This window comes from Flavobacterium sediminilitoris, assembly GCF_023008245.1.
In the GTDB taxonomy this organism is placed as follows: domain Bacteria; phylum Bacteroidota; class Bacteroidia; order Flavobacteriales; family Flavobacteriaceae; genus Flavobacterium; species Flavobacterium sediminilitoris.
On the sequence record NZ_CP090145.1, the window covers coordinates 2,249,188 to 2,305,174 of the forward strand.

The 55,987-nt window shown below is 28.6% G+C and carries 66 protein-coding genes and 1 tRNA gene (2 of these 67 running past the window's edge); 44 read left to right on the plus strand and 23 right to left on the minus strand.

From position 1 onward, the window contains the following. The 28 genes from LXD69_RS10135 to LXD69_RS10270 form a co-directional block, all read left to right on the plus strand. A protein-coding gene (locus LXD69_RS10135) for a hypothetical protein (protein WP_246915122.1) crosses the window boundary here: on the plus strand, nucleotides 1-108 show its final stretch. The gene continues 429 nt to the left of window position 1, outside the view; only the last 108 of its 537 coding nucleotides appear in the window; the start codon falls outside the window, past its left edge; the stop codon is at nucleotides 106-108. A 2-nt stretch (nucleotides 109-110) separates the two neighbouring features. After that, nucleotides 111-671: a hypothetical protein gene (locus LXD69_RS10140; protein ID WP_246915125.1), complete on the plus strand. Its 561-nt coding sequence runs from the start codon at nucleotides 111-113 to the stop codon at nucleotides 669-671. 77 nt (nucleotides 672-748) lie between these two features. Continuing rightward, nucleotides 749-1,270 carry a DUF4468 domain-containing protein gene (locus LXD69_RS10145; RefSeq protein ID WP_246915128.1) on the plus strand — a complete coding sequence of 174 codons (522 nt, stop codon included), beginning with the start codon at nucleotides 749-751 and terminating at the stop codon, nucleotides 1,268-1,270. Between the two features lie 180 nt (nucleotides 1,271-1,450). Further along, nucleotides 1,451-1,723 carry a hypothetical protein gene (locus tag LXD69_RS10150; RefSeq protein ID WP_246915131.1) on the plus strand — a complete coding sequence of 91 codons (273 nt, stop codon included), beginning with the start codon at nucleotides 1,451-1,453 and terminating at the stop codon, nucleotides 1,721-1,723. 107 nt (nucleotides 1,724-1,830) lie between these two features. Further along, entirely contained in the window at nucleotides 1,831-2,592 is a 762-nt protein-coding gene (locus LXD69_RS10155) for a hypothetical protein (RefSeq protein ID WP_246915133.1), read from the plus strand. Next, nucleotides 2,579-3,154 (plus strand): hypothetical protein, encoded by a 576-nt coding sequence (locus tag LXD69_RS10160; protein ID WP_246915136.1) that lies wholly within the window; start codon nucleotides 2,579-2,581, stop codon nucleotides 3,152-3,154. Before LXD69_RS10155 ends, LXD69_RS10160 begins: the two co-directional genes overlap by 14 nt. Beyond that, nucleotides 3,132-4,640, plus strand: a complete 1,509-nt coding sequence (locus LXD69_RS10165; protein ID WP_246915139.1) for a hypothetical protein — start codon at nucleotides 3,132-3,134, stop codon at nucleotides 4,638-4,640. Before LXD69_RS10160 ends, LXD69_RS10165 begins: the two co-directional genes overlap by 23 nt. Nucleotides 4,641-4,874: 234 nt before the next feature. Beyond that, nucleotides 4,875-5,177, plus strand: coding sequence for a hypothetical protein (locus LXD69_RS10170; RefSeq protein ID WP_246915143.1), 303 nt, complete (start codon nucleotides 4,875-4,877; stop codon nucleotides 5,175-5,177). Continuing rightward, nucleotides 5,177-6,538: a hypothetical protein gene (locus LXD69_RS10175; RefSeq protein WP_246915145.1), complete on the plus strand. Its 1,362-nt coding sequence runs from the start codon at nucleotides 5,177-5,179 to the stop codon at nucleotides 6,536-6,538. The genes LXD69_RS10170 and LXD69_RS10175 overlap by 1 nt, the downstream gene beginning before the upstream one ends. Beyond that, nucleotides 6,535-7,494: a DUF6712 family protein gene (locus LXD69_RS10180; protein ID WP_246915148.1), complete on the plus strand. Its 960-nt coding sequence runs from the start codon at nucleotides 6,535-6,537 to the stop codon at nucleotides 7,492-7,494. The genes LXD69_RS10175 and LXD69_RS10180 overlap by 4 nt, the downstream gene beginning before the upstream one ends. A gap of 42 nt (nucleotides 7,495-7,536) precedes the next feature. Continuing rightward, nucleotides 7,537-9,018, plus strand: a complete 1,482-nt coding sequence (locus LXD69_RS10185) for a hypothetical protein (protein ID WP_246915151.1) — start codon at nucleotides 7,537-7,539, stop codon at nucleotides 9,016-9,018. After that, nucleotides 9,015-9,500, plus strand: a complete 486-nt coding sequence (locus LXD69_RS10190; protein WP_246915154.1) for a hypothetical protein — start codon at nucleotides 9,015-9,017, stop codon at nucleotides 9,498-9,500. Before LXD69_RS10185 ends, LXD69_RS10190 begins: the two co-directional genes overlap by 4 nt. A gap of 1 nt (nucleotide 9,501) precedes the next feature. After that, on the plus strand, nucleotides 9,502-9,843 hold the full coding sequence (locus LXD69_RS10195) for a hypothetical protein (RefSeq protein ID WP_246915157.1): 342 nt from the start codon (nucleotides 9,502-9,504) through the stop codon (nucleotides 9,841-9,843). After that, nucleotides 9,840-10,382, plus strand: a complete 543-nt coding sequence (locus LXD69_RS10200) for a phage holin family protein (protein ID WP_246915160.1) — start codon at nucleotides 9,840-9,842, stop codon at nucleotides 10,380-10,382. The genes LXD69_RS10195 and LXD69_RS10200 overlap by 4 nt, the downstream gene beginning before the upstream one ends. Nucleotides 10,383-10,385: 3 nt before the next feature. Then, entirely contained in the window at nucleotides 10,386-10,841 is a 456-nt protein-coding gene (locus LXD69_RS10205; protein WP_246915163.1) for a CHAP domain-containing protein, read from the plus strand. Further along, nucleotides 10,838-11,314 (plus strand): hypothetical protein, encoded by a 477-nt coding sequence (locus LXD69_RS10210; RefSeq protein ID WP_246915166.1) that lies wholly within the window; start codon nucleotides 10,838-10,840, stop codon nucleotides 11,312-11,314. The genes LXD69_RS10205 and LXD69_RS10210 overlap by 4 nt, the downstream gene beginning before the upstream one ends. Then, nucleotides 11,299-11,475: a hypothetical protein gene (locus LXD69_RS10215; RefSeq protein WP_246915169.1), complete on the plus strand. Its 177-nt coding sequence runs from the start codon at nucleotides 11,299-11,301 to the stop codon at nucleotides 11,473-11,475. Before LXD69_RS10210 ends, LXD69_RS10215 begins: the two co-directional genes overlap by 16 nt. After that, nucleotides 11,465-12,205: a hypothetical protein gene (locus tag LXD69_RS10220; RefSeq protein WP_246915172.1), complete on the plus strand. Its 741-nt coding sequence runs from the start codon at nucleotides 11,465-11,467 to the stop codon at nucleotides 12,203-12,205. The genes LXD69_RS10215 and LXD69_RS10220 overlap by 11 nt, the downstream gene beginning before the upstream one ends. Continuing rightward, a complete protein-coding gene (locus tag LXD69_RS10225) occupies nucleotides 12,205-12,693 on the plus strand; it encodes a hypothetical protein (protein ID WP_246915175.1) in 489 nt (162 codons plus the stop codon). The genes LXD69_RS10220 and LXD69_RS10225 overlap by 1 nt, the downstream gene beginning before the upstream one ends. Before the next feature lie 154 nt (nucleotides 12,694-12,847). After that, entirely contained in the window at nucleotides 12,848-13,228 is a 381-nt protein-coding gene (locus LXD69_RS10230) for a hypothetical protein (protein ID WP_246915178.1), read from the plus strand. A gap of 215 nt (nucleotides 13,229-13,443) precedes the next feature. Then, nucleotides 13,444-13,704 (plus strand): hypothetical protein, encoded by a 261-nt coding sequence (locus tag LXD69_RS10235; RefSeq protein ID WP_246915181.1) that lies wholly within the window; start codon nucleotides 13,444-13,446, stop codon nucleotides 13,702-13,704. A 2-nt stretch (nucleotides 13,705-13,706) separates the two neighbouring features. After that, entirely contained in the window at nucleotides 13,707-14,006 is a 300-nt protein-coding gene (locus tag LXD69_RS10240) for a hypothetical protein (RefSeq protein ID WP_246915184.1), read from the plus strand. After that, nucleotides 13,993-14,433: a hypothetical protein gene (locus tag LXD69_RS10245; RefSeq protein ID WP_246915186.1), complete on the plus strand. Its 441-nt coding sequence runs from the start codon at nucleotides 13,993-13,995 to the stop codon at nucleotides 14,431-14,433. The genes LXD69_RS10240 and LXD69_RS10245 overlap by 14 nt, the downstream gene beginning before the upstream one ends. An 11-nt stretch (nucleotides 14,434-14,444) precedes the next feature. Beyond that, nucleotides 14,445-14,693: a hypothetical protein gene (locus LXD69_RS10250; protein WP_246915188.1), complete on the plus strand. Its 249-nt coding sequence runs from the start codon at nucleotides 14,445-14,447 to the stop codon at nucleotides 14,691-14,693. A gap of 112 nt (nucleotides 14,694-14,805) precedes the next feature. Then, the gene (locus tag LXD69_RS10255; RefSeq protein ID WP_246915191.1) at nucleotides 14,806-15,195 is read left to right on the plus strand and encodes a hypothetical protein; all 390 of its coding nucleotides are present in this window, start codon (nucleotides 14,806-14,808) and stop codon (nucleotides 15,193-15,195) included. Next, entirely contained in the window at nucleotides 15,188-18,271 is a 3,084-nt protein-coding gene (locus LXD69_RS10260; RefSeq protein WP_246915193.1) for a phage tail tape measure protein, read from the plus strand. Before LXD69_RS10255 ends, LXD69_RS10260 begins: the two co-directional genes overlap by 8 nt. Continuing rightward, a complete protein-coding gene (locus LXD69_RS10265; protein ID WP_246915196.1) occupies nucleotides 18,268-19,662 on the plus strand; it encodes a hypothetical protein in 1,395 nt (464 codons plus the stop codon). Before LXD69_RS10260 ends, LXD69_RS10265 begins: the two co-directional genes overlap by 4 nt. A gap of 1 nt (nucleotide 19,663) precedes the next feature. After that, nucleotides 19,664-21,565 (plus strand): hypothetical protein, encoded by a 1,902-nt coding sequence (locus tag LXD69_RS10270; RefSeq protein WP_246915198.1) that lies wholly within the window; start codon nucleotides 19,664-19,666, stop codon nucleotides 21,563-21,565. Here the strand turns inward: LXD69_RS10270 and LXD69_RS10275 are convergent. Together LXD69_RS10275 and LXD69_RS10280 are read right to left on the minus strand one after the other, a co-directional pair. Continuing rightward, the gene (locus LXD69_RS10275) at nucleotides 21,545-22,753 is read right to left on the minus strand and encodes a site-specific integrase (protein ID WP_246915202.1); all 1,209 of its coding nucleotides are present in this window, start codon (nucleotides 22,751-22,753) and stop codon (nucleotides 21,545-21,547) included. The genes LXD69_RS10270 and LXD69_RS10275 overlap by 21 nt on opposite strands. Before the next feature lie 93 nt (nucleotides 22,754-22,846). Continuing rightward, nucleotides 22,847-22,920 (minus strand) — tRNA-Arg (locus LXD69_RS10280). Nucleotides 22,921-23,022: 102 nt separating this feature from the next. Here LXD69_RS10280 and LXD69_RS10285 point away from each other — a divergent pair. After that, a complete protein-coding gene (locus LXD69_RS10285; RefSeq protein WP_045967983.1) occupies nucleotides 23,023-23,535 on the plus strand; it encodes an adenine phosphoribosyltransferase in 513 nt (170 codons plus the stop codon). Here LXD69_RS10285 and LXD69_RS10290 read toward each other — a convergent pair. The 3 genes from LXD69_RS10290 to LXD69_RS10300 all read right to left on the minus strand — a co-directional run bounded on the left by LXD69_RS10290 (nucleotide 23,532) and on the right by LXD69_RS10300 (nucleotide 25,940). Continuing rightward, nucleotides 23,532-23,672 (minus strand): hypothetical protein, encoded by a 141-nt coding sequence (locus LXD69_RS10290; RefSeq protein ID WP_045967985.1) that lies wholly within the window; start codon nucleotides 23,670-23,672, stop codon nucleotides 23,532-23,534. The two genes, LXD69_RS10285 and LXD69_RS10290, sit on opposite strands and share 4 nt — an antisense overlap. A gap of 64 nt (nucleotides 23,673-23,736) precedes the next feature. Beyond that, on the minus strand, nucleotides 23,737-25,578 hold the full coding sequence (locus LXD69_RS10295) for a M56 family metallopeptidase (RefSeq protein WP_246915204.1): 1,842 nt from the start codon (nucleotides 25,576-25,578) through the stop codon (nucleotides 23,737-23,739). A 2-nt stretch (nucleotides 25,579-25,580) separates the two neighbouring features. Beyond that, nucleotides 25,581-25,940, minus strand: a complete 360-nt coding sequence (locus LXD69_RS10300) for a BlaI/MecI/CopY family transcriptional regulator (protein WP_045967987.1) — start codon at nucleotides 25,938-25,940, stop codon at nucleotides 25,581-25,583. Between the two features lie 303 nt (nucleotides 25,941-26,243). Between LXD69_RS10300 and LXD69_RS10305 the strand changes: the two genes are divergently transcribed. After that, nucleotides 26,244-26,945, plus strand: coding sequence for a T9SS type A sorting domain-containing protein (locus LXD69_RS10305; RefSeq protein WP_246915207.1), 702 nt, complete (start codon nucleotides 26,244-26,246; stop codon nucleotides 26,943-26,945). Between the two features lie 29 nt (nucleotides 26,946-26,974). Here LXD69_RS10305 and LXD69_RS10310 read toward each other — a convergent pair whose 3' ends face one another. Further along, nucleotides 26,975-28,201, minus strand: a complete 1,227-nt coding sequence (locus tag LXD69_RS10310) for an MDR family MFS transporter (RefSeq protein ID WP_045967990.1) — start codon at nucleotides 28,199-28,201, stop codon at nucleotides 26,975-26,977. A gap of 83 nt (nucleotides 28,202-28,284) precedes the next feature. Here LXD69_RS10310 and LXD69_RS10315 point away from each other — a divergent pair, with 83 nt between their 5' ends. The 3 genes from LXD69_RS10315 to LXD69_RS10325 are packed head-to-tail and all read left to right on the plus strand — an operon-like array spanning nucleotide 28,285 to nucleotide 30,277. Next, nucleotides 28,285-28,878: a DUF1684 domain-containing protein gene (locus tag LXD69_RS10315; protein WP_246915209.1), complete on the plus strand. Its 594-nt coding sequence runs from the start codon at nucleotides 28,285-28,287 to the stop codon at nucleotides 28,876-28,878. After that, nucleotides 28,878-29,531 carry a TatD family hydrolase gene (locus LXD69_RS10320; RefSeq protein WP_045967994.1) on the plus strand — a complete coding sequence of 218 codons (654 nt, stop codon included), beginning with the start codon at nucleotides 28,878-28,880 and terminating at the stop codon, nucleotides 29,529-29,531. Before LXD69_RS10315 ends, LXD69_RS10320 begins: the two co-directional genes overlap by 1 nt. 29 nt (nucleotides 29,532-29,560) lie before the next feature. Next, nucleotides 29,561-30,277 carry a tRNA threonylcarbamoyladenosine dehydratase gene (locus LXD69_RS10325; protein WP_045967996.1) on the plus strand — a complete coding sequence of 239 codons (717 nt, stop codon included), beginning with the start codon at nucleotides 29,561-29,563 and terminating at the stop codon, nucleotides 30,275-30,277. A gap of 38 nt (nucleotides 30,278-30,315) precedes the next feature. Here LXD69_RS10325 and LXD69_RS10330 read toward each other — a convergent pair whose 3' ends face one another. Next, entirely contained in the window at nucleotides 30,316-30,639 is a 324-nt protein-coding gene (locus tag LXD69_RS10330; protein ID WP_045967998.1) for a YbaB/EbfC family nucleoid-associated protein, read from the minus strand. Nucleotides 30,640-30,705: 66 nt separating this feature from the next. On the opposite strand from LXD69_RS10330, the gene LXD69_RS10335 reads away from it, so the two are divergent. The 4 genes from LXD69_RS10335 (at nucleotide 30,706) to LXD69_RS10350 (ending at nucleotide 35,556) form a co-directional block, all read left to right on the plus strand. Continuing rightward, the gene (locus LXD69_RS10335; protein WP_246915212.1) at nucleotides 30,706-32,838 is read left to right on the plus strand and encodes a S9 family peptidase; all 2,133 of its coding nucleotides are present in this window, start codon (nucleotides 30,706-30,708) and stop codon (nucleotides 32,836-32,838) included. Between the two features lie 79 nt (nucleotides 32,839-32,917). After that, nucleotides 32,918-33,958, plus strand: coding sequence for a PLP-dependent cysteine synthase family protein (locus LXD69_RS10340; protein WP_246915214.1), 1,041 nt, complete (start codon nucleotides 32,918-32,920; stop codon nucleotides 33,956-33,958). A gap of 115 nt (nucleotides 33,959-34,073) precedes the next feature. Next, nucleotides 34,074-34,664: a TetR/AcrR family transcriptional regulator gene (locus LXD69_RS18020; RefSeq protein WP_262916258.1), complete on the plus strand. Its 591-nt coding sequence runs from the start codon at nucleotides 34,074-34,076 to the stop codon at nucleotides 34,662-34,664. A 43-nt stretch (nucleotides 34,665-34,707) separates the two neighbouring features. Further along, nucleotides 34,708-35,556 carry an alpha/beta hydrolase gene (locus tag LXD69_RS10350; RefSeq protein ID WP_246915217.1) on the plus strand — a complete coding sequence of 283 codons (849 nt, stop codon included), beginning with the start codon at nucleotides 34,708-34,710 and terminating at the stop codon, nucleotides 35,554-35,556. A gap of 83 nt (nucleotides 35,557-35,639) precedes the next feature. Here the strand turns inward: LXD69_RS10350 and LXD69_RS10355 are convergent, their stop codons facing one another. The 3 genes from LXD69_RS10355 to rpmH all read right to left on the minus strand — a co-directional run bounded on the left by LXD69_RS10355 (nucleotide 35,640) and on the right by rpmH (nucleotide 40,063). Further along, nucleotides 35,640-36,761 (minus strand): CNNM domain-containing protein, encoded by a 1,122-nt coding sequence (locus tag LXD69_RS10355; protein ID WP_045968007.1) that lies wholly within the window; start codon nucleotides 36,759-36,761, stop codon nucleotides 35,640-35,642. A 178-nt stretch (nucleotides 36,762-36,939) separates the two neighbouring features. Next, on the minus strand, nucleotides 36,940-39,795 hold the full coding sequence (gene carB, locus LXD69_RS10360) for a carbamoyl-phosphate synthase large subunit (protein ID WP_246915219.1): 2,856 nt from the start codon (nucleotides 39,793-39,795) through the stop codon (nucleotides 36,940-36,942). A 106-nt stretch (nucleotides 39,796-39,901) separates the two neighbouring features. After that, on the minus strand, nucleotides 39,902-40,063 hold the full coding sequence (gene rpmH / locus LXD69_RS10365) for a 50S ribosomal protein L34 (protein WP_008464848.1): 162 nt from the start codon (nucleotides 40,061-40,063) through the stop codon (nucleotides 39,902-39,904). Nucleotides 40,064-40,229: 166 nt separating this feature from the next. On the opposite strand from rpmH, the gene LXD69_RS10370 reads away from it, so the two are divergent. Next, entirely contained in the window at nucleotides 40,230-40,745 is a 516-nt protein-coding gene (locus LXD69_RS10370) for a membrane protein (protein WP_045968306.1), read from the plus strand. Nucleotides 40,746-41,007: 262 nt separating this feature from the next. Here LXD69_RS10370 and LXD69_RS10375 read toward each other — a convergent pair whose 3' ends face one another. Next, nucleotides 41,008-41,889, minus strand: coding sequence for a lytic transglycosylase domain-containing protein (locus LXD69_RS10375; protein WP_246915222.1), 882 nt, complete (start codon nucleotides 41,887-41,889; stop codon nucleotides 41,008-41,010). Nucleotides 41,890-41,907: 18 nt separating this feature from the next. Continuing rightward, nucleotides 41,908-42,579, minus strand: a complete 672-nt coding sequence (locus LXD69_RS10380) for an alpha/beta hydrolase (RefSeq protein ID WP_246915225.1) — start codon at nucleotides 42,577-42,579, stop codon at nucleotides 41,908-41,910. Nucleotides 42,580-42,778: 199 nt separating this feature from the next. Here LXD69_RS10380 and LXD69_RS10385 point away from each other — a divergent pair, with 199 nt between their 5' ends. Then, nucleotides 42,779-43,060, plus strand: a complete 282-nt coding sequence (locus LXD69_RS10385; protein ID WP_045968016.1) for a hypothetical protein — start codon at nucleotides 42,779-42,781, stop codon at nucleotides 43,058-43,060. Between the two features lie 41 nt (nucleotides 43,061-43,101). Here LXD69_RS10385 and LXD69_RS10390 read toward each other — a convergent pair whose 3' ends face one another. Then, nucleotides 43,102-43,716, minus strand: a complete 615-nt coding sequence (locus LXD69_RS10390; protein WP_045968310.1) for a YceI family protein — start codon at nucleotides 43,714-43,716, stop codon at nucleotides 43,102-43,104. A gap of 228 nt (nucleotides 43,717-43,944) precedes the next feature. On the opposite strand from LXD69_RS10390, the gene LXD69_RS10395 reads away from it, so the two are divergent. Then, the gene (locus tag LXD69_RS10395) at nucleotides 43,945-45,579 is read left to right on the plus strand and encodes an ABC-F family ATP-binding cassette domain-containing protein (RefSeq protein ID WP_045968018.1); all 1,635 of its coding nucleotides are present in this window, start codon (nucleotides 43,945-43,947) and stop codon (nucleotides 45,577-45,579) included. Between the two features lie 30 nt (nucleotides 45,580-45,609). Then, nucleotides 45,610-45,876 (plus strand): hypothetical protein, encoded by a 267-nt coding sequence (locus tag LXD69_RS10400; protein ID WP_045968020.1) that lies wholly within the window; start codon nucleotides 45,610-45,612, stop codon nucleotides 45,874-45,876. A 37-nt stretch (nucleotides 45,877-45,913) separates the two neighbouring features. On the opposite strand, the gene LXD69_RS10405 is transcribed toward LXD69_RS10400, so the two are convergent. From LXD69_RS10405 to LXD69_RS10435, 7 genes are all read right to left on the minus strand, one after another. Then, nucleotides 45,914-46,579 carry a hypothetical protein gene (locus tag LXD69_RS10405; protein ID WP_246915227.1) on the minus strand — a complete coding sequence of 222 codons (666 nt, stop codon included), beginning with the start codon at nucleotides 46,577-46,579 and terminating at the stop codon, nucleotides 45,914-45,916. 58 nt (nucleotides 46,580-46,637) lie between these two features. Beyond that, nucleotides 46,638-46,982: an FEKKY domain-containing protein gene (locus LXD69_RS10410; protein ID WP_045968024.1), complete on the minus strand. Its 345-nt coding sequence runs from the start codon at nucleotides 46,980-46,982 to the stop codon at nucleotides 46,638-46,640. Next, nucleotides 46,972-48,168: a carboxypeptidase-like regulatory domain-containing protein gene (locus LXD69_RS10415; protein WP_246915229.1), complete on the minus strand. Its 1,197-nt coding sequence runs from the start codon at nucleotides 48,166-48,168 to the stop codon at nucleotides 46,972-46,974. Before LXD69_RS10415 ends, LXD69_RS10410 begins: the two co-directional genes overlap by 11 nt. A gap of 2 nt (nucleotides 48,169-48,170) precedes the next feature. Continuing rightward, entirely contained in the window at nucleotides 48,171-49,298 is a 1,128-nt protein-coding gene (locus LXD69_RS10420; protein ID WP_246915232.1) for a hypothetical protein, read from the minus strand. A 25-nt stretch (nucleotides 49,299-49,323) separates the two neighbouring features. After that, on the minus strand, nucleotides 49,324-49,857 hold the full coding sequence (locus LXD69_RS10425; RefSeq protein WP_045968028.1) for an RNA polymerase sigma factor: 534 nt from the start codon (nucleotides 49,855-49,857) through the stop codon (nucleotides 49,324-49,326). Between the two features lie 135 nt (nucleotides 49,858-49,992). Next, nucleotides 49,993-50,580 (minus strand): phospholipid scramblase-related protein, encoded by a 588-nt coding sequence (locus LXD69_RS10430; RefSeq protein WP_045968029.1) that lies wholly within the window; start codon nucleotides 50,578-50,580, stop codon nucleotides 49,993-49,995. Continuing rightward, complete coding sequence (locus LXD69_RS10435) at nucleotides 50,580-51,401, minus strand: DUF6929 family protein (protein WP_045968031.1); 822 nt, start codon at nucleotides 51,399-51,401, stop codon at nucleotides 50,580-50,582. Before LXD69_RS10435 ends, LXD69_RS10430 begins: the two co-directional genes overlap by 1 nt. A gap of 62 nt (nucleotides 51,402-51,463) precedes the next feature. Here LXD69_RS10435 and LXD69_RS10440 point away from each other — a divergent pair, with 62 nt between their 5' ends. From LXD69_RS10440 to LXD69_RS10450, 3 genes are all read left to right on the plus strand, one after another. Continuing rightward, the gene (locus LXD69_RS10440; protein WP_246915235.1) at nucleotides 51,464-52,345 is read left to right on the plus strand and encodes a PPK2 family polyphosphate kinase; all 882 of its coding nucleotides are present in this window, start codon (nucleotides 51,464-51,466) and stop codon (nucleotides 52,343-52,345) included. A gap of 147 nt (nucleotides 52,346-52,492) precedes the next feature. Continuing rightward, nucleotides 52,493-53,872, plus strand: a complete 1,380-nt coding sequence (locus LXD69_RS10445; RefSeq protein ID WP_045968035.1) for an MATE family efflux transporter — start codon at nucleotides 52,493-52,495, stop codon at nucleotides 53,870-53,872. A 28-nt stretch (nucleotides 53,873-53,900) separates the two neighbouring features. Continuing rightward, nucleotides 53,901-54,128: a hypothetical protein gene (locus tag LXD69_RS10450; RefSeq protein ID WP_045968038.1), complete on the plus strand. Its 228-nt coding sequence runs from the start codon at nucleotides 53,901-53,903 to the stop codon at nucleotides 54,126-54,128. 3 nt (nucleotides 54,129-54,131) lie between these two features. On the opposite strand, the gene LXD69_RS10455 is transcribed toward LXD69_RS10450, so the two are convergent. The 3 genes in view from LXD69_RS10455 to LXD69_RS10465 are tightly spaced (each overlapping or abutting the next) and all read right to left on the minus strand, a layout consistent with a single transcriptional unit that may run on beyond the window. After that, nucleotides 54,132-54,773 (minus strand): response regulator, encoded by a 642-nt coding sequence (locus LXD69_RS10455; protein ID WP_045968040.1) that lies wholly within the window; start codon nucleotides 54,771-54,773, stop codon nucleotides 54,132-54,134. Further along, a complete protein-coding gene (locus tag LXD69_RS10460) occupies nucleotides 54,770-55,552 on the minus strand; it encodes a sensor histidine kinase (RefSeq protein ID WP_246915238.1) in 783 nt (260 codons plus the stop codon). The genes LXD69_RS10455 and LXD69_RS10460 overlap by 4 nt, the downstream gene beginning before the upstream one ends. Further along, nucleotides 55,531-55,987 carry the 3' portion of a hypothetical protein gene (locus tag LXD69_RS10465; protein ID WP_045968044.1) on the minus strand. Its footprint extends 194 nt past the window's final position, so the window shows 457 of its 651 coding nt (coding positions 195-651); its start codon lies beyond the right edge, outside the window; the stop codon is at nucleotides 55,531-55,533. Before LXD69_RS10465 ends, LXD69_RS10460 begins: the two co-directional genes overlap by 22 nt.

Here is a 55,987-nt window from a genome sequence, read left to right on the forward strand (position 1 = left end):
AAATTGCAGTTTGAAGGGAAAGTGTATTCAAAAAATGAATTGTTAACCAATGAAGAAATTCTTACCTCTTTAGTAATAGGTGAGTCTCCATTCATTCAAAAATTATAAAAATGGCAGTTACATTAGAAGATATCGGAACTGAAGTTTGCGAACCTGTCGCAGGCTTATCGCAAGTTTATTACTCTTTACATGGCGATTATGTAAGCATTGAGGATCCTGCTGACATTTGTGGAACTGTAACCGCTTCAACTTTTGCAGAATTAGTTGAAATTCCAGATACACCAGGACACGTTATGGCTGTAGGAAAACAAATGTTTGAATTGAAATTTGTTACCGAAACAGGAACTATTAAATCTACAATGGTAGGAGAAAAAGCAAGAAGACTTTTTGAAAATGAATTAGTAGTTGAAGTAAGTGGTTCTGAAGCAAACTTACTTGGTTTCCTTCGTTGGATTAAAAACCAACAATTAGTTTTCCATGTAGTAGAATTTGGAACTGGAAATGTGAGACAATTAGGTTCAAAACGTTTACCTGCATGGGTAGAAGGAATTGAACATTCAATTGAAGCGGTTATTGAAGGTAAAAATTCAGTTACCATTACATTAAAGGATAAGCAAAAATGGCCATCATCTATTTATAAAGGTGCTTTACAATTAACTCCTGTACCATAATGTGTTTTTTTAGTTTGTTAAACTCCTGTTCATAGCAGGAGTTTTTTTATATTTGTTAAAACTTAAATTTTTAAAACATGAAAAAAATTATTTTATTAGTATTGATTTCGTTTTATTCTTTTGGACAGGAATTACCAAAATTAACCGAAAACGGATTTGAACCTATTGTTGTAGAAATAAAAGACAAAACTGCTGCTGAAATTTATGTAAAAGCTAAAGAGTGGATTCAAACCTATTACAAAAATCCTACTGAAGTATTGAAAGGAGATATCGAAAATAACATGATTAGAATAAATGGATTTGCTAATGAAGGATATCAAACAAAAGCACTTGGAATTGTTAATTACTATGATTATAGCTATGTTATAGAAATAAATTTTAAAGATGGTAAATATCGTTTTAATTATATTATTGGTCAGTTTTATGCAGGTTCCAAAAAAGCATCATATTCTTATAAATATTTTTTTAAAAGCGATGGAAGCATAAAAAAAACTCAAAAAGTTCCTTTTGATACACTTAATGAAACGGCTAGTAATACAAGTATTTCATTTTACAATTATGTTTCTGGAAATATTGAAAATAAAAAAAGTGATTGGTAATTAAAAAAACTTTTGTATGTTTGTCTCGACAAAACACATTAAAAGTTCTTATTCTCTGATTTTACAAAAACATTATTATTAATATGAAAGGAGTTCGGTAACAGTAATGCCCGACAGTTTCTACTTCAAATTCTTTTGATGTGTACTGGTCAGCTCCTTTCACCTTATATTTTATATGTTATGACAAAACACATCAAAAATCCAGAAATGTGGAACACCACCACGCTAGAAGTTATTGAAAACGATGTTTTCTTTAAACAAGAGTATGAAGAAGTTACCAAAACCACAGATGATGCATTTATGAATTATTTACGAAGCGAATGCTGTGATGATATAGATGCTAGAAATAAAGCATTAGATACTTGGTTATCCATTAGAAAAACACAGGCAATTATAAAATTAAAAGAATTGCCAGATAATATTTTAACATTAGAAATATATTTAGATTTCTAATTTTTGACTGAAAAGGCGTTATTCATTCCAAAGCCACGTTAGTAGTTCTATTAATGTGGTTTTTTTGTGTCCTATTTTTACGCTTTCCATTTCTACAACTTTGTATTATGGATGCAGTAACAAAATGGATAAATAATGGTTGTAATTATGATGAAGGCGTTTCTTTATATGAAACGTTTCCTTCACATAATAAAACATTGCTTAAAAACTTCAAAAGAAAGCAATCGATACAATTATTAGAAAAATTAAAGTATGAACTTAAAAAGTTTGCTAAAGAAGTAATAGAACCAACTGTAAAAGAAAAATTTACAGTTGTACAAAAAACTTCTGGACAAATTTTGTCCAAAAATTCAATTGTTCAACATATTGCACAATCATCTACTTCAGAACAAACAAAACAAGCCTTATACTTTCACGAATTACCTGGTGAATTAAGACCTGTATTATTAGAGGCTAATAACTTATTTAAAGAAATGTGCTTTATAAAGGTTGAATTAAACGATTTGCCAGCACATGCTGAAAAGAAAGCTTTAGAATTACAAATTGCTATTTCCCAAAAGCAAAAACAAAATTCTAATTGCTGGAAAAAAATTGACTATTGGCAAAAGCATAGAGTAGCACCAAAGGAAAAAGAATCTAAATTTAATGAATTGGCTCCAGCTGAACTATTAAGAAAAGAACAGTATTTATTTGCTTCAATTTCTAAAATAAATAAAAGACTAATTGCCAATAGAGCAATTTTAAAAACAATTTCTTCTTTAAATGAAAGCAATCGATTACATCGTGCAATCGCAAAACAGGAAAACAGCTTAATAATTAAAAATGATGAATTAACCCAAATTAAAGCACTAATTAATGGCAAAGGATAAAAGACAAATGTTAGTAAAAATAGGCGATTCTACCTTTGATAAGATTTCGGCTTATTACAATGATCCAGAACATTATCCATTGAGTGAATCTGTAAATGAAATACGTGAAAGATGGGTTCTGGTTGTTAATTTATTATTAAAGAAGTTTCCAAAGTTCAAAATTGCAAATATGCTAGTTCGTGATCATGGATTAAGTCAAGCACAAGCTTATATAGATATTAGAAATTCCGAAAGCTTGTTTGGTTCTGTGTTTAAGACAGAAAAAGCAGCTGAAAAAGCAATGTGGAAAGAATGGGTAAAAGATGCTTTACTAAGAGCAATAAGAAACAGAGATTCTAAAGCAGAAATGAAAGCACTTGATCTTTTGGCAAAATATGGTGATTTAGATGAAAAGGATTTGGAATTTAATCCAGAAAAGTTGGAAAATGTAGAAATACAATTTGCTATTGCTAAAAAATACCTAGAATTATTAAAGCAAAGCGACAAAACAGGTGTAGCCGATTTTAATAGAACAGAAGCTTTAGATATTGACTTTGAAGATGTACAAGATGCAGAATCCTAAAAATATAAAGAAAATAGATCTTACAGTTCCACAAGCTCATGCATTCATAAATATGAAGCAAAAGAACTATTGGGAATGGGGTAGGGGTTCTGGAAAATCAACTGGTTTAGCTTATGGAGCTAGAAAGCAAGTAGTTCAAATGCCTAGAGCATCTTTTTTTTTGGTTGGTGCAACATATTCACAAATATTATCTAGAACATTGCCTTCTACCATTGAAGGTCTTGAAATGTTTAATTTATACCAAGATGTTGACTATGTTGTGGGTAGATGTGGAAAAAAGCATGGTTTTGATATGCCTTTCCAACCACCTAACCAATGGAATAACATTATTCACTGGTCAAATGGAGCTATTCATCAGTTAGTATCTTTGGATAATCCAAATACGGGTCGTGGGCTTAATTCTTATGGAGGAATAGGAGATGAAGCAGCATTATTGGATCCTGAAAAATTATACAACAATGTAAAAACTACGAATCGAGCGCAAAAAGAAATATTCAAAAATTGCTCTATGTTAGGAGCTGAAATATATGCTTCTTCTACACCGATAAATAAAAAGGGTAAATGGTTTACCGACATTGAAGAAGAAGCAAAGAAACGCCCAGATTTATACTATTTTAGTAAGTCGAATGCGTTTTGGAATCCACACATAAGAAAGAACTGGTTTGATGAAATGAAAGCAGAAGCACCAAGCGAACTGCTATACAATGCTGAAATACTAAACATAAGGCCAAAAGAAATAACTGATGGTTTCTATGCGAATCTTAATCCAGATAAACATTATTATACGGACCATAACAACACCTACCTAGAAACAATAGGTATAAATTTAAATAAGCAAGGGAATTTCAATTCTAACCAGGACAATGATGTGTTGCACAATGAACCATTAATTGTATCATTAGATTTTGGAGTGTTCAATTCACTGGTAGTATCACAACTCAATTCCAATGAATATAGAGTGCTTAATTCAATGTGGGTTAAATCACCGAAGCTATTAGATGATCTATTCATTGAGCAGTTCATTCCTTATTACAGGCCACACCAGAATAAAACAATCTATCTATATGGTGGGCACGATGGTAATAATCATTTACCTAATAGTCACTTGACTTTGTTTGAACAGGTACGCGATTTACTTACTAACCATGGGTGGACTGTAATCATTATGTCTCGTGGGGCAGCTGCTACACACTTCGATAAGTATTTACTTCTTAATGCTATGTTGAAGGGACAGCGAAACCTTCCAAGAATAAGAATAAACGAATCAAACAATTCAGATCTTATCATAGCACTTGAACGTGCAGAAGCAGTTGAATCATTGTCTGGTGTAGATAAGAACAAGAAGGATGAACGTAACAAAGAGTTTCCACAGCAACATGCCACACATCTTACAGATGCGTTTGACATTCCTATAGTAACTATGTACAACGATCTATTTAAAGGAAGCAATGCCTTTGCTTCAGAGTTTGGAATTCGAATATCATGAAACACCTTTTTCATATATCCTGACATTTCCGAAAATGGAAAGTGAAAAAAATTTTAGGGAGAGGCGTGCAAAAGAGTTATAAAAAAGAAAATAAATCTAATTTTTAAAAGATAAATAATTAAAATTCAATTATTTAAGTGTTTAAAAATTAGAATATTATATAAAAATAGGAAGTTTAAAAATACATTTTAAACTGTCCTATTTTTTTTTTGAGTTAAAATCGAATTTTACATCATGGAACAACAGTTTTTAACCCTTAAAGAAGCTTTGCTAATTTTTAAAAATAAAGATGCAAAAGGTATGTATTTACCTTTTGATATTGAGTACAGGACATTTAATGAGCAAACAAAAAAAGGTGGAAAGCTGAAAGCATACAAAGCAGTTAAATATTTGCCAGAAGCAATTGAAACAAACTCTTCAAAGTCTCCAATGCATTATGAAAATCGAACTAGAAATATAGAATTGTCAACTGGTGAAATAAGAAAAGTAAAAATAGATTTTATCATTTCGGTTAACAACATTAAAGTCATTTACTAATGAGTACAGAATATTACGGAAAAATAGCAATATCAACTTTACCTAGTGGTGCTTTTGCGGCATATACTTTTACTAATTCAAACGATAAATTAGATACAACCGTTACTGCTGTAAAAGTTGAAGTAAAAGATAAACAAGGAGAAGTAGCTTCGTGGGGCAAAAATAACGATTACCCTCAGCAAGTTTTAAAAGCTGTTCGTTTAAATGGTGCTGCATCTTCAGGGTTACGATTTCTAAGAAAAGCTCATTATGGTAACGGACTTGTTTTAGTTAAAGATGAAGTAGATGATAATGGAAAGAAAAAACCAAAACTAGTAACACTCGAAGAAGTTCCAGAAATAAAAGAGTTTTTCCTAAAATCTCAAATGAATCGTTTCTGGAAAGAAACCATTGCCGATTTAGAATACTTTTCCATCGCTTTTCCAGAGTATATTCTTTCGGAAAATTTTACAACTATTAATCGAGTTAAACGTCAAAAAACAGCATGGTGTCGTTTTGAAATAATGAACGAAGAGAGCGGTTTAGTCGAACATGTTTACATTTCCCAAAAGTTTGGTTCTGGTTCTTCGGTTGATCTTACGAGTCAATATGTAGAAAAAGTACCTTTAATAGATTCTTATTGGTCTCCAGAGGAAGTACGTGAGTATTGCAAAACCAATGATATTAAAAAATTCATTCGTCCTGTTTTTTATCCATTATTAGACGAAGCCTTTTATCCAGAAAGTGAATGGCATGCCGTAGTAAAATCTGGATGGTTGGATGTTGCAAATTCTGTTCCTGCTCTTAAAAAAGCAATGTTTGAAAATCAGATGACGATTAAGTACATAGTTGAAGTAAATGAACTCTATTTCATTAATATGTATCGTGACAAGTGGCAAACAATGAAATTTGAAGAACGTGATAAAATAAGACAAAATTTAATCGATCAAGTAAATGATGCTTTAGTGGGCAATGATAAAGCTGGAAAATCTATCCAGTCCATGAAAGTAAAAGATGATAAAGGAGAATATCATTCTGCAGTAACAATCACGGCTTTGGATGATAAATTAAAAAACGGTTCTTATCTTCCAGAAGCAGAAGCTGCAAACTCTGAAGTTCTTTTCGCTCTTGGTGTAGATCCTACCTTGATTGGAGCAGGAATACCAGGAGGAAAACTCGGAGCTGGTTCGGGATCTGATAAATCAACTGCATTAAATATTTTGTTTGCTCTTTTCAAAACAAATAGAGAAACAACCCTGGAATCTTATGATTTCATTGCAAGTTATAATGGATGGGATTCATCCATAAGAGCAGGATTTGAAAATACAATCCTTACTACTTTAGACAAAAATCCAACAGGAACGCAAAACACAACAGCATGATACTAACTAGCACATCTGATTTAAAAAAATATATAGCAATTGCTGCTTCATTTGATTTTGAAGACTTTGCTCCATACATTGAAAAAGCAGTAAATACCTACACTAGAAAATATGTAGGTGCATTGCATACTGCCTTAGAAAATGAATCAACAGGAACAAATGCAATTATTGAAAATCAAGCTCGTGAGTATCTTCGTTCGGCATTAGCAAACTTTGCTTGGTTTCTATACATTCCATTGGCATCAGTACAAATGGATAGTGCAGGCATTTCAGTAGTTCAAAATGATAACAAAAAATCTGCAGAATGGTGGCAAATAAAAGATATTCGTAGAGAGTTACTTCGTTCTGGACATGAATCGATGGATTTGTTATTGGCTATATTAGAAGCAAATCCTACAATTTTTGCGGATTATGCTACGAATTACAGTAGCATAAACAATGAATTATTAGTGCCAAGTGCATCTGTATTCTCTAAATACTATAATATTTTCGATAGTAGACAAACTTATCTTGCTTTACAGCCTATTATTAGATTAGTTCAAGACCAATATATAAGCACTATGCTATGCCCAGAACTTATTGAATCTTTAAAAGTTGATGTTACAGGAAATATAAAAGCTGTTAAACTAGCCATTCAAAAAGCTATTGTGTCGCTAACAATTGCAAAAGTATCAAACAATGGATTATTCATTCTAGATGATAGAGGAATGCGTGTGGACTTTGAAAACTTTAGTGATGGAAGAAGGGAAAGCGCATCTTATGGAAAAAGTGTGGATCAACTTAAAATGTTAGCCGATGAACAAATTGCAAATGGTTCGCAATATTTAAAAATTGCAAAAGAATTAATTCTAAACAATCTTTCAGATTTCACAATGTGTACTTCTCCAATATTAGGTTTGGAAGATACAACAAGTGGTTACAAATCTTTTGATTCAAAAGGAGTATTTGGTATTTAAACTGTCCTATTTTTTTTTGGTAAATAATAAGAATTTTGAACTATGAGCATAAGCGGAACAAATAACCCATTTTCATGTAGCCCTGTATTAGTTGGAAATAATAACGCTATTCTTGAATTAGGAACAATAACTAGAGGGGTAGAAATTGGAGTTGATGATAATAAATTTATATTTTCAATAGGATTTAAGTGGAGAATAAATTCACTTACCTATCAAAACAGTATTGCATACGATTTAGAAATATTACCTGCAACTACAGGTTTTAAAAGAATTGATGTTGCTATTTTAAATACCAACAATCAAATAGAATTAATGGCTGGTTTAGAAAGTGAAACAATAGCCTTACAACCTACTATTCCTATTAATTCTATTTTATTAACTACTTGGAATATTGATGGTGATACTATTGATAACAATACAGATCCTTTACTTGGAGAAGTTTATATAAAAAAAATATTTTCAAATAGTTATGCTTATCCTGCTACTGGAACTAATGCTGTTTTAGAATTACGTCCTGATGGGAGTTCATACTATACTTTAACTAATTCTAGTTTGGTGTCGCTATCTGGATTTAAAAAAACGCTTATTACTGGGGTTTCAGGATCTGAAGAACCTTACAATAACAAAGAAATCACAATTTTCAATAAAACAGGAGTGGCGTTTACCATTAATAATTTAGAAGATTCTGTTGGTAATATTCCGTTTTTTTTAAAAGAAGGTGTCGATTTAGTTTTTCCAACAAATGAAAATATAACATTCTTGTATAGTGATTCAGGGATAACAGAAAAATTTAGAAGTTGGGCCTCAAATGTTGATATCGAAAGTTTATTTAAAGCAAAAGGAGATCTATACATGTGTCAAGTAACGGGTAGTTCTTTTTCTAACATTGGCTATCCATTAAATCCATCAACAATTGGTACTCCCGCTTATTTGACTGCAAATTTAAGCGCCGATTATGACACTTCTCCTTATGCTACTTGGAATTTAAGAAGATCAATATGTGCTAATGTAGCTGGGAATACTGCTTCTTTTGTATGGCCCTGGAAAAATGTTTCTGTTGGGTTGGGTTTTTATGTTTCAGCTAAAGTAAATGTTAATTTGTCTCCAAACGGTAGATTCTTTTTTGGATTAACAGATAGTACTTCATCTATTGGGAATGTTAATCCAAGCACATTGACTAATGTTTTAGGTTTTTCTATAGACTCTTTAGATTCAAATTTGCAAATCATAAATAATGATAGTACAGGTACTGCTACAAAAACAGATTTAGGTCCTGACTTTTTAATTAATTCTACAGATGACAATCCATATATTATTGAAGTTTGGAATAAAAAAAACTCCAATAATTGTTCTTTTAGAGTACTTAATTTACTTAATAATGTAACAAGTTCTATAATTACAAAAACAGAGGATTTACCAGCAGTTACAGATGGACTCGCATTTCAGCTATGGCTAAATAATGGTCTAGACGCAAGTTTTTTAACTCTTCATTTTTCTAATCACACATTAATAAGATTGTCATGACATATGTTAAGTCTATAATTTCTAAAAAAATTTATCTGATAGAAAATGGAATTTATATAATGATTCCGTTTGATGATTCTAACCAATTGTATTTGACTTTTATTGAATGGTTGAGTGAAGGAAATTCTATAGAATTGTTTGAAGGCACTTCCAAGGAAATTCAGAATTCACAATTAGAATTAAAACTTTTAGAAATAAAAAATAAATATGAATTTCATAAAATAAATGGATGGGATGCGTATCAGAATTTTAGAGCAAAAGTTGTAAATGATATTTATAATGGTTTAATTTCTGAAGAACAAGCATTTATAATCGAGGAAAATCTAAGTGTTGCTTATGATCAGATTTCCACTACTGGCGATTGGAAAACAGCGAGATATAAGCTATTACAAGTAAGTCCTTATCCTCCTTATGTGCAACCTTATTATGATTTGGCTATAATTTTAATAAACGATTATATAACTAATAATTACGAAGATTAAAATGGGAATAATACTTTATATAATAGCTACAATACTTTGGATAATCATTACACCTATTAATTGGGTGATTGTGACATTTAAAAACGGAATGAGCAATGCTTATTTTCTTGAAACTGCTATTGATCTGGATAAGTTCGGGAATCGAAATTTCAGAACCTTTTTAAATGTTACAATGAAAATAAAAGAAGGCTATCAATTTGGAAATGTAAATGAAACGATTAGTAGCGCTCTTGGTAAAAATCAACGAGATAAAACGTTAAGTTGGTTTGGTAAATGTATTTGTTTTATACTGAATAAGTTAGATAAAAATCATTGTCAAAAATCAATCAATCAATCAATATGAAAATAACAGAAATTTTAAATACTGCTATACCAAAATTCTCTCTTTTTGGAGAAATTTTAAAAAAACCATTAATAGGCTTATACTTAGTTGGTACTACAGTTCCAACTGCAATAATTGTAAATATCTGGAGCGCTTTTTATGTCCTATGTTGGTTTTTTGTTGCTGATTTAATTACAGGTCTTTTTGCGTCTTACAATGATTGGAAAAAATCTGATAAAAAAGAAAGATGGTTTTTTGGAAAAGGAGAAGGTTTTTCTTCAGATAAGTTTAAAAAAATGTTTATCAAGATCATTGTTTATTGTGGAACGCCTCTGGTTATTTATAATTTCCAAAAAACTTTTTTATTAAAAAACATTAGTTATAAAAGAATTTCAGAAGCGGAAATAGATCTAGCTACTTTTTTTATTTTGATATTTATTTTAAATGAAGGCTTCTCTATTTTTCATGAAAACCTACCAAAGTGTGGTTTTAATATTTGGCATCGAATTAAAAAAATGATTGGTTTTTATAAAGAAATTAAAAATGAAATAAAAGAATAAACTATGAGTAAAATAGTAGAAATCGCAAAAGCGGAAATAGGAAATGTTGAAATTCCTAAAAATAGTAATAAAACAAAATATGGTAAATGGTTTGGTTTCGATGGTGTGCCGTGGTGTGGTATTTTTGTTAGTTGGTGTTATGCACAAGCTGGTCACCAATTATCGAAAATTGGATTTTCTAAAGGGTTTGCAGGATGTCAAACTGCTGTAGCTTATTTCAAGAAAAATAAATGTATTACTAATAATCCTCAACCAGGAGATATTGTTTTTTTTGATTGGAATAAAGATGGCCGTTATGATCATACAGGTTTGTTTGTAAAATGGATAAATGAAAATGAATTTATTACGATTGAAGGTAATACATCTATCGGTAATGATAGTAATGGAGGAATAGTAATGGAAAGAAAAAGAAATAAATCTGTAGCTCTATTTGTAACTGTTAAAACATTATTATCATGAGATTAATATTAGTAATTATTTCTTTTGTATTATTTTCCTGTGGATCTATTAAAAAAGACAAAACAAATTTAAAATTAGAATCTTCTTCTAATGAAGATTCTAATAGTTCCAGTAATACAAATCGTTGGATAAATTCAAATGATTATATCCTAGAACCTGTCGATCTTACAAAACCTATGTTTTGGAATAACAATGGTAAAAAAGATACCGTTTGGAATACTAGAGTAATAAACAACACACGATATATAAAGGAAGAAATTAAAGAAGATACTAATCAAATTAAGAAGTCAAATGAAAAATTATCTATTGATAAGAAAAACAAAGAAACAGATAATACTTTTCTAATTCTCGGAGTTTTTTCAGCCTTCTTTCTCTTTATAATTATAGTTATAATAATTGCTATATATTTAATTATAAGAGAGTATAAAGCAACTACAAAATTATTTGAAAATTTAAAATGGAACAAAAATTAAGTAATCTTAGAATTAAAAAAGCGACGTTATTTTCTCATATAGAAATGATGTCAACAGTTAGTGATACTTTGTTTCGAGATTTTGGAAAAGTATGTGCCGAAATAATGCAAATTGAAAAGCAAATGGTTCGAGAAACTAAAAATCCTTTCGATGAGAATTAATATTAACATACCTGCTAAATGGAACGAACTCAATCAAAAGCAATTCGAAAGAATTGCCTTGCTTATTTCTACTTCAGATGCAAGTCTAATCAGAGATATAAGACTTTTAAAAGTGCTTTTCAATTTCAAGTGGTACCATTTCAAAAAGTCGGCTAATTTTTATTACTTTCTTTCTCAAGTTCCTTATTCAGAATGGAAGAAATATATTGCTTTTATTCTTACAGATAATAACCGGACAAAGTTTGAACCAATTATAAAAGTAGGTAAAAAGCTATATTATGGTCCTATGGATAGAATCATAAATCTAACTGCAGATGAATTTGCGGTTGCTGATGATTTACACATTAGATTTCGTGAAACTAAAGATATAGAGTTTGCACAAAACCTTTTTCATGTCTTGTATCAAGAACAACCACAGCGAAAACTATTTAATAAATTAGATTTACCTGGACAAATAAACAAGGCAGTTTCAAATGAAACATTATTGGCTACAGAAATAGCTTATTTTGGTTGTAAAAATCATATTGCAAACAAGTTTAAAAAGGCTTTCCCAAAATCAAAAGCAGGTGCTTCTTCAAAAAACAGAACTGGTTTTGGTAAAATAATACAACAAATGGCAAAAGGAGATTTGTCGAAAACACCTATTATCAAGCAAACAAATATTTACGAATTCCTTTTTCAGTTTCAAGATGATATTGAAACCATGCAAAAAGCTAAATCAAAGAAATAATGAGAGAAGCAACACATAGTAAAATAGTTCAGTTTCATGAAGAAATTGCAACAGCTCATTTAGATATTAATGGCTTTTATCGTTTTAACTGGAGTGAAATATCAGGAAAGTTTAGAGCTGGAATTGCTACACCTGCATTATTGCTAGAAAGCCATTCATTTGGTATAAAACCTAATTCTAACAATACAACTACATTTTCTCCTAAATATATTTCATTTCTATTGTTAGATTTCACAGGAAAAGCCGATAATTATACCAAGCAAGAAGAAGTATTAGATATAACAGAAAATATTGCAATTGATATTATTAGTTATTTAAAGCAATTATATAATGATAAAACCTCATGGTTGTATGGCTGTGTAGATTTAGATTCTATTGAGTGTGAAAAAGTAGGTCCTATATTCGACAACATGTATGGGTGGAATGTAAAGTATAGCATTACACCAAGACAACCACTTTGTTTTGAACCAGATAAATGGTTTTTTTAGTTTAAAAGTTAAATAAATGTATAGATATACTAAAATTTTGTTTGTGTAGTTATAGTTAAACTATAAAAATTGTTAAAAAAAAGTATTTTCTGAAATAAAACTATAAAAAAAATTAAAAAAAATAATTTATGAATTCTTAATAAAAGAAAATTTTATGGATGAAATTATTAAAAAGTACCAAGAGGCTATTTTTTTTAAAGATTTAACAAAAAAAAACATAACCTTAAATAGATTGAAATTTGAATTAATGGATTTAATTTTTGAAAACAAATTATCCAAAAAAGAAGTTGCTATTTCTAAAGAAATTCTTCAGAATATAACTGTAACTCTATCTTCTGAATTATTAGTAGAAATTAAAGAAAAGGTTTTTTTTGTTAGAACCTTTTCTGAAGTAAACAAATCACTCGATTTAATGTATAATGTAACATTAAGAAGCGATTGGTGCGAAGATAATGAAACTAGAAATAAGCTTATTGATGCCTATGAAAGTTTAAAAACATTACTTCAATTTACTAATGATGCAACTACATTATAAACAGTCAATTGAGTTTTTTTTATTTTTTATTGTATAGTATTTGTATAGTAACTTTTTTTGTATATATTTGTAGTGCCAAAAAACAATACAATGTTATTAGTTGTCCAAAAAAAAATTATTATTAATATAGCGGTGTCAGGGTTTAAATCCCTGGGGTTTTACTTTCTTTGCATTGTATTGTACCTTGGCAACACCGCTTCTTTTAATTTTTTATCATGCCAAAAACAATTATTAATGCACAACCACTTACTCTTGAAATTGTAAAGGAGCAAGTATTTAACGAAATGACACCACTAGAAATGTTATTGGTGTTAAACAAAATGAGTGAAGATCTACTTTGTTCTTCCATTACAGATGAAGATACTTTGTATCGCAATGAAATAGTTGTGTTTCAACGCAACATTACAAAAGGTATTCTTTCCATTCATAAAGGCTTACAGCCTAATTCTATTCATATTCTTCAAACTGTTTGTTAATCATGGAAAAAGAATTATTTATAGAAAGCATGCTGCAACTACAAAAGCAGTATGAGTATGATGCTATTTATGCACAACAACTTAGCGTAGCTTTAATGCTAGATGAAGAACCTTATTATAATAATCACTTTATTATAAACCAATTCATTAAAATACTACAAGTACAAATGAATGATGATGCAGAACCTTCTTTAATTGAACACTTTATTAGCGAAGAAGATTTTGGTAAAAGTCCACATTCTACAAATACAGCAGAAATTTTGTATAATAATTTAATACTTAGAAAAAATGAAAACAATTAAATTATTTATATTTTTATTTATAAATGCGATATCCTTTGCACAAGTAGGAATAAATACAACCACACCAACCAATGATTTAGATGTAAATGGTGGTGTTAGAGTTCGCAATCTTCAAGAAGGAACAGTTGAAAGTCAACCTAATGGAGATTTAATATTTGCACCATATAAAGTTTACGCATTTGTAGTAATTGATAAACCTGGAACAATACTTAAACAATATGGAATATCAAGTGTAACAAATATTGCTACTGGAAAATATAGAATTACCTTTTCCACGCCTATGATAGATAATGACTACATTATTCTAGGTATGGGAAAAAACAGAAATCTATCTTATGATACTGTTTCATCCAATTATGTGGAAATAACAGTAAGTTCTACTAGTGGTAACTTTGATTTTAATATAATCATAATTGATATAATCTAAATAATTAAAACATGAAAACAATAACAGTAAATGCGGCAATTGGAAATAGTAAAAAACTTACTACAATCATTTTTTTAGATACAGATTTTTTAAAAATTGAAAATAACCAATTATTTATTAAAAATGACAATAGAAGAATGATTTTGTCAGATGAACAAGTTAAGCAAGTTATTTTCCAATTAGAATTAAATTCAAAAAGTTACAAGGAAGAAATTTCAGAAATAATAAAACTTTTAAAAGAAGAAATAATAAATAAATAATATTAGATTAAATTTTTTGTATTAATCTATAAAACCACTCAATTGAGTGGTTTTTTTCTGTCCTATTTTTTAGATCTACCACACTTTAATTTTACTTTAAAATAAAGTAACAATGGCAGGTGAAATAGACATCTTTCTTTTAGAAAAAAAGGCTGGTAAAGAGTTCTCTAATCGTTTAAAGAGAAATCTTTTATCAAGTATTAAATCCAAAACAAATAAAGGAACTGGTTTGGCTAGTAGATCTACTGTAAAACCAGTTTTTAAAAATGAGCTGTTGGATAGAATTACTATTTCAACTCCATATTATATCTATCCTATTCTTCATGTAGGTTTTGAAGGTTCTAAGAAAAACGGGGTAAACACTCGTTTAAAAGCAAGAGAGTTTTTAGTAGATGCAATTGAAAACGGCAGATTAGTAGAAGATTTAGCCGATGTAATAGGTAGTTCCAGAGCAGAATCAATTGTTTCAAGAATAGATTTTAAACTTTTAGGAAATGGCTAAAGATAACGTTACACGAAGAGTTTCCATTTATGTAAATGGAAAGGAAGTAGAAAATTCTTTAAAAGGTGTTGAAGGTGCAATGGCACAAGTTCGCAATAGATTACGTCTGTTAAATAAAGATTCTGAAACATACGATCAGGATTCAAAAGAATTGACCACGACAATGGCTAATTTAAAAGTAAAACAAGCAGAATATAGACAAGAGCTTGGACTTACTAATAACACAATGAAAGATGCCAAAGAAATTTCTGGGGGTCTTCGTGGCGCTCTATCTGGCATCTATTCTTCATTAACATCTGGTGATCTATCAGGAGCAAAGCAAGGCATTTTAGAACTAAAAGCAGGAATGGGCGGTTTACTTAAATCAACGCTTGCATTTATTGCTTCTCCAATAGGTTTAGCTATTGCAGCTCTTGCAGGATTAGTTGTTGGTGCCAAGTATCTTTTTGATTTTAATAAAAAATTAGAAGTTTCAAACAAAGAACTTAGAGCATTAGGTGTAAGTGCTTCCGAAATAGGAAAAGTTAGAGACGAAATACAAGCTACAGCTTCTACTTTTGATAAAGAATTTAGCGAAATAGCACAAAAAGCAAAATCACTTTCTGAAACATATAAAATTTCAATGAGTGAAGCGAACGATATTATTGCTCAAGGTTTAGCAAATGGAGGTGCTCAAAATAGCGAATTTTTATCTTCATTAGGTGAGTATGATGAATTTTTTGCCAAAGCAGGATATTCTGCTCAAGAGTTTGTGGATATAATAAATACAGGATATGATCTAGGTATATATACTGATAAGTTGCCTGATGCGTTAAAAGAAGCTGATTTATCATTAAAAGAACAAACAAAAACCACACGTGATGCTTTAGTAAATGCTTTTGGTGCAAGTTTTACAGATGATATTCTTTTAAGAATTAGAACAGGCCAAACCACAACGAAACAAGCCTTAGAAGAAATTGCAATAAAATCAAAAGAATCTAATCTTTCTCAACAACAATATGCACAATTAACAGCTGACGTTTTTAAAGGTGCTGGGGAAGATGCTGGAGGTGCAGCTAAAATATTTGATGTACTAGAGCAATCTTCTACACGTGCTTTATCAGAAACAGCAAAAGGTCAATTAGCTTTGCAAGAAGCAACAGAAAAATATAACAAAGCACAGTCTAAACTTTTTGAAATAGAAGGTTTTGGAGATATTTGGACAGGAATAAAAGTAAGTGCAACAGAATCAATGACTTCTATTTTAGATTATATCTCTGATTTAAAAGAAGACATTCAACCTCTTATTGATTTAGTAGGAGTTGTTTTTTCTAATGCTTGGGAATATACAAAAGCAACTGTAGTTACTGCTTTTGAATTAATAGGAGGTATTTTAAAGGCTTTTTCCAATGGAATAAAGACAGTTATAGATGTTGTTACTAAATTATTTCAAGGAGATTTTAGTGGTGCTATTGATGCTGTTAAAAAAGGGTTTTTAAATTTAGGTAGTATCGTTTTTGAGACTTTTGGTAAAATTCAAAATAAAATTATTGATACTATTAAAGCTATTGTAGATAATGTGGGACCATTATTAGAAGCTCTAGGTTTTGATATTGAAAAAATTAAAAAAACTTTAGATTCATTTAAAAATAAAGAGGTAGAACTTAAGGTAAAAACTGAAGAAGCTGAAGCTATTAAAAAGAAAGAAGCAGAAAATACTGCTTTAATAAAAGCAGAATTAGAAAAACAGCGACTAGCAAAGGAAGAAGCTGATAAAAAAGAAGCAGATAAAAGACAAAAAGCATACGAAAAACGTAAAGCACTAGAAGAAAAAGAAGCTAGAGAATCTTATAAGTTAGCCAAAGAACTAGCTGATGCAAAAGCACGATTAGCAAAAGCTCAATTAGACCAATATCTTTTTGAAATTAAAGAAAATCTAAATAAAGAAAAGCAATTAACTCCAGAAATTTTAGCAGCTGAAGAAGATAAATTAGATACTATTCGTAATGCTCAAATAGAATTTAATAACCAAGAATTAGAGCGTAAAAAAGCCGATTTAATTGCAAAAGCAGAATTAGAAGGTACTTCGCAAGAAGTTTTAAATGCTAATCTTGAAGCTTTAAATATTGAATATTATTTAAAAAATCAAGAATTAGACCTTGAATTTCAAAGAAGAACTCAAGAATTAAAAAATAACTTTGAACTTCAAGAAAAAGAAAGAAAAGCAGAACAGTTAATTGCGGATAAAGAAATTGAACTTATAAATGCTGAAAATGAATTTGAAGAAAGAAGAATTAGGATAGATCAACAATATGAAAGAGAATATGCTGATTTAGTAGAAAGAAAAAGAAAAGGATTTATTACTGAACAACAATTTGCTTTTCTTTCAAAAGATTTAGACGAAAAAACAGCTCAAGCTAAAATTCAAATTGCAAGAGCTGAGCGTGATGCTAAACTTGCTGAATATGGAGTATTATTCTCTAATATAGCTAAACTACTAGGAGAAAATACAGCAGCAGGAAAAGCAGCTGCATTGGCTACAGTTGCAATATCCCAAGGTTTAGCAGTTGCACGAATTTGGGAACAAGAATCAACACTTCCTTCTCCATTTGATGTGATTTCAAAAGTTGCTGGAACGGCTGTTGCTGTTGCAAATGTTTTATCAGCTGCAAAAAAAATAAATTCTGTAAAAACTCCTAAATTCTTCTATGGTGGAGCTACTGGAACAAAACCAGCACTAGGAAATGATGAATATGGACCTGTTACTGGTTATGTGCATAAAAATGAATATGTCATTCCAGAAGTAATGACACAAGATCCACAATTTGCAGATACAATATCTTGGTTAGAAAATAACAGACAAAGGAAATTGCGTGGTTTTGTAGATGGTGGTGAAGTTTCTTCTGGAGTAGTTCAAGATAATTCAAATCAACCTTTAAATGATTCAGCTATGCTTTTTCAAGCAATAAATCAATTAAATAGCATTTTGTCTTCTGGAATTATGGCAAAATTAAATATAGGCTATCAAGATGTTAAAGCTCTTAACGAGATGAGCGAAGAAATAAACCAATCAACACAAAACGGAACTGTATCATGAGTATAACAATTTCAAATGTACCCACAGAAAATTCAATTTTATTAGATGGTAACAATACTACCATAAGTGTTTCTTCTACGAATGGAGATGGTTATTATTTTAGAGCAAAAATATACATCAATGATGTATTATTTGATGAACAAGGATGGTCTAGACAGGATGATTATACAGCTAATAAAGATTTAATTTTTTTATACAATGCTTATTTCAACCCAGAGCTAATTCCTTTTTCTACAAGCTTAGTAGAACAAACTCATTTGATTAAAAAAATTAAGATTATAATTGAGGAAAGATTAATAGATGATGATTCTTTAATTGATTTTTTAGGAATGCCAGATTTTTATATAATGTACAATTTAAAATCTGTAATTTTCAATGATAACGATAAAATTTCGTTTTTAGGTTTGGAACCAGAAATATTAAGAATTTCAAAAAATGGAATTTTAGTAATTCCATTTTTTGTAAATGCTTCAGATGAATCAATTTTGATTAATGTTAAAGATGAATTAAATAATATATTGTACACAACTTCGGTTGCAACTTTTTCTGGAAAAAAAGCTTATTTATTTACTTTAGATTTAAATGATGTTACTATTGTTTATGATAATTTATACTTAAATGTTGAAATAACTGTTGGTTCTGAAACTCAAAGTAAAACATATAATATTATAAGATTGCCTAACTTTGATATAGTAGAAATAATTTTTAGAAATAATTTTGGTTATTACATTCCAGCCTATTTTGATGGAGAATTAGAAAACACTTCTGGTTATAAAGTTGAAACTTATGAAACTACTAATAACGATTTTAAAATTTACTCTATTGATGAGACAGGTACTTATAAAATTAATACAGGTAATTTAAATATTTTAGAAAAAGACATTATTAATCAAATAGCTTTAAGTCTCGATTGCTTTTTTAAAAATGGTTCTAATTATCTACCAATAAATACTTCAACAAAGAAAAGTACAAACTTTAAAAGTAGATTGAATATATATGATGAAGATTTACAATTTACATTTAAAAAAGGCCTTCCTTTTGAAAACTCTTTTTCTCCGACAACCATTGTAAGTGAAGAACCAGAATTGTATGCAACTATAGAAAATAATACTGGTCATGGTTCGTGGATTGTTCCAAATGTATATAAGAGATTAAGAATAATTGTAGATGTTCCAACTAGTGAGCCTTTAAATGCTTTATTTTTCTTTAGAGTTTATTTAACAAATGTATATCCTGCTCCTGCAACTTTATTACATCAACAGGATTTTACAGAATCAGGGGTTTATGAATTTGAATTTGATTTAGTTCCAGGTACAAGCTATAGTTTTAGTAGTAATAATTTAAATGGTCCTTCTGGAACAAATGCAACATTACAACTAATCAATATTTAATATGAGCATCATTAAAATTTTTGCAAATAATATCGAACTTAATTTTCAAAAAGACACTCTTAGATTAAAAAAAGAGAATAATTCCTTGTCTTCAGAATTTAAAGTAACTCATTCAACAGCACCTTTTCTAATTATAGAAAATGAAAATACAAAGAAAGCTCTTGGTTCTTCAGATATAACCTCCATCAATAAAAAGAAAATAATTCCAGTAACAGTACTCGAACTTGGTGTAAAATACTATGGAGAACTACAACAATTATCTGTTTTAAATGGATTTAGAAAATGCAACTTAAAGTATAATTCTGAACTATTAACGGTAATTAATAAAAAGATTTCAGAATTTATGCCAATTGTATCTGTTATTCCAGATGAAACAGATCCAGAACCCTTTTCTGAAATATCAGATTCTGTGTTAACAGGCGTTTCTTATTGGGAAACATATCCTTTACCTTTTTTAGATAAATCTTTTCCAGAAATTAGATGGCAGTTTCCTTCCATGTATTGGAAGAATAAATTTGGAACAGATTTAGAACTAGATGATCCTTGGTATCTATTTCAAAATTATATAAATCTTTTCGATATTGATGAAACTCTATCTGGAGTATTTGTTGAAAACACTTATGATGTAGATATTGTCAATTCAATAATTTCAGTAGAACAAAAGAATGTTGCTGCACCACAAGTTTATTTATTATCACCTCTATTTTACATTTTTGAATCTATTAATTGGAAAATAAAAGGAGATTTTGTAAACCATGAATTAGTTAAGAAAATTTTATTCTTTTCTAAAAATAATAATATGTGCAAAACTAATTTATACCTTCCAACAACCGATGTTATTTTTGATCAGCCTACATGGTTTGAGTTTAGTTCTGGTCCATATTTAAATTATAGAAAAAATGAAAATTTCACAGGATTAGCTCCAGGTAATTATATCGTTTTCTACTATTTTGAATTACAGCAAGACTTATCAGTTTCAGATGCTTCAAAAAAAATTAAACTGCAAATATTTGGAGATATAACTATTACTGCTGTAGATGTTTGGAAAAGAAGTTTTGATGATGTTAATGGTGGAGATAATATTGTTCAAGGAACATTTGAAGTAGCTGTTACAGGAGATTTGAAATTTCATTATTTCAATCCACAACAACAAATGCCAGTTGATTATTACATTAGATTTACACCAGATATTTCTAAAGAGTATACTTTCATGCATCCAACACTAAATCTTGGCAGATTCTTACCCGAATGGAGTGTTGGTTCCTACATTAATAATCTAAAAAATTTGTTTAATCTTGATGTAGATATAGATGATTTTAAAAAAACCATTACCTTAAATTTTAATGAAAACATTGATATTAATGAAAAACCTGTAATTATTGAAAAATCAATGGTAAGGTCTTCTTATGATTTAGCAGCTAATTCTTCCTTTGTCCTAAAATATGCGAATAATGAAGATGCATCTTTGTTTATATCAATTAATGATATAGCAGTAAGTTCATTTACAAAAGAATTACATAATGGATTTAAATTAGTTCCTAATAATGAAGTAACTGCCAATTTATCTGAAGATTTAGAAAACAAAGAAGGTACTGGGTTAATGATTTATGCTCCAATAAATGCTCCTTATATTTCAAATACAACTGAAGAAGGATATAGCTTAGAAATGGAAGGAAATAAAGGAATACATGATTCTTTTTGGAAAAAATGGTTGAAATTTAGACTTAGTGCTTCTTCTTGTGAAATTGTCGGAGCTTTTACAGAACCAGAAATAGCTAGAATTTATAAAGCCAAAGCAATTTACTTAGACAATCAAAGATATAGATTGGTTTCTATAGAATTTACTGAAACATCTAACAAGATTAATGAACTTAAAATGATTTTAGAGAGCATTAATATTTAAAATATCATCAAGATTAAACATTTGTTCGTTTGATATCGATTCTACAATGTGTACATAAATCATTGTTTCTTCAATCTTAGAATGCCCTAGTATTTTTTGCAAAACTTCTATTCTTCCTCCAGATATCAAGAAATTAGTAGCAAATGTGTGTCTGGCCACATGGAAAGACACACGTTTTTTTATACCAGTAATTTTACAAATATCTTTCAAAGTTCTGTTTATGTATTCTCCTGTGAATTTGTTATTGAAAATGAGATTCCCTTCTAAGAATTTCTTTGCTGAATTGTTTAAGGTTATACGTTGCAATTTTTCAGTTTTTTGAGCCACAAAAACAATATAGTCACCAATAATATTTTCTTTGTCAAACCGCAAAATATCTGATATTCTTAAACCAGAGAAGCATGAAAATAAAAACATAGCAATTACTGTTTTATGAGTTTCGTTAATGAATTCAGAATTATAGTATTTATACAATTGGGTTATTTCTAATGCATCAAGAAATGTTCTATTTCCTTTAAAAGAAGGTGTTTTTATATCATCAAAAGATAAAGGTGTTCTTATACCTCTTTTTTGAGCTATATGTAAGTATTTCTTAAAGTTTTTTATAAAAGATGCTATTGTGTTTTTACCGTTTTTTTTAGTTGTTCTAAGCCATTTCAAAATATCTTCGAAAAACTCTTCATTTAATTCATGAAAATAAATTGTCTCCTTGTATTCTTTGAGTTTAGAAAATGCAGATCGTTGTTGTCTGAGTGTAGAATCTTTAATTATTCCTTTTTGCCTTACAAGTTCTTCATCCCAAAACTGAATAAAATCTATCCATGATGTAGGATTAGTTAGTTCACGAACTAAATTTTCCATGGTCAAGGCCATTCCTGTTAATCTATAATTTAATTCTATTTCATGAATTTGAGAAAGCAATTTTTCAATTATGATATTATAATCCTTGTAATTTTTATTTGAGGTCTTTACTCTTTGTTTTAGATCATCAAATTCAGATGGTTTTACTGAAATGTTTACAGGAAACATTTTTTTATTTGAATTAAGAAAACATTGTACATAGATAGCACAAGTACCATCAACTCTTATATGGTCCTTTTTTATTTTAACTTTATATGAAAGCTTCCCATTCATTTTTATTGGGTAGTTAATTGGGTAGTTATTAATTAAAATTTTATTTTCTAACATAAAGCTTTAAGTTTTAAAAAGGTTATAAAAAGCTAAAGGCGTGATAGTTATACTTTTTAAGTATATCTTTCACGCCTTTGTAAGCATTTTCAGTGACCTCGACAGGATTCAAACCTGTAACCTTCTGAGCCGTAATCAGATGCGCTATTCAGTTGCGCCACGAGGCCAATTTACTTAACAAAGTATAAATTATGTGCTTTGTTATTGAGGGTGCAAATATAGATATAATTGTGTAAATTGCAAACTCAAATGATAAAAAAATATAGAAAATGAATATTGAAAATTATATCCGTGATATTCAGGATTTTCCAAAGCCAGGAATTGTTTTTAAAGATATAACTCCTCTTTTAGCTAATCATGAGGCAATTGAGGCTTGTTTGCAGTTGTTAATCAATGATTTGAAAGAAAAAAAGATTGATAAAGTAGTAGGTGTTGAGAGTAGGGGATTCTTCTTTGGGATGTTATTAGCTCAAAAATTAAATGCAGGTTTTATTCCTGTTCGCAAGCCAAGAAAATTACCTTTTGAAACTATTTCGGCTTCTTATGAGTTAGAATATGGAACTGATAATCTTGAAATACATATAGATGCTATCCAAAAAGGAGAAAGAATTCTTATTCATGATGATGTTTTGGCAACAGGTGGAACTGCAAAAGCAGTTTGCGAATTAGTGGAAAAATTGGGTGGCGAAATTGTGCAATGTAATTTCTTAATGGAACTTTCATTTTTAAATGGAAGAGAGAAATTGAAAGGGAAAGATATTTTTGCAGCGTTAACTTATTAATCTAGAGATTTTATAGTAATATAATAACGATAAGCTATAATTGCTTTTTGCCATTTTTTAGCCTTAATAGGGTCTAAACCTTGTTTAGTAAAACTTGGTAATAAAGCTTTGTTTAGTTTAGCCAATAATTTATACATCGTTTATTTTTTTGACAAATATAGATAAAAAAACAACCTTATTATAGGTTGTTTTTTTAGATTATTAATTTTTATTTTCGAGTTTTTTTAGATGTTTTTCTATTTCTTTTTCATATATCTTCATTTGCTCTTCATAAATTTTTATTTCCTTTTCATAGGCTTCTATATTTGGTTCATGTGCCTCCATTTCTTTTTCAAAAGCTTCCATTTCTTTTTCAAATTTCTTTATTTGAGGTTCTAATTTTTCCATTTTCTTTTCAAAATCTTTCATTTTTTTGTCAAATTTCTTCATTTCTTTTTCATCATCAAGATTTGAAGGAAGTTCAGGGATATTAGGGAATTCAGGAGGACTTGGAGGTGTTTTTAAGTTTTTATAAGGATGAGATGGAGGTATTGGAAAGCTTGGAGGACTTGGGAAATTAGAGAAATTACTCATCTCTTCTATTATTAATTCATAAGCTCCATTTTTTCCTTGACTACCATATTTTTTATTAGCTTCTTCTGCGTTTAATTCCTTTGAATGAATAACAGCAAAACCTTTATCTAATTTGATGTTTGATCCAGGAGTTAATTTTTCTCCATTAACAACAAATAATACAGGTTTGTCATCTTTTAAATATTTTTCTACTTTCCATTTTCCATAGTTCGTAATGTTACTATCTTCATTGCTAGAAATTTTGTTTTTTTGAATATTTATAGATGAACTTTCCGTGTTTGTAAAAACTACGTTCTTATTGTTATAGTTATCTTCTTTTATATTTATAATAAAAGGAGAAATACCATTTTTATTTTCTAATTCGATTACTGAATTATAAGTTTTACCGATATTTGAAGAAGCTTTTATTTTTACAATCTCATTGTTTTTGTTTCTTTTTACGGTATTAAACTCTAAATTAAGATTGTGTTTGTTCTTGAAAATAGAGATTATCTCGTTAAGGCTTTTATCGGTAGTGTTTTTGTTAATTTCAAATTCAGTTTTTGATTTTTTCTCGATGTTTTTTGATTCAGGATTTTGTTTTTTTTCTTGCGCTATAGTTTCAATTTGAAAAAAAAATACAAAAGCAACTAGGAAAGGAACTACAATGGAATATTTCCAAAGATTTTTCTTGTTTGATTGATTGGTGTTTAACATAACGATTCGTTTTTTGATTAATGATTGATAAAATTGATTTGTGATTGATAATTGATTTTTATTATTGATTGTTTTTAATAATGTTTTTTGATAATTATAAGGATTGTTAGTAATTTTTGTAGTTCTATAATCAGCAATAAATTCTAGGTTTTCGAGTATTGCTTTTCTGTATAACCAAGCTACTGGATTAATCCAAAATAGTAGACAAAGTACTTTTGAAAGTAATACATCAATACTATGTTTTTCTTCAATATGAACTCTCTCATGGATGAAAATATATTTTAGTTCTTCGTCAGTAAAATTGGATTTACTATATATTAAATAGTTGAAAAATGAAAAAGGATTATGATTTTCATTAGTTTCTATAATTTTTATGGTTTCTAATTTGCTTTTTTGTCCTTTTTTTACAATTTTAAAGAAAGAGATTATCTCAATAAACAGTTTGAATAATAGAACAGAACTAATAATAAAATAAATATATGCTAATATCTGATACCAATTAAAATGATTTGTTTTTTCAATATTTGAAATAGATGAATCATGTGCTATTGGTAATAGATTATTTATGGTTTCATTTGCTATTGGTTTCGCTTCAATCCAAACAATATTTGTAAATAAAAGCGATGGTAATACAAAAGAACTGATAATTCCAATTAGAAGGAACCAACGATTGCTGTGAAAAAATGTTTCTTTTCGGAGTAAAAAATAATATGCCAAAAAAAATACAACTAGTAAACCGTTTACTTTTAAAAGATATAGAAAAGTATTTTCCATAATTACTTCCTTTTTTCAATAATATCTAATATTTCTCTAAGTTCATCTGCCGAAATTTTTTCTTCTTCAGCAAAAAAAGAAACTAAATTTTTGTACGAACTATTAAAATAATTTTCAATAGCAGTATTCATGAATTTCGCTCTATAATCTTCTATAGAAATTATTGGAAAATATTGATGTGTTTTGCCATAAGCAGTATAACTGACATAACCTTTTTCCTCAAGGTTTCTTACTATAGTAGATAAAGTATTGTAATGAGGTTTGTCTTCAATAATTTCCTCAAGAATATCTTTCACGAAAGCTCTCTTTAACTTCCATAAAATTTGCATGATTTCTTCTTCTTTATTTGTGAGTTTTTGCATAAAAAATATTTTGATATATCAAACGTATAACTATTTTTTTAGTTATACAACTATTTATATAGTTATTTAACTATTTTTTAAGTTTTTGAATTAATTGTTTTATGGTGGTTAATGTAGTCGTTTGTCGAATAATGATTTAGAATGTTAAAATTTAATTATTATGAGAGAAAACTCCTTTTTATTGAGTGTAATGTTATTTTCCTTATTTGGTTATAGTCAAATGGAAGACATAGCTCCAAATGTTGAAAATCAGTGTGGTTCCCATTCTAATAATGTTAATTTTCGACTTTAACAACAGAATTTTTGTATGATATTGGAGCATCTATTGGAGCGGCTGGGAATGCAGGAGTTGTATTTATTAATGATCAATTTTGGGTTTCAGCTTGGCAATCAAATAATATTTATGTTTTAAGTAATACAGGAGCTTTTGTTGAAATATTTCAAGTAGCTGGTCTGTCAGGTACAAGATTTATGACTACGGATGGGATAAATGTTTATTGTGGAGCAGCAAGTATATCTATTTATGTTGTAGATCCAATAACAAAAACACTTACATCTACAATTTCAATAACAACAACATCAAATGCAACTGCAAGATTTTGTGCTAATAATTCAAGTCCTGCTGGAGCAACAAGCTCACTAGCTGGAGGTCTTTTTATTTCAACAGATGTAATTCTAGGAGAAACCATCTTAGTAGGAGTATCACAAGCAACATCATCTAACTTTCTTTATGGGATGGATGTGAATACTTTTAGTAATCTAAGTGTTAATTTTTCTAATTTCAAATTATATCCTAATCCAGTAAAAGATTCATTTGTGATTTCTTATAAAGATGAAAATATGTTAAATGTTAGTATACATAACTTATTAGGTAAACAAGTAATGAAAACAAAAATTAGTTCATCAATAGAGATTGTCGATGTTTCTAATTTATCTAAAGGAACTTACATTGTTTCAATTAATTCTGATAATGTTCATGAAAGTTTTAAAATAATTAAAGAATAAATAGTTATTAATAAAAAGGGAAAATAATTTTATACTTTATTGCTTTCCCTTTTTATTAGTTTTAGAGTTAAATAGCCAAGAATAGCTCCAATTAAACCTAAACTTCCCATAAAAAACCAGTTATATTGATAACTTTTATAAGCATCGATAATTGCAAAACCGGTTTTGGCTGAGAGAATATGGGCTAAACTATAGCTCATTGAAAAAACAGCCATATAGCGTCCTTCATGTCCTTTAGGTGCTCGACTCATTGCAAAAGAATTAGAAAATGGAAAGGCTAACATTTCTCCAAAAGTCATAAAGAAAATCATAATAATTAAAATACCTGACCAAAAATTTATTAATAGAAGGAAAAAACAAATAGACATAATTAATGTTCCAATAGTAATTAGCTTAACTTCATTTATCTTTTTTCGCTGTAAATAATTAATTAAAGGTATTTCGAATATAAAAATCATTAAGCCATTAAAAGAGAGGAGTAAGCCAGCTTCAAATTCATTATAATTAAATTGCTTCGTATAATATATAGGTAATGTTGTAAAAAGCTGAAAAAATAATATACCTGTTATTAAACAAATAAATAATGATATAATAAAAGGAGTGTCTTTGAAAACAGAAGGAACTATTATATCATTATTTTGATTCTCTTTTAAATATTCTGATTTCTTTTTTTCTTTGACTTTTAGCCAAAAAATTAGAATTGCAATAATACAAGTAGTGCCATCAACCCAAAACAAACCTTTGTAACCTATATTAAGAATTATTAATCCACCAATTGCTGGTCCACCCATAAAACCTAAGTTAATTGCAGACCTAACTAAAGATAAAGCTCTTGTTCTGTTTTCTGGTTTGGCATAAGCGGCTAGAGAAACAAACATTGCAGGTCTAAACATATCAGCAACTGTCATAATCAAAAAAATGGCAACTAATAAGCCTTCATAGGTAGTAATATGACGTAATCCAAAAAACATGAGACCGCTTGTTAGAAGACTGAATATCATTACTTTGTAAAAACCGATTTTATCTGATAATTTACCACCTAACCATGATCCTAACATAGAGCCACAACCAAAACTTACCATAATCCAACCTACTTGATTTAAACTAAGACCTAAATCTTCATTTAAATATTTAGATAGAAATGGTAAAACCATTGTTCCTGCTCTATTGATGAAAGTGACTAAAGTTAGAATCCAAATTTCTCTTGAAAATCCTCTAAAGTTGTTAATGTATTTTTGAAGGCTTCTTTTTAACATGGTTTTGCTTAAAAATCAAAGGTACAAAATCAAATAATGAAAATAATATTAGATAAAATATATATTTTTGCAAAAAATAAATTATGTATAAATATCTCATTATTCTATTGATTTTTAATTTCACTATAGCTCAAAATGCAGAAGTAAAAGAGGCTTATGAGTTTCAGGAGCAAATGAATCAGGAATTTGCAGATTCATTAAAAAGTCCCTTAACAGACGAAGATAGATTATATTTTAAAACATTAGATTTTTATCCTGTAAATGAAAAATTAATTGTAGAGGCAGTTTTTGTAAAAGTAAAAAAAGAAAAACCCTTTAAAATGAAAACCTCTACAGATAGAACACCTATGTATAAAAAATATGGTGAATTACATTTTAAAATAGATGGAAATGATTATATGTTAAATGTGTATCAGAATATAGAGTTGTCTAGAAAACCAGGTTTTAAAGATTATTTGTTTTTGCCTTTTTCAGATTTAACGTGTGGGAAAGAAAGCTACATTGGAGGACGTTATATTGATATGAGAATTCCAACTTCAGATAAAGTTATTATTAATTTTAATAAGGCTTACAATCCTTATTGTGCCTATAATTATAAATATTCGTGTCCTATAGTGCCATTGGAAAATGATTTAGACATAGCTATTGAAGCTGGTGTTAAAAAATATCATGATTAATGAAATATGTTAATTTACATACACATTCTTCCTTAAATGATAGTTCTATTTTAGAAGTTGTAAATCAGTACCCTTGGGAATTTAAAGCAGATATTTTACATTATTCTATTGGAATCCATCCTTGGTATATTAAAAAAGAAAGGCTTGAGTTAGATTTGAAATGTATTGAAGAAAAATTACAATTATCAGAATGTTTAGCTCTTGGAGAATGTGGATTAGATAAAAGAATAGAAATCTCTTTAGAAATGCAAATAGAGGTATTTAAGAAGCAAATAGAATTAGTAAAAAAAACAAATAAGCCAATTATTCTACATTGTGTTGCGGCTTATCAAGAAATAATCAGGCTTAAAAAAGAAATGAATATTCAAAACCCAATGATTATCCACGGTTTCTCAAAAAATGAACAAGTAGCAAAGTCTCTTTTGGATAACGGATTTTATTTGTCGTTTGGTAAATATTTATTAAGAAACCCTGAATTAATTAATGTTTTTAAAAGTGTTCCTGATGATAAGTTCTTCTTAGAAACAGATACAATAGAAGAAACAATTGTTGAAGTTTATGAAAAAGCGAGATTAATAAAGGAAATGAATTTGAATGAATTGAAAAGTAATATAGAAAATAATTATGTGAATGTTTTTGGTCGTCAACTATAAACATTTAAAATTTAAATATTAAAGAGAACATGGCAAAGTGGCAAGAAAGAGCAGTATTATTATTTAAAGAAGAAGGAATAAATAAATTAACCAATGCAAATGTTTTAGTTGTTGGATTAGGTGGAGTAGGTAGTTTTGCTGCCGAATTTTTAGCAAGAGCAGGAGTAGGAAAAATGACAATTGTGGATGGTGATACAGTAGATATTACAAATATTAACAGGCAATTACCAGCTTTGCATTCAACAGTTGGAGAACCAAAAGTAAAAATTGTAGGAGATCGATTGCTAGACATTAACCCAGAATTAAAACTTACTAGAATAGAAGAATTTCTTTCTCCAGAAAGAGCATTTGAGCTAGTAACACCTGAATTTGATTATGTATTAGATTGTATTGATAGTGTTACACCGAAATTAAACCTTATTGTTGCTGCTAAACGTAAAAAAGTAAGAGTAATAAGTAATATGGGTGCTGGTGGGAAATATGAAGCTAGTAAAGTTACTGTTAGAGATATTAGTAAAACCGAATATTGCCCGTTAGCAAAAAATATGCGTAAACGTTTAAAAGCGGAAGGTATAAATAAAGGTGTAAAAGCAGTTTACTCTATTGAAAGACCAGATGCTTCTAGTGTTAAATTAACAGATGGAACTAACTTTAAAAAATCATTTTACGGAACAAATAGTTGGATGCCAGCATTATTTGGACTTCATGCGGCAGAAACAGTAATAAAGTATTTGTTAAAGAAATAGTATAATAATAAAAAAGAGGACTTTTTAAATCCTCTTTTTTATTTAAAAAAATCCATTCCAGGAATATTTGGCATACCGTCTTTAGCTATTGCAGCTAATTCTGTTTCGTTTACATTAGTTGCCTTATTAATAGCATTGTTTAAAACAGTCACTAAATAATCTTCTAGCATTTCTTTGTCTTGAAGTAAATCATCACTTAAAGTTATAGATTTTATTTCTCTATTGGCTGTTAAAGTAACTTTAAGTAATCCATCACTACTTTGTTCGTCAACTAAAACAGTATCTAAGCGTTTTTTTGTGACTTCGATTTTTTCTTGGGTTTCTTTTATTTTGCCCATCATTCCCATAATATCTCCAAACATGATATTTTAATTTTTTTATTTCTACAAAAATACTAAATTAGCTGTTAACTTTTAATGTATAACTTCATGAAAAAAATTTCATACTTGGCTTCAATTTCATTTATTTTTGTTGCTTCATGTAAAGAAAAAAAGGAAGAAATGAAAACAGATATTCAGCCACCTATAGCTAAAATTGTTCCGCATACTTTAGAAAAACACGGTGATGTTCGTACAGATAATTATTTTTGGTTAAATGATAGAGAAGATAAAGAAGTAATTGATTATTTGAATAAAGAAAATGAATATTATGAGAAAATGACAGCTCATACTAAGAAATTACAAGATGATTTATTCAAAGAAATGAAAGCTAGAATTAAGGAAGATGATACATCGGTACCTTATTTTTATAACGGTTATTATTATATAACACGATTTGAAAAAGGAAATGATTATCCAATCTATGCACGTAAAAAAGGAAGCCTAGATGCAAAAGAAGAAATTATGTTTGATTGTAACGAAATGGCAAAAGGACATTCTTATTTTAATTTAAGCGGATTAAGTGTAAGTGAAGATAATAAATGGGCAACATTTGGAGTAGATTTAGTTTCTAGAAGACAATATACAATACAAATTAAGAATTTAGAAACAGGAGAAATTCTTTCAGATAAAATTGAAAACACAACAGGAGGAAGTACATGGGCAAGTGATAATAAAACCATCTTTTACACAAAAAAAGATTCAAAAACACTACGCTCAGACATGATTTACAAGCATATTATAAATACAAGCGTTGATAAAGATGAACAAGTGTACCATGAAAAAGACGATACTTTTGCAACATTTGTTTATAAAGAAAAATCTAAAAAATATATAGTTATAGGCTCTAGTAGTACATTAACTTCTGAATATCAAATATTAGAAGCTAATAATCCAAATGGAAAATTTAGAGTTTTTCAAAAAAGAACAAGAGGATTAGAATATAGTATTTCACACTATGGAGATAGTTTTTATATAGTTACAAATAAAGATGGAGCAACTAACTTTAAACTGATGAAAACAAATGAGCAAAAAACTACCATGGAAAATTGGTCAGAAGTTATTCCTCATAGAAATGATGTTTTATTAGAAGGAGTTGATATTTTTAAAAAATATTTAGTAGTTGAAGAACGTTCAAACGGATTAAATAAAATTCAAATACGTCCTTGGAGTGGAGAAGGAGCTTACTATTTACCTTTTGAAAGTGAAACATATACAGCATACACTACAACAAACCCTGATTTTGATACAGATATTCTACGTTATGCATATCAATCTTTAACAACACCATCATCAGTTATAGATTTTAATATGGAAACAAAAGATAAAACAATATTAAAAGAACAAGAGGTTTTAGGAGGGAAATTTGATAAAAATAATTATGTAGAAGAAAGAATTTGGGCAACAGCTACAGACGGAACAAAAGTGCCAATTTCTATGGTTTATAAAAAAGGAATTAAGAAAGACGGATCAAATCCATTTTTATTATACGCTTATGGATCTTATGGAGCATCGATGGATCCTTATTTTTCAACTACAAGATTAAGTTTGTTAGATAGAGGTTTTATCTTTGGAATAGCACATATTAGAGGAGGAGAAGATTTAGGAAGACAATGGTATGAAGATGGGAAACTATTGAAAAAGAAAAATACATTTACAGATTTTATAGACTGTTCAAAATATGTTATTGATGAAAAATACACATCATCAAAACATTTATATGCAGAAGGAGGATCAGCAGGAGGATTGTTAATGGGAGCAATAATAAATATGGCACCAGAATTATATAACGGAGTTATAGCTCAGGTACCATTTGTAGATGTTGTAACAACCATGTTAGACGATTCAATTCCATTAACAACAGGGGAATATGACGAATGGGGAAATCCAAATGAAAAAGAATACTATGATTATATGTTGTCTTATTCACCTTACGACAATGTAAAAGCTCAAGATTATCCAAATATGTACGTCTCTACAGGGCTACATGATTCTCAAGTTCAGTATTGGGAACCAGCAAAATGGGTTGCAAAGTTAAGAGCAGTAAAAACAAATAATAATTTATTATTTTTAAATACTAATATGGATGCTGGTCATGGCGGTGCTTCAGGACGCTTTGAAGCTCTTAAAGATGTGGCTAAAGAATTTAGTTTTTTATTAGATTTAGAGAAAATTAAGGAGTAGTTAAATTTTTTTGTTAAATTTGCAGGGTTTTGGGGCTTCAAAAAAAGTGATATGATATTCCCCAACTAATTTAGTTTTTATGAAAGAAGAAATAAATGCCTACAACAATATTTTAGAATTAATTGGTAATACACCTCTAATTAAATTAAATAGAGTAACTGAAAATATAGAAGGTAATTTTTATGCTAAAGTAGAAGCTTTTAATCCGGGACATTCTACGAAAGATAGAATCGCATTATACATTATTAATGAGGCTGAGCGTAGGGGTATTCTGAAACCTGGAGATACAATTATTGAAACAACATCTGGAAATACTGGCTTTAGTCTAGCTATGGTGAGTATTATCAAAGGATATGACTGTATTTTAGCTGTTAGTTCAAAATCATCAAAGGATAAAATAGATATGTTACGCACAATGGGTGCAAAAGTATATGTTTGTCCTGCTCATGTTTCTGCTGATGATGAGCGATCTTATTACAATGTAGCAAAGCGTTTGCATGAAGAAACAAAAGGATCAATATATATAAATCAATATTTCAATGATTTAAATATTGATGCACATTATAAAACAACAGGGCCAGAAATTTGGGAGCAAACTAAAGGAAGAATTACTCACTTGGTTGCTTGTAGTGGAACTGGAGGAACAATTTCAGGAACAGCAAGATTTTTAAAAGAGAAAAACCCAAATATTAAAATATTAGGAGTTGATGCTTTTGGATCGGTTTTAAAGAAATATCACGAAACCAAAGAATTTGATGACAAAGAGATTTATCCATATAGAATTGAAGGTTTAGGGAAAAATTTAATTCCTACAGCTACAGATTTTGATATGATTGATAAATTTATGAAAGTATCAGATGAAGATAGTGCTCATACAGCAAGAGAAATAGCAAGAAAAGAAGGGTTGTTTGTAGGATATACATCTGGAGCAGCTTTGCAAGCAATAAAACAATTTGGAGAAGAAGGAGAATTTGCAGAAGATAGTGTAGTGGTAGTTATTTTTCCAGATCATGGTTCTCGATATATGAGTAAAGTATTTAGTGATGATTGGATGAGTGAACAAGGCTTTTTTGATAGCGTTAACAGTGAAGAAACGCAAAAAGTTGAAATTATAAAGTAAAAATATAATTATAAATAACTAAAAACTCCGAGTATAACTCGGAGTTTTTTATTTAATAAAAGCGAAAAAAATATTTTTATTTTGTTTTATTGATACCAATCGGTATCTTTGTCAAGTGAAAAAATCAGATTTTACAAAAGATAGAATAATTAAAGAGTCTAGTATCTTGTTTAATACACAAGGATATAAAAGTACGTCCTTAAGTGAAATAACAGAAGCTTGTGGTTATACAAAAGGCGCAATTTATAGACATTTTGAAAACAAAGAAGCTTTAGAAATAGAATCTTTAGATTATATGTCAAAACTGGTGATGTTAACTCTGAATGAGAAAATAAAAAACAGAGCAAATGTTTTTGAGAAGTTATATGCTATTCTTGATTTTTATTGTTCTTATACTAATAACCCTATAATAAAAGGAGGTTGTCCTTTATTAAATACAGCTATTGAAGTTGATGAGACAGATTCTGTTTTAAGATTAAAGGCAAAATATTTTTTAGACACAATCAAAAGAGCAATTGAGAAAATTTTAATTAATGGAGTAAAACATAATCAATTAAAACCTGAAATAAATATTGAAGAAACAGTTGTAGTTATTATTGCAAGTTTGGAAGGAGCTATTATGATGAGTAAATTAAATAATAATAACATGGATATAAAATTAGTTACAAAACATTTAAAAAGACATTTAGAGATATATAAAATATAATTTTTTTAAATAAAAAAATACCGATTGGTATCAAAATAAAAATATGAAAAAAATAATAATAAAATTAACAGGGGTGTATTTTAATATATTGGCATACGTAAAACCATCATTATTAAAACAAAAAGGATATGAATTATTTTGTAATCCATTTAGTAGAAAAGTATTGCCTCATCATTTGAAGTTTCTTGAAACAGCAGAAATGTTTCAGTTTCAGTTTGAAAGAAAAAATGTGCAAGCTTATAAATGGGGAAATGGATCAAAAAAAGTTTTATTAATACATGGTTGGGCAAGTAATACTTTTAGATGGAAAAAGATAATTGAAAAAATGAAAGAAGACGATTTCACTATTTATGCTTTTGATGCTCCAGCACATGGACTATCGGAAGGGAAAATATTAAATCTTTTAATCTATAAAAATTGTTTGGATGCTTTTTTGAAAGAAATAACAACAGTTGATTATGCAATTGCACATTCAGTAGGAGGTTTTGCTCTTCAATACGCTTTACATGATAATAAAGAAATTGATATTAAAAAAGCAGTTATAATGGGAGCACCAGGAGAAGCAAGTGATTTTTTTGTTTTTTATAAAAATTTATTATCATTAAATGCTAAATCAATGAAATTGATTATTGAGCAATTTAAACATGAATTAGGATATTATCCTTCTTATTTTTCTGCAAAAGAATTTTCAAAAGATATTGAAATTCCAATTTTATTAATACATGATAAAGACGATAAGGATACTGATTCAAAATATACTGAAACCTTGTCTGAAGTTATTAAAAATAGCAGATTATTGTTAACAGAAGGATTAGGGCATAATTTAAAATCTAAAGAGCTAGATTATGAAATTATTAATTTTATAAAGGAAGAAGTTCAAGTTTATTATTAAAATTTATTTGTAGTAAATGTAAGTATAATAGTCATCTCTTAAAAAAATATATTTTTAAGAGATGATGAAATGAAGTTTTTGAGTTAATCTTCGATTTTATTATCGTCAATAATTCCCATATGTTTAGCGCGATTTTCCCAACTTTTCCTAGCTAATTGTTGTAAATCAGCAACACTATCACTCTCGTCCATTATTTCTAACCCTAAAAGGGTTTCAATAACATCTTCTTGAGTAACTAAACCACTAACGGAACCGTATTCATCTACAACTAAGGCTACGTGATTTTTACTTTCTATCAATCGTTCAAAAATGTAAGGAATTGCTAAATTACGTCCTACAACCATAATATCTCGTCTAATATCTGCCAATGTCTTAGAGCCATTACCAAATGCCATTTCTTTAAATATATCATCTTTCAAAACGAGCCCTGTGATATTGTCAGAAGATTTGTTATAAACAGGAATCCTAGAATAACGAAGATTAGAATTTTCTAAGAAAAATGCTTCAATAGTTGTATTTTCATCTTCTATTTTCATAATAGTTCTAGGTGTCATAATATCTTTAGCACGAACATCTTTAAATGTTAGTAAGTTTTTAATTACTTTACTTTCAGATTCTTGAAAAACACCTTCTTCTTGAGCCATATCTGCCATAGCATGAAAATCTTCACGACTTAAAATGCTACCATGATGACCTTTGCCTCCAATAAGCTTTGTAGTAAGTTGTAGGAGCCATAATAAACCAGTATATTTTAATGGAAAAATTAAAACTCTAAGTGCCTTTGTAGAGAAATGTGCTAGTTGTTTCCAATAAGTAGCTCCTATAGTTTTAGGAATAATTTCAGATGCTACTAAGATTAAAATAGTCATGATTGTTGATACAATTCCAACCATCATATCTTCAGTTAGTGTTAATCCTAAAAAATTAGCGCTTGAATTACCAAAACTTTCAGCATAAGCAACTTTTGCTTGTACACCTACTAATATAGCACCAACGGTATGTGCTATAGTGTTTAATGTAAGTATAGCAATTAAAGGACGATCAACATCTTTTTTTAAAGTTTCTAACTCACTAGCAAAAGATTTTCCTTCATTTTTTTTAACATTAATAAAGGTTGGTGTGACACTTAAAAGTACTGCTTCAAGAACAGAACATAAAAATGAAAAGAAAATAGAAATAAACGCGTAGAATAATAAGAGACTCATTGATGTTTTTTTATTAGATAGCTAATTTACAAAAATACTGAATGTCTTTAATTATAAGAGTGATCTATATTTTCTAAATATATGTTAAAAAAATAATAAGTTTTCTTTGTTAATCATAAAAAGAAGAATCTTGTGTAAAATAAAAAAATCCCAATCAAATGATTGGGATTTTTAAAATTTATTTACTTAAATACATTTTTCTTCGAGAATATAATTCGTAGAATTGATCGTCTTTTAAATCGTCGATGAATAAAATACTTTCACCTGTTGATTTCATCTCAGGACCTAAAGCTTTGTTTACATTTTTAAACTTACTAAAAGAGAATACTGGTTGTTTGATTGCATACCCTTTTAATTGCGGATTAAAAGTAAAATCAGTTACTTTACTATGGCCTAGCATTACTTTGGTAGCATAGTTTACATAAGGTTCGCCATATGCTTTTGCAATAAAAGGAACAGTACGAGAAGCTCTTGGATTTGCTTCAATAATAAATACAGTGTCATCTTTAATTGCAAACTGAATGTTAATTAGTCCAACTGTTTTTAATGCTTTGGCAATTTTATAAGTATGCTCTTTTATTTGTTGCATTACAAATTCACCAAGATTAAATGGAGGTAAAGTAGCATTACTATCACCCGAATGAACACCGCAAGGTTCTATATGTTCCATAATCCCTATTATGTAAACATTTCCATCTGCATCACAAATAGCATCAGCTTCAGCTTCAATTGCACCATCTAAATAATGATCTAGTAGTAATTTATTCCCAGGAATTGATTTTAGTAAATCAATTACATGCTCTTCAAGTTCTTGCTTATTGATTACAATTTTCATTCCTTGTCCTCCTAATACATAAGAAGGGCGAACTAATAACGGAAAATCTAAAGTGTCAGCTAAAATAGAAGCTTCTTCTGCACTTTCTGCAATTCCAAATTTAGGAAAAGGAATATTTAATTCAGTTAGTAAATCAGAAAAACGACCTCTGTCTTCTGCTAAATCTAAAGCATCGAATGAAGTTCCAATGATTTTTACTCCATGTTTTGATAGTTTTTCTGCTAATTTTAAAGCGGTTTGTCCTCCTAATTGCACGATAACACCTTCTGGTTTTTCGTGTTGGATAATATCATAAATATGTTCCCAAAAAACAGGTTCAAAGTATAATTTATCTGCTGTATCAAAATCAGTAGAAACCGTTTCAGGATTACAATTAATCATAATAGTTTCATAACCACATTCTTTGGCAGCTAAAACACCGTGTACACAAGAATAATCGAATTCAATTCCTTGACCAATTCTGTTTGGGCCAGAACCTAATACAATTATTTTCTTTTTATCGGTTACAATACTTTCATTATGAACATATCGAGTACCATCTGTTCTTTCAATTTCAGCTTCAAAAGTAGAGTAGTAGTAAGGGGTTTGCGCTTTAAATTCGGCAGCACAAGTGTCAACTAGTTTGTAAACTCTATTTATTTTTTGTTCTGCTCTTAATTTATATATTTGACTTTCTAAACAACCCATCATGTGAGCAATTTGTCTGTCACCATAACCTTTCTGTTTTGCTTCAAGCAATAATTCTCTAGGAAGTGTGTCTACTTTATAGTTAGAAATTTCTTTCTCTAAAGTGTATAATTCCTCATATTGTTTTAAGAACCACATATCGATTTTTGTAATTTCATGAATTCTACTTAATGGAATTCCCATTGCAATAGCATCGTAAATAACAAAAACTCTATCCCAACTTGCGAAAGTTAGTTTTTCAATAATTTGTTCGTAATTTTTATATCCTTTTCCATCAGCTCCTAAACCATTTCTTTTAATTTCTAATGATTGTGTAGCTTTGTGTAATGCTTCTTGGAATGAACGTCCAATTCCCATTACTTCACCTACAGATTTCATTTGAAGGCCTAAAGTTCTATCTGAGCCTTCAAACTTATCAAAATTCCAACGAGGTATTTTTACGATTACATAATCTAATGTAGGCTCAAACAAAGCAGAAGTAGATTTTGTAATTTGATTTTGTAATTCATCTAAAGTATAACCAAGAGCTAATTTTGTAGCAATTTTAGCAATTGGATAACCTGTTGCTTTTGATGCTAATGCAGAAGAACGAGATACACGTGGGTTAATTTCAATAGCGACAATATCTTCTTTGTCGTCTGGAGAAACTGCAAATTGAACGTTACAACCTCCAGCAAAATTTCCAATAGAGCGCATCATTAGAATTGCCATATCACGCATTTTTTGGAATGTAGTATCTGATAACGTCATTGCTGGTGCTACGGTAATACTGTCTCCTGTATGGATTCCCATTGGATCCATATTTTCAATAGTACAGATAATAACAACATTATCATTTTTATCACGAAGTAATTCTAGTTCATATTCTTTCCAACCCAAAAGTGCTTTGTCAATAAGAACTTCATGAATTGGAGACATTTCTAATCCGTACGTTAATTTTTCATCAAACTCTTCTTTGGTATGAACAAAAGCAGCTCCAGTTCCTCCAAGGGTAAATGAAGGGCGAATTACTAATGGGAAACCAAATTCTTGAGCGATTTCTTTTCCTTTTAAGAAAGAATTAGCTGTTTTTGCGGGTGCTGCTCCAACGCCTAATTTTTCTAAAAGTTGTTTAAATTGTTCTCTGTCTTCAGTGATATTGATGGCGTTTACATCAACACCTATCATTTTTACATTAAAATCATTCCAAATCCCTTTTTCATCAGCTTCCAAGCAAAGGTTTAATGCGGTTTGCCCGCCCATAGTAGGAAGAACAGCATCAATTTGCGGATGTGCTTTTAAAATTTCAATAAGAGATTTAGTGGTAAGAGGTTTTAGGTATACATGATCAGCCATGGAAGGATCTGTCATGATTGTTGCAGGATTAGAGTTAATTAAGATAACTTCAATTCCTTCTTCTCTAAGAGAACGTGCAGATTGAGAACCTGCATAGTCAAATTCACAGGCTTGGCCAATAACAATTGGACCTGAACCAATAATTAAAACCGATTTGATGGAGTTGTCTTTAGGCATTGTAAGTAGTTGTATTATGTTGTAAGTAGTTGTAGAATTTAAATTCTAAAAAAAAGGTGTTACTAAAAAAATAGTAACACCTGATATTGTTGCTTAAAAAATAGCATTATTTTTTGTGTCTAGGTTCGCTAGAAACAGTCAATTTATGTCTTCCTTTAGCTCTTCTGCGAGCAAGCACTTTTCTTCCGTTTGCAGAAGCCATTCTATCCATGAAACCGTGCTTGTTTCTTCTTTTTCTCTTTGATGGTTGAAATGTTCTCTTACTCATTGCTTGTATTTTTTAAAATATATAAATAAAATCAATTTTTTAACTCGTGGTTTTCATCCTTAGAAAACCGAGTGCAAATATACAAAGTCTTTTTTCAATAGCAAGTACTTTTTTAAAAATATTTTTAATTGATTTTATTACCTTTGCAACACCAAAAAAAATAGTTATGTTCAATAAAAATATCAAATTAGTTTTAGTCGTCTTAATAATTGCTTTTGCAATATACCAATTTTATGAGAGTAATATAGGAAATGGTATTTTCTTATTGTTGTTATCTACTGTTTTTGTTTTTTTATATTTTAAGAATGAATTTATTTTATTGGCTTTTTTAAAATTGAGAAAACAAGATATGGATGGAGCTAAGAAATGGTTAGATAAAATTGTTAATCCTGAAACTGCTCTTGTAAGAAAACAACAAGGATATTATAATTACTTAAATGGGATAATGCTTTCTCAAACTAATTTAACGCAAGCGGAGAAGTTCTTTAAAAAAGCAATAGAATTAGGATTGTCTATGGATCAAGATTTAGCATTAGCTAAATTACAGTTGGCAGGAATCGCTATGACAAAAAGAAGAAAAATGGAAGCTAATAATTTGCTCACTGAAGCTAAAAAATTAGATAAACATGGCATGCTTAAGGAACAAATAAAGATGATGAAAGATCAAATGAAGAAGATTTAGTTTCTTAAAAATGTTAAAAAAAATATAGTTTTTCTGTATCATTTCTTAATTTTAACGAGTAAGATTACTTCTTGTCGAGTATTTTTTTTTATTCGCTTTTAGTGCATTAATTTTACTACGGTTTAAGAGATTATATTATTGAAACAGTCTTTGCGGTTAAATAGGCAAATTCTTAATAGCAAAGACTTAAAAAAGCCCCAATTTACTTAGAAAAAATTGGGGCTTTTACTTTTACTTAATTTTTTATTAAGTAGTATAAACTTTATTTAGGTTTAGAATATCCTGAAGTCGGAATTTCAATTTGATATTTTTTTCCAGATTTATTGGGTAGTTTTTTATCTCTTAACCAAGGATTATGAATTTTTAAGATTTTGTAATTTATTCCTTGAGAGATTGCAAAGTCAACTAAATCATTTATTGTAGAATCAACTTCTACTATTTTAACAGGTATTTCGTTGTATAACGTATGTTCAGGTATTTCAAATCCATATTTCTGTGGATTTTTCATTATCTCTTTTAATGCTAAAATTCTATAAACATAGCGTGCTGTTTCCTCTGTTAGTAAAACATCATAATAACTCGCAACTTTTTGGGATTCTAATTGGCGAGATACTCCTGCCATTCCTCCATTATATGCTGCTGCTGCTAATGTCCAATTTCCAAATTTTGCATAAGCTTCCTTTAAATAGGTACAAGCAGCTTCCGTTGATTTTTCAAGGTTATAGCGCTCATCTATAAAATCGTTAACTTCCATTCCTTTTTCTTTTGCAGTTGTAGGCATAAATTGCCAAACTCCTCTTGCTCCAGCAGGAGAGACAGCATTCACAAGACTGCTTTCAATTACTGCTAAATATTTGAAATCATCAGGAATACCATTTTTAGCTAAAATAGGCTCAATAACAGGGAATACTTTATTGGCTCTTTTGATAACAAGAGTTGTGTTGGTATGGTAATTCATATTGGTTACCATTTCTCTATCTAGTCGTTCATTTACATCTGCTATATATGTTGGTACTTCTTCTCCTGAAAATGTCATTTGAGTTGGGTAATCAACATGAGCTTTCTGTTTAATATTTGATTTTGTAGCATGAATATATAAAGCGCTTATAATCATTACAAAGCATATTAATAAAATTCTTTTCATAACACCGTTCTTCATAATTTAATTTTTTTCGTTTTCTAAAATAATTTTGGGTAAATTTTCATTTATCCATTTGTATTTGTTGATTATCATAATGTGAGTTCCTCCTTTTACTTGTATGGTGTTTTTTATATTTTGTATAGGAAAAACTTCATCTGCATCACCATGAATATGAATTATATTTTTGTCAGGAGTAACTCTAGACCATAAAATTACACTTTCTATTGCCCAATCCAAATATTTTTTATCTCTTACATTTAAGTATTTTTCATATAATTTCAATCTACTCGATATAATGTTCTCGCCAAACGCATATTTCACTAGTGTTTCAACATTTGCTAATAAACTTGTAGGGATCAATTTATATGCCAATGTTTTTTTTGCAATTTTCATTCTAGTAGGCATTTCTTTGTTTGATTTTACACTGGAGATGATTATTGTTTTTTTTGTTGGAATAAGTAGATTCATTTCTTGAACTAAAATACCACCAAATGACACACCTATTAGAACAGGATTGTCATGTTTGATTTCTTTTGTCATTCGCAAAGCATATTCGCTAAGTGTTTCTTTAGTTTTTGGGATAAACCATTCTAAATAATAAAGTTCAAATTGATCTTCTGGTAATTTTATGTTTTCAAAAATGGTAGGACTAGCAGCTAATCCAGGCATTAAGTAAACGGGGATTTTTGACATTGTTTTAACGCTTTAAAAGGATTTTAGGATAAAAATAACACAATTCTTTTATTTTTTGTTTTACTTATATTTTTTATATGAATAAATTAACTAAAAGTTAAAAAACTTTGATTTCTGCATTCTAATTGTTAACTTTGGTTTTAATTGTGTTTTGAGAATTTCACATTTCTTTTAATTTAAAATTTAAGTATTAGCCAATATGGAGATTAAAGATAATGAATTACTGCGTCAATTTGAAATAACTACTGATTCTGGACTTGTTTCAATTGAATATTCCTTACAAGAGCGAAAGATTTTTTTAACCAAATTTTGTGAAAATGAAAATGAAGATGAAGAACTACATAATGATTTTATTAAAAATGTACTAGCAATTGCAGAAGATAGAAAATTAAAAGTGGTTCCTACTCATTTAAAATTAATTAAATTTTTCAGGAAAAACAGAAAGTATCAAGAGATGCTTCCTCCAGGAATTAAAATATAAAAAAACGTCTCTTTTAGAGACGTTTTTTTGTACTCTATTTATTATTCAAATAATACAGATCCTTTTATTTCAACTTCACTCCAAGTCTTACTAATACCATCAGCTCCTTTGTGTAAATCAAAGCAAACTTTATTAAGTGCCGCAATAGCGTCTTGAGCTCCAAAATCTTCTAGATTAATAATTGAATTTACTGAAAATTTATTATTTGTAAATTCATGAGAAACTTCCATTTGCTTAGTAACATCATTTAAAGTAAGGGTTAAAAAACATTTTCCATCTCTAAAATTAAAAGTTCCTCCAATAGCTTCAGTATTTTTTAAAGCACTAAAGAAAAATTCTTTTAATTTTCCATCTCTAATAGGATCATTTGTAAAAACACTACTAACAGGTATTGAAAATGAAGCTCCTTCTAAAATAGCTTCTGGTGTTTCTCCGTTTTGAGTATTTTTTAATGCTATTTCTTTAAAACTTCCTCCAACAGGAACTTTGTCTGTAGTTTTATATGCGGTCCAATTCACTTTTGTAGAATCAGATACGATTTTTAGTCCTGTTATTTCTGTTTTAGTTTCTTCAACGGGTGTTTCTTTTTTTTCTTCTTTTTTACAACTTGTAACTAATAATGCTACTGTAAATGCAATTAATGCTATTTTTTTCATACTGTTTAATTTAATTTCTCCCAAAGATACTAAGAAAGTGCTGCTATAACAAAATACACTTGTTAAAGATTCGTAAATATTTTAATATTTAGACTATCGTAAATGTATCTACATTTTTATAATTGGCGCATTTTCAAATTGAATTATTACGTTATCTTTGCACCTTCAAAATTTTAGCTGTTATTAATGTTTTCAGACATTTAACTTCTAATTCTTAACTTTTTAAAGATGATTACAGTAAATGATATTGCCGTAGAATTTGGTGGAACAACACTTTTTAGTGATGTAACTTTTGCAATTAATGAAACCGATAAGATTGCTCTTATGGGTAAAAACGGAGCAGGAAAATCTACATTATTAAAAATTGTAGCAGGTGAAAACAAGCCTACTCGTGGTGTAATTTCGGCACCAAAAGAAGCTGTAATTGCTTATTTGCCACAACATTTATTAACAGCAGATAATGCTACTGTTTTTGAGGAAACATCAAAGGCATTTGCTGAAGTTTTCAAAATGAAGGATGAAATTGATGAGATTAATGAGCAATTGACAATTCGTACGGATTATGAAAGTGATGCTTACATGAAATTGATTGAAAGGGTTTCTGAGCTTTCTGAGAAATTTTATGCTATTGAAGAAGTTAATTATGAAGCCGAAGTAGAGAAAGTTTTAAAAGGATTGGGTTTTGAAAGAAAAGATTTTAATAGATCTACAACTGAATTTTCTGGAGGTTGGAGAATGCGAATAGAACTTGCAAAGATTTTATTAAAAAAACCGGATTTAATTTTATTAGATGAGCCAACAAATCACTTGGATATGGATAGTATTCAATGGTTAGAAGATTTTTTAATTAATCAGGCTAAAGCAGTAATGGTAATTTCTCACGATAGAGCTTTTGTGGATAACATCACAAATAGAACGATTGAAGTTACAATGGGAAGAATTTACGATTATAAAGCAAAATATTCTCACTATTTAGAATTAAGAAAAGATAGAAGAGTACACCAACAGAAAGCTTATGATGAACAGCAAAAATTCATTGCAGATAATCAAGCATTTATTGATCGTTTTCGTGGTACTTTTTCTAAAACAGACGCTGTTCAATCGCGTGTGAGAATGTTAGAAAAGCTTGTACCAATAGAAGTTGATGAAGTTGATACCTCTGCTTTGAAATTAAAATTCCCACCTTCTGTTCGTTCAGGTCAATATCCAGTTGTGGTAAAAGATTTAGATAAAAGTTACGGTGATAAAGTGATTTTTAAAGACGCTAACATTGTTATAGAAAGAGGAGAAAAAGTTGCTTTTGTAGGTAAAAATGGAGAAGGAAAATCGACCATGATAAAAGCCATTATGAAAGAGATTGAAATTAATGGAGGTAGTGTAGAAATAGGGCATAATGCCCAAATAGGTTATTTTGCTCAAAATCAAGCTTCATTACTAGATGGTGATGCTACTATTTTTGAAACGATTGATAGAATTGCAGTTGGAGACATTCGTACTCAAATTAAAAATATTTTAGGTGCTTTTATGTTTCAAGGTGATGATATTCAAAAGAAAGTAAAAGTGCTTTCTGGAGGAGAAAAAACGCGTTTGGCAATGATTAAACTGTTATTAGAGCCTGTGAATTTGTTGATTTTAGATGAACCTTCGAATCATTTAGATATGAAAACGAAAGATATTATAAAAGATGCTTTACGTGATTTTGATGGAACTTTAATCTTAGTTTCTCACGATAGAGATTTCTTAGATGGATTAGCTACAAAAGTTTTCGAATTTGGAAACAAACGTGTTAAAGAACATTTTGAAGATTTAAAAGGTTTCTTAGAAATTAAAAAAATGGATTCATTAAAAGAAATTGAGAAATAATTTCTATTTTGTGCTCTTAAACTATAAAAAATGACAAGAGAAGAGCAAGTAAAGTTTTGCATGTTATGTAAAAATAGAAAAATGGATTTCCAACAAGGCTTACTATGTAGATTGACAGATAAACAAGCTGATTTTGAAGAAAGTTGTGCTTCTTTTATTCCTGATGAAACGCATAATATAGTTAAGCCATCTTATGTTCCTGTTGAGAATGAAGAAAGTTTTAATTGGAAAACTGCATTATCTGTAATTCTTATAATTTTTGCTGTTATTCGTTTGATTTATAGATTGTCGAAATAAAGAAATATAAAAAAGCATGGTTTTTTAACTATGCTTTTTACATTTTTATATTCCAAATTTTTAAAAGGTCAATAAATTTTTCTAAAACTACTTTGTTAACCGTACCATCATTGCAATTTTTTAAATAAAATAAAGGAGCATAATGAGAGTATGAGTTGTATTTATTGTTTTGTATAAAAGTAATACTGTATCCGTTATTGTCAGTAATATAACAACCACTAACTTTATTTGTTTTGTTCTTAAAATCAGATTGATTGTAGTTTTGAAAATCGATAGTTTGTTTTGATATTAATGATTTTAATAACTCTTCTTTTTCTAAATCATTTAATTTAATTTCTTCAATAGTACTTTTGTATTTTTCTCCTTTTAAATATGCTTTAGGAATTTTTTCTTTAAAAGCTTTTATGTTTTTGTTGTCTGAAAAAATATAGTGAAATTGATCATCATAAGCTAGCCAACCATAACTTATAGAAATAGTAACACAAATATCATTTTTATTTAATTTACAAGGTAATTTTATGGTTTCATCGTCAAATGAGCTTTTTAAATTTAAAAATAATATACTGTCAGTAGTGCTTGACTTAGATGAAATTTCAGAAATAGATTTTTCATTTTTTATTTTAATTGCGTTATTGTCTGTCGTTTTAACTTCTTTTTTGCAAGAGTAAAAAAAGGTAATTAATATTATGAATACTATTCTCATTGTTTTTTTATAAATTTTCAACAATAATTGTACCCTAAATTTTTAAAACTAATATTTTTTATTTTTTCGTCCATTTTTCAAAGCCTATAGCCGAAGATTTTATTTCTTTTTGCCAATGTTTTCCATGCTCTGAATTAAGTTTTTCAAAAACGATAGCATTTTTATTTTCATATTCTTCAAAATTAATAGGAGCTAGACAACCAAAATCATGATACTGAATATTATATTTTTTAGAAAAAGCCAAATCTTTCTTTGTAATGGTAGAAGCAATTCCTCCAAGGATATAAATGGTTTGTGTTTTTGAGCTTATTTCAATTTTATTCTCAGAAATGATATCTTTTTTTTCTTGCGCTTGTATTTTGAAACAAAAGAAAAGAAATAAGATTAGAATTTTATAATTCATTATTTTGAATTTTATTAGTTACATCAGTTCCGCCCCATTCAACAATGGTGAACCCTTTACGTTCAGTTTTTGGTAATTTTTGCTCTTTAATTATCTTAAGTTGTTCTAAGCTATAAAATTCCATATACACTCTAATAGAAGTTTCTGGTTTTGGATGTATTGTATTTACTGAGATTTCATTGCAATCATCATTAACTAAGAAATGTATAAAATTGTATTTATTTTGTTCAAGTATAGGTAACCAAAACTGAATGAATTCATTTGTTTCCTGATTATTTAAGCCCATATATTCTAATTTCTCTATGAAAAAAGTAGTTAGATTCTCTTTTTCAATAACAAAACCATCTTCATATTGATAATGTTCGTTTGGTAAATTAATTTCTCCATCCCAAAATAATGAACTATAATTTCGTTTGGTTTTAGTGTCATATATTTGACCATTTGGAGATACTATTACTTGCCATTTATTTTCATATTTAGGAAAAGTGGTTAATAGTTTACCTTTGAAATTAAACTGTAATGCGACTTCGGTTTCTTCAGTTGGATAAAGATAAATAATTGGCTTTTTTACAATTATTTTATCATTACTATTTGGAATAATTACTGCTTTTTGAGAAAGGGAAACTGAAATATTTTTTTGTTTCTCAACTAAAACTTTTTGCGATTCATAATTGAGGCTTACAAATTGTAAGACATCGTTTTCGTGAACTTCAATTTTGAAATTACCATTAAAATCAGTTGAAGATTCATTTTTACTATTTAAGTTTTTAATGATGACACCAGAAAGAACATTTTTTTCACAATCAACAACATTTCCTGTTATTGTAAATTCTTTTCCTTTGTTTTTCGAATATTTATAAGCATATAATTTATAAAGTTTTTTTAACTCTTTTTTAGAAATGTTTTGAGTTGTAATTACGATAGCTCCTTCTAGTTCTTTTTGGTTGTAAATAGCTCTTGATGCTTGTCGTTTGTATATGTTTATACTTTTAATGTTATTAGGATTAAGAGTTTTTAAGAATTCTTCACTTACATAATTTGAGTTTACAATATGTAAAATATTATTTTTAGAACTTAGTGAAGGTTTATCGTTTATTCTCCAACCTGTTTTTTTAGGTATTGTGTCTTGTGCCAATACAATTGATATTGAAAAAAGAAGGAAAAGAGTTTGTGAAATTTTTTTCATGACTAATTGTATTTAGCGATTAATTTTATGAGTTTTCGGTGTTCTTTGTCTGTTAGCTTTTTCATTCTTATAAAGATAGCACCATTTTTTCCTTTTTCGCCATAATTTTTTAGCGCATTTTCAGGTGTTATATTTTTTATAGATTCAATTTGATTAACATCAATTTTATTGAGTATTTTTTGATTTACAACCATATCATTAATTAAAACAAGCTTTTTAGAATCTACTTTAATCGTTTTTGTACTAATAATTACAACACCATCTTTTCCTTTATCTCCATAGATTTTTTGTGCTTCTTCTTTTTTGTAGATAGTTGTTGCTGTAATATTTTGTTTGTCTAAAGGATAATAAGGGCTTGTTGGGTTTTTTCCAAATAATGATTCTTCTGAATATTCAATACTATTGATGATATATAGAGGTTTATGTAGTATATATATAGAATCGAGGTTCTCATCTTCCATTTGTTTTATTTTGTCTAAGTTCTCAACTTTTCCATTGATAATCACTAACGGATCTGGTTTTTTTAAAGTTGTTTTAGGACTTTGAATAAAAGAGTTTTGTGTTGTTGGGAAGTCGAAATATTGAGGTTTCTTATTTCCTTTTTGTAAAACGATGTCAGAAGATTCTTTTGTTCTCTTAGTATTTTGATTTGCTATAACTGTATCATTAAAATTTAAAAAACCAAGTTGTTTTTGTTTTGTAACAATGTTCTTGTTGAATAGGATACTGTCTTTTTGTGATATAATTTTGGGTGAAGATGTAAAAACTATTTCTTCTTTTTTTAAATTTATTAATGGGTTCTTTTTTACAGTATCTTTTATGAAATTTGTTATTTGTTCATTTATTATTTGTTGTTCTTTAATGGAATCAGTTATTACAATATTATGCTCTTCCAATTGAATTTTTGATTGATTACTATTGTTATAAAAATGATAAATTATGGTTGACATAATGATAACAGATGCAGCAATACTTATTTTTTTCCAGTTATTTTTTTCAGTTTGTAATGATTTTTTTTCTAATTTATCTTCAACGTTCGTCCAAACTTTTTCCATTCCTGAAAAACTGTTTTGTTCTGAGCTTTCGGCTGCTTTTTGTATTCTTTTATATAATTTGTCTTCTATTTCCATGATTCTATGCTGATTGCTTTCAGTATTATTTTGCTTTTTGATAATAAAATTGATGCACTAATTCTCTTAATTTACTTTTTGAAGCATTCAATTGTGATTTTGATGTGCCTTCTGAAATACCTAATTGGTTCGCAATTTCTTTGTGAGAGAAGCCTTCAATTACAAATAAATTAAAAATAGTTCTGCAACCTTCAGGAATATAATTGAGTAAATTCAATAAATCAGCTTCTTCTAAATCAGTTGTTTCTTCAGTTAGAGGGTGTAATTTATAGTTTGTGTCTTCAAGATATAAATTAAAATTTACCTTTTTTTTCAATTCTAATAGACATTGGTTTACTACAATTTTTCGAGCCCAAGCTTCAAAAGCATAATTCTCTTTTAATTGATTTATCTTAGTAAAAATGATAAAGAATCCATCAGCTAAAATTTCTTCAATTTCTTCTTCTTTTTTAAGATAACGTTTACATAAGTGATATAGCTTTGGAGCCATATATTCATATAGTTTCCGTTGCGCTTCACGGTTTTGTTTTTTGCAGGCTTGTATTATTTTTTCATCCATCACAATTGGTTGCTTTTCTATATAGAGTATAAAAATGAGTAAAAGGTTGGGAAAGCATTAAAATATTTTTAAAAATAAAAAAAGGTACATGTTTTTTATCACATATACCTTATATAAATTTTCTGTTTTTTAGAATTATTCTTTAAAAACCATGTCAATACACATTACAGCAGCTAAAATAAGATGTCTTACTTTATCTTCTGGGTCTATAGAAGTGTTGATGTTAAGTACATAATTATCAGCACTTGTAAAAAGTTCTTTACCTATTCCTGCCCATTTTTTAGAAACATGAGCTATTTCTTTATCTTGTTTCATAAATTTAAAATCCCAACCAGTCCATTTTCCTTGAAGTGTACAAAGATGTCTGTCGTTTGCATCATGAATTTCAAATTTTCCACCAAAAGAGAAAAATTTCTGCTTAAAAACACCAATTAATTTTTCGTTTTCATCAAATACTTCTACATCTGATCTAAAAAAAGTAACGCCTCTTTTTATACTTACTATTTTTTTATCTTGATTATCATTTATGACAATATGAAAAGGTGTCATTCTTTTATAATCGGTGAAACGAAACATTTTTGTAAAGAATCCTAAATTAGGTTCTCTACAAGTCATTATAATTGATCCTGTTTCAGGGTTAAAAATATCAAAGTTATTTGAAGCTTTGAACATTCCTACATGTTCTTTTACAAGAAAGACATTCTTGGATAAAATAGAATTCATTAATTATTTATTGTTAGTTTATAAATTTTAGATGTTAATTGTTCAGTGTCATTATCTTCACAAAGTAAAAATTCCAATTGATTTTTCGTTTCTTTATATAAAGTTATACCTTCAAACTTATTTTTTTTAGAGATTAGTAATGTCTTTTCAATAATTAAATTTTCAAGATTTATTTTTCCAAAAAAGGTACCTAATATTTCACCATCTTCATAAGTAGAGATAGTGTTTTCAACTGCTGCTAAAAAATAGATGTTTTCGTTTACAAGAATAGCATCAGTGAAAGTCGCTTCAATAGTATTAATTTTAGGGAGTGTTATTTTTTTAAATTCGAAAGAATCATTTGTATCATCATTTAAAATAAAAATACCATTAGAACCATCTTTAGTATTACCTCTTTGAAAAAAATATGATTTTTTAGGTGTAATAATTAATCCTTCAATATTTAATTCTCCTTCAGAAAGTGAAGCTGTTTTTTTTAAGTTTTCAAAAGGTAACGTGAAATCAATATTTTGTATTTCTTTAGATTCTAAATGATAACTAGCAACTTTATTTCTATTTTTTGTGGAACCAGAACCTAAGATGATTATTTTATTTTTATTTAAAGCAATCGATTCAAAATCGAGTTTTTCTTTTTTAGCAATATTTTCTTGTGGATTTTCGTCTAAAGCATGCCTTTGTAAAGTGTCATTTGTTAAATGATATTCATACAAATAAGTACTATTATCTGAAATAATAAAAAGAGAATCATTTTTAAATAATAATCCAGAAGCAGAGCCAATACCAATTATGTTTAAAAACAGTTGTAAATGAAACTTTTCCATTTTATTTTAATAATTTTTTCGATTGTAAAAATACATTTATCTTTATGAATAAATTTTGAAAAATGAAAAATATAGATATTAATACTTTAAAAGTTACTAATGAGATTCAATTAGCTAAAATTCCCACTTTTATAAATGTTGAAGCTTCTGAAAAAAAGAAAGAAAAAGAACTTCAGAAGATTAGAGAAAAATTGAGCAAAATTCAAGATAAAATGTATGCTCATAATAAATATGGAGTATTAATTTGCTTGCAAGGAATGGATACAGCAGGGAAAGACAGTTTAATTCGAGAAGTCTTTAAAGAGTTTAATGCACGTGGAGTGGTGGTACATAGTTTTAAAACTCCAAATTCAACGGAATTAGAACATGATTATTTGTGGAGACATTATTTAGCTTTACCAGAAAAGGGTAAATTTTCAGTTTTTAATCGTACGCATTATGAAAATGTATTAGTTACGAAAGTTCATCCTACTTATATTTTGAATGAAAATATTCCAGGAATCAATTCAGTAGAAGATATTACACCTGAGTTTTGGGAAAATCGTTTTGAGAGTATTAATGCGTTTGAAAAGCATATTGCTTCAAACGGAGTAATTGTATTAAAATTTTATTTGCATTTAAGTAAAGAAGAACAAAGACAGCGTTTATTGAGACGATTAGAAACAGAAAAACACAATTGGAAATTTTCACCAGGTGATTTAAAAGAACGTGAACTTTGGGATGCATATCAAAATTGCTATGAACAAGCTATTAATAAAACATCAAAAAAATATGCACCATGGTACATTGTTCCAGCCGATAACAAAGAAACGTGTCGCTATTTAGTTGCCAAAACAATATTAGAAGAACTTAAAAAATACACGGATATTCAAGAACCAGAATTAGAACAAGAAGTAAAGGATAATATTAAAATGTATCACGATAAATTAGCCTCAGAAATATAATTGTTTGATAATCAAGTTTTATAGAATTTTATACAGGGAAAAGCCTATTTTTTTGTTTTTTTTAACTATTTCATAATGCCTAACATGACTTTAAAACGTGTTAGGTTTTGTTTTTATTAGTTACCTTTGCAGACAAATTTTATAAAGATGACTTTATCAACCTATACGAAAGAATTTTCTTATAATTTAAGATTAGCTTATCCTATCATTTTGGGAATGCTAGGTCACACTATTGTAGGAATAGTTGACAATATAATGGTAGGTAAGTTAGGACCAACAGAACTAGCAGCAGTTTCATTAGGAAATAGCTTTGTTTTTATAGCTATGTCGTTAGGAATTGGTTTTTCAACAGCAATTACACCATTAGTTGCAGAAGCAGATGGAAAAGGAAATGTAGAAGAAGGAAGAAGTGCTTTTCATCATGGATTATATTTGTGTACTATTTTAGGAGTTATTCTTTTTACTATTATATTTTTATCAAAGCCTATTATTTCTTTTATGGGTCAACCAGATCATGTAGTTGAATTGGCAAAACCATATTTAGATATTGTTGCTTTCTCATTGATTCCTTTAATTATGTTTCAAGCTTATAAGCAATTTGCAGATGGAATGAGTGAAACACATTATTCTATGTGGGCTACTATTTTAGCAAATTGTGTAAATGTTTTGTTTAATTATTTATTGATATATGGAATTTGGATTTTTCCAGAGTTAGGAATTGTAGGAGCAGCAATAGGAACTATTATTTCAAGATTTGTAATGCTAGGATATATGCATTATATGATGAATTTAAAAAAGAAATTTCATCCTTATTTTAAGGGTTTTTCATTAAAAGAAATAAAAAGAGCTGTTAACTTAAAAATTATAAAGTTAGGAACACCATCGGCTATGCAAATGTTTTTTGAAGTAGCCTTGTTTACTGGAGCAATTTGGCTTTCGGGACGATTAGGAACAACAAGTCAGGCTGCTAATCAAGTGGCACTTAGTTTAGCTTCTTTCACCTTTATGTTTGCTATGGGATTAAGCGTTGCGTCAATGATTCGTGTTGGGAATCAAAAAGGATTAGAAGATTATAAAAAATTAAGACTCGTTGCATTCTCTATATTTTTATTGGCAACGTTCTTAGAAATTATTTTTGCACTAATCTTTCTTTTGTTTCATGAACAATTGCCACAAATGTTTGTGAATATGAAAGACGCATCTACTTTAGTAGCCAATACAGAAGTAGTAACAATTGCAGCACAATTATTATTAGTTGCTGCTGTTTTTCAAATTTCAGATGGGTTACAAGTAGTAGTTTTAGGAGCTTTAAGAGGATTGCAGGATGTTAAAATTCCAATGTATATGACTTTTATTTCGTATTGGATAATTGGTTTTCCTATATCTATTTATTTAGGATTGTATACTTCATTAGGTGCAATAGGAATTTGGCTAGGATTATTAGCAGGATTATCTGCTGCTGCAATTTTATTATTTATTCGCTTCAATTATCTAACAAAAAAGTTAATTTTGAACTCTGAGAATTAATTCATTTAAAAATAAACACATCAATAATATGACTTTACCAAAATTTGTTTTAGCAGATAATTCTGATTTTCCAGATGATATTTTTATTATTCATTTAGATTTTCCTCAATTTATTATTAATTTAAAAGATGATGAGGTAGAGTTTTTAGAAGACATTGAAGATGAAGATGAAAAAGAATTAGAATCTGAAATGGAGCATTTAATTACACTTGCAGGAGAGTTTTATGATAGAGAAATGGAACGATATGAAGAGTAATTTTTACTCTTCATATCCATTTTTTATAGCATAAACAGCAAGACCAACTCTAGTTTTTAACTCTAGTTTTTCAAACAAGCTGTCTCTGTAATTTTCCACAGTTCTAGGACTACAAAACATTTTTTCTGCGATTTCTTTATAACTCATCTCAGTAACAGTATATTTTAAAAATTCTTTTTCTCTATCGGAAATTTTAATTTTGCTACTAGCTTCGATACCATCATCACTTAATGTAGTGAGTACTTTACTTGTTGCCCAAGCTGGAAAAAAATGTCCTTTTTCTACAATGATGTTAAGTGCACTTTCAAGTTCTCTAGGATGAACATTTTTTAACATATATCCTTTGGCACCATTTTTTATCATTTTAATTAAACTTTGTTCGTCATCTTGCATACTTAAAGCCATGACTAATACATTTGGATAATCATTCTTTAACCAAAGTGCTGTTTCAAAACCATCCATAATAGGCATACTAATATCTAAAAGTACAATATCAGGAATTCTACTATTTTTAAATTTTTCTTGTAATTCTAATCCATTTTCACATATATAAGATACTTCAAACTGATTAAAATTAGAAATTATACTACTCAAAGCATTAGCTATTAATACATGGTCATCTACAATTACAATTGAATTTTTCATTTTAATAAAGGGATTTCAATAATTAATTTTGTTCCTGTTTTTGGATTACTTTCTAAAAGGTAATTGCCATTTAAAATTTCGGTTCTTTTTTTCATATTATGTAAGCCTATACCACTTGATTTCAATTGTTCTATATTAAATCCTTTACCATCATCTTCTAGAATTAATATAACTTGGTTTTCTGTTTTTTTGAGAGTAACTATGATATTTTTACATTGAGAATGCTTAATGCTATTTTGTAAAAATTCTTGCGTAATTCTTAATAAAATGCTTTTTGTTTGATAAAATGAAATGTCTATTTCTGAAGAATAAGTAAAATGAACAGCACATTTTTTCAAGTCATTTACTTTGATGCATTCATTTTCAATTAATTCTGATATAGTATTGTTTTCAATACTATCGTCTGTTAATGATTTTGATAATTGTCTTAGTTCACTTAGAGAATCATTAATTATAGAACTAATATTTTCAATGTTTTCATTGATATGTGGTGCTTTGTTTTCATAAGCTAACTGTTGCGTGTATAAACTAGCCAAAGTTAACTTCTGACCAATATTATCATGAATTTCTCTACCTATATATTGCATCGTTTGTGTTTGAATTTCTAACTGTGTAGTAAGTAGTTCTTGTTGGTGCTCTCTTTTTTGATTTTGTAACTTAACTTCATGTTCTTTCTTTTTTATTTTGTATTGTTTGATAAAAGTGATTATACCAGCAATAAATAAAATAAAAAATAAGTTGAAGACTATTAATATTATTATGATTTCGGTTTCCCCCATAAAAGTGATGCTATAAACAATAAATACATAAGGTTAAGTAAGATATAGAAAACAGTAATATAATTTTTCCATATATATATAGTGCTTTTTGAAGAGTATATTCCAAATGCAAAAAAAGGTAATGTACCTACATAAAATATAATTACTCCTAGATTTATGTAAAACATACGATTCTCTTTGAAGTTTATAATGTTATCCGATTTTATTTGTTTTATAAATTCAAAGTAAATTAAAATCATCAGTAAAAATACACCAATTGTATAAGACAATGAATTAAGATTCCTCATTTTCTCTAAATAATAAAAATGAGGAATAGTAGATAATAAATAAATTATAGAAAAAATATAAAATATTTTTTTGTTTTTCAATGATTGATAAGCGTATAACCAATATAGGAATATGAACTGAAAGGGTATTACAAAAAAATCATAATAA

Bases quoted from the DNA above. Each gene is read 5' to 3' on its own strand.
- rpmH (WP_008464848.1), bottom strand. From the start codon at position 40,063: ATGAGTAAGAGAACATTTCAACCATCAAAGAGAAAAAGAAGAAACAAG.
- LXD69_RS10275 (WP_246915202.1), bottom strand. From the start codon at position 22,753: ATGTTAGAAAATAAAATTTTAATTAATAACTACCCAATTAACTACCCA.
- LXD69_RS10440 (WP_246915235.1), top strand. From the start codon at position 51,464: ATGAAAAATATAGATATTAATACTTTAAAAGTTACTAATGAGATTCAA.
- LXD69_RS10265 (WP_246915196.1), top strand. From the start codon at position 18,268: ATGAGTATAACAATTTCAAATGTACCCACAGAAAATTCAATTTTATTA.
- LXD69_RS10200 (WP_246915160.1), top strand. From the start codon at position 9,840: ATGAAAATAACAGAAATTTTAAATACTGCTATACCAAAATTCTCTCTT.
- LXD69_RS10190 (WP_246915154.1), top strand. From the start codon at position 9,015: ATGACATATGTTAAGTCTATAATTTCTAAAAAAATTTATCTGATAGAA.
- LXD69_RS10220 (WP_246915172.1), top strand. From the start codon at position 11,465: ATGAGAATTAATATTAACATACCTGCTAAATGGAACGAACTCAATCAA.
- LXD69_RS10425 (WP_045968028.1), bottom strand. From the start codon at position 49,857: ATGGATGAAAAAATAATACAAGCCTGCAAAAAACAAAACCGTGAAGCG.
- LXD69_RS10145 (WP_246915128.1), top strand. From the start codon at position 749: ATGAAAAAAATTATTTTATTAGTATTGATTTCGTTTTATTCTTTTGGA.
- LXD69_RS10150 (WP_246915131.1), top strand. From the start codon at position 1,451: ATGACAAAACACATCAAAAATCCAGAAATGTGGAACACCACCACGCTA.
- LXD69_RS10170 (WP_246915143.1), top strand. From the start codon at position 4,875: ATGGAACAACAGTTTTTAACCCTTAAAGAAGCTTTGCTAATTTTTAAA.
- LXD69_RS10165 (WP_246915139.1), top strand. From the start codon at position 3,132: ATGTACAAGATGCAGAATCCTAAAAATATAAAGAAAATAGATCTTACA.
- LXD69_RS10290 (WP_045967985.1), bottom strand. From the start codon at position 23,672: ATGTATAAATTATTGGCTAAACTAAACAAAGCTTTATTACCAAGTTTT.
- LXD69_RS10445 (WP_045968035.1), top strand. From the start codon at position 52,493: ATGACTTTATCAACCTATACGAAAGAATTTTCTTATAATTTAAGATTA.
- LXD69_RS10185 (WP_246915151.1), top strand. From the start codon at position 7,537: ATGAGCATAAGCGGAACAAATAACCCATTTTCATGTAGCCCTGTATTA.
- LXD69_RS10355 (WP_045968007.1), bottom strand. From the start codon at position 36,761: ATGAGTCTCTTATTATTCTACGCGTTTATTTCTATTTTCTTTTCATTT.
- LXD69_RS10370 (WP_045968306.1), top strand. From the start codon at position 40,230: ATGTTCAATAAAAATATCAAATTAGTTTTAGTCGTCTTAATAATTGCT.
- LXD69_RS10455 (WP_045968040.1), bottom strand. From the start codon at position 54,773: ATGAAAAATTCAATTGTAATTGTAGATGACCATGTATTAATAGCTAAT.
- LXD69_RS10400 (WP_045968020.1), top strand. From the start codon at position 45,610: ATGACAAGAGAAGAGCAAGTAAAGTTTTGCATGTTATGTAAAAATAGA.
- LXD69_RS10380 (WP_246915225.1), bottom strand. From the start codon at position 42,579: ATGTCAAAAATCCCCGTTTACTTAATGCCTGGATTAGCTGCTAGTCCT.
- LXD69_RS10395 (WP_045968018.1), top strand. From the start codon at position 43,945: ATGATTACAGTAAATGATATTGCCGTAGAATTTGGTGGAACAACACTT.
- LXD69_RS10310 (WP_045967990.1), bottom strand. From the start codon at position 28,201: ATGTTAAAAAGAAGCCTTCAAAAATACATTAACAACTTTAGAGGATTT.
- LXD69_RS10230 (WP_246915178.1), top strand. From the start codon at position 12,848: ATGGATGAAATTATTAAAAAGTACCAAGAGGCTATTTTTTTTAAAGAT.
- LXD69_RS10320 (WP_045967994.1), top strand. From the start codon at position 28,878: ATGAAATATGTTAATTTACATACACATTCTTCCTTAAATGATAGTTCT.
- LXD69_RS10250 (WP_246915188.1), top strand. From the start codon at position 14,445: ATGAAAACAATAACAGTAAATGCGGCAATTGGAAATAGTAAAAAACTT.
- LXD69_RS10205 (WP_246915163.1), top strand. From the start codon at position 10,386: ATGAGTAAAATAGTAGAAATCGCAAAAGCGGAAATAGGAAATGTTGAA.
- LXD69_RS10350 (WP_246915217.1), top strand. From the start codon at position 34,708: ATGAAAAAAATAATAATAAAATTAACAGGGGTGTATTTTAATATATTG.
- LXD69_RS10210 (WP_246915166.1), top strand. From the start codon at position 10,838: ATGAGATTAATATTAGTAATTATTTCTTTTGTATTATTTTCCTGTGGA.
- LXD69_RS10450 (WP_045968038.1), top strand. From the start codon at position 53,901: ATGACTTTACCAAAATTTGTTTTAGCAGATAATTCTGATTTTCCAGAT.
- LXD69_RS10340 (WP_246915214.1), top strand. From the start codon at position 32,918: ATGAAAGAAGAAATAAATGCCTACAACAATATTTTAGAATTAATTGGT.
- LXD69_RS10270 (WP_246915198.1), top strand. From the start codon at position 19,664: ATGAGCATCATTAAAATTTTTGCAAATAATATCGAACTTAATTTTCAA.
- LXD69_RS10180 (WP_246915148.1), top strand. From the start codon at position 6,535: ATGATACTAACTAGCACATCTGATTTAAAAAAATATATAGCAATTGCT.
- LXD69_RS10255 (WP_246915191.1), top strand. From the start codon at position 14,806: ATGGCAGGTGAAATAGACATCTTTCTTTTAGAAAAAAAGGCTGGTAAA.
- LXD69_RS10160 (WP_246915136.1), top strand. From the start codon at position 2,579: ATGGCAAAGGATAAAAGACAAATGTTAGTAAAAATAGGCGATTCTACC.
- LXD69_RS10295 (WP_246915204.1), bottom strand. From the start codon at position 25,578: ATGGAAAATACTTTTCTATATCTTTTAAAAGTAAACGGTTTACTAGTT.
- LXD69_RS10385 (WP_045968016.1), top strand. From the start codon at position 42,779: ATGGAGATTAAAGATAATGAATTACTGCGTCAATTTGAAATAACTACT.
- LXD69_RS10435 (WP_045968031.1), bottom strand. From the start codon at position 51,401: ATGGAAAAGTTTCATTTACAACTGTTTTTAAACATAATTGGTATTGGC.
- LXD69_RS10285 (WP_045967983.1), top strand. From the start codon at position 23,023: ATGAATATTGAAAATTATATCCGTGATATTCAGGATTTTCCAAAGCCA.
- LXD69_RS10235 (WP_246915181.1), top strand. From the start codon at position 13,444: ATGCCAAAAACAATTATTAATGCACAACCACTTACTCTTGAAATTGTA.
- LXD69_RS10225 (WP_246915175.1), top strand. From the start codon at position 12,205: ATGAGAGAAGCAACACATAGTAAAATAGTTCAGTTTCATGAAGAAATT.
- LXD69_RS10240 (WP_246915184.1), top strand. From the start codon at position 13,707: ATGGAAAAAGAATTATTTATAGAAAGCATGCTGCAACTACAAAAGCAG.
- LXD69_RS10175 (WP_246915145.1), top strand. From the start codon at position 5,177: ATGAGTACAGAATATTACGGAAAAATAGCAATATCAACTTTACCTAGT.
- LXD69_RS10300 (WP_045967987.1), bottom strand. From the start codon at position 25,940: ATGCAAAAACTCACAAATAAAGAAGAAGAAATCATGCAAATTTTATGG.
- LXD69_RS10245 (WP_246915186.1), top strand. From the start codon at position 13,993: ATGAAAACAATTAAATTATTTATATTTTTATTTATAAATGCGATATCC.
- LXD69_RS10155 (WP_246915133.1), top strand. From the start codon at position 1,831: ATGGATGCAGTAACAAAATGGATAAATAATGGTTGTAATTATGATGAA.
- LXD69_RS10330 (WP_045967998.1), bottom strand. From the start codon at position 30,639: ATGTTTGGAGATATTATGGGAATGATGGGCAAAATAAAAGAAACCCAA.
- LXD69_RS10195 (WP_246915157.1), top strand. From the start codon at position 9,502: ATGGGAATAATACTTTATATAATAGCTACAATACTTTGGATAATCATT.
- carB (WP_246915219.1), bottom strand. From the start codon at position 39,795: ATGCCTAAAGACAACTCCATCAAATCGGTTTTAATTATTGGTTCAGGT.
- LXD69_RS10375 (WP_246915222.1), bottom strand. From the start codon at position 41,889: ATGAAAAGAATTTTATTAATATGCTTTGTAATGATTATAAGCGCTTTA.
- LXD69_RS10405 (WP_246915227.1), bottom strand. From the start codon at position 46,579: ATGAGAATAGTATTCATAATATTAATTACCTTTTTTTACTCTTGCAAA.
- LXD69_RS10335 (WP_246915212.1), top strand. From the start codon at position 30,706: ATGAAAAAAATTTCATACTTGGCTTCAATTTCATTTATTTTTGTTGCT.
- LXD69_RS10415 (WP_246915229.1), bottom strand. From the start codon at position 48,168: ATGAAAAAAATTTCACAAACTCTTTTCCTTCTTTTTTCAATATCAATT.
- LXD69_RS10390 (WP_045968310.1), bottom strand. From the start codon at position 43,716: ATGAAAAAAATAGCATTAATTGCATTTACAGTAGCATTATTAGTTACA.
- LXD69_RS10460 (WP_246915238.1), bottom strand. From the start codon at position 55,552: ATGGGGGAAACCGAAATCATAATAATATTAATAGTCTTCAACTTATTT.
- LXD69_RS10315 (WP_246915209.1), top strand. From the start codon at position 28,285: ATGTATAAATATCTCATTATTCTATTGATTTTTAATTTCACTATAGCT.
- LXD69_RS10215 (WP_246915169.1), top strand. From the start codon at position 11,299: ATGGAACAAAAATTAAGTAATCTTAGAATTAAAAAAGCGACGTTATTT.
- LXD69_RS10325 (WP_045967996.1), top strand. From the start codon at position 29,561: ATGGCAAAGTGGCAAGAAAGAGCAGTATTATTATTTAAAGAAGAAGGA.
- LXD69_RS10420 (WP_246915232.1), bottom strand. From the start codon at position 49,298: ATGGAAATAGAAGACAAATTATATAAAAGAATACAAAAAGCAGCCGAA.
- LXD69_RS10410 (WP_045968024.1), bottom strand. From the start codon at position 46,982: ATGAATTATAAAATTCTAATCTTATTTCTTTTCTTTTGTTTCAAAATA.
- LXD69_RS10430 (WP_045968029.1), bottom strand. From the start codon at position 50,580: ATGAATTCTATTTTATCCAAGAATGTCTTTCTTGTAAAAGAACATGTA.
- LXD69_RS10140 (WP_246915125.1), top strand. From the start codon at position 111: ATGGCAGTTACATTAGAAGATATCGGAACTGAAGTTTGCGAACCTGTC.
- LXD69_RS10260 (WP_246915193.1), top strand. From the start codon at position 15,188: ATGGCTAAAGATAACGTTACACGAAGAGTTTCCATTTATGTAAATGGA.